52 protein-coding genes (2 of these 52 cut by a window edge) are annotated in these 56,958 nt (G+C 73.0%); 27 read left to right on the top strand and 25 right to left on the bottom strand.

The annotated features are described in order from the left end of the window. Positions 1–23, bottom strand: the 5' portion of a protein-coding gene (locus ABZ321_RS23465; protein ID WP_354894558.1) for a cation diffusion facilitator family transporter. The gene continues 898 nt to the left of window position 1, outside the view; 23 of the gene's 921 nt are visible here — the first part of the coding sequence; it begins with the start codon at positions 21–23; its stop codon lies off the left edge, out of view. Between the two features lie 200 nt (positions 24–223). On the opposite strand from ABZ321_RS23465, the gene ABZ321_RS23460 reads away from it, so the two are divergent. The 6 genes from ABZ321_RS23460 (at position 224) to ABZ321_RS23435 (ending at position 6,628) form a co-directional block, all read left to right on the top strand. Further along, entirely contained in the window at positions 224–853 is a 630-nt protein-coding gene (locus ABZ321_RS23460) for a copper resistance CopC family protein (RefSeq protein ID WP_354894555.1), read from the top strand. Between the two features lie 29 nt (positions 854–882). Further along, positions 883–1,590: a YcnI family protein gene (locus ABZ321_RS23455; RefSeq protein WP_354894552.1), complete on the top strand. Its 708-nt coding sequence runs from the start codon at positions 883–885 to the stop codon at positions 1,588–1,590. A gap of 4 nt (positions 1,591–1,594) precedes the next feature. Then, positions 1,595–3,652, top strand: a complete 2,058-nt coding sequence (locus ABZ321_RS23450; RefSeq protein WP_354894549.1) for a cytochrome c oxidase assembly protein — start codon at positions 1,595–1,597, stop codon at positions 3,650–3,652. A gap of 101 nt (positions 3,653–3,753) precedes the next feature. After that, complete coding sequence (locus ABZ321_RS23445) at positions 3,754–4,398, top strand: thioredoxin domain-containing protein (protein ID WP_354894674.1); 645 nt, start codon at positions 3,754–3,756, stop codon at positions 4,396–4,398. Then, the gene (locus ABZ321_RS23440) at positions 4,398–4,961 is read left to right on the top strand and encodes a vitamin K epoxide reductase family protein (protein ID WP_354894546.1); all 564 of its coding nucleotides are present in this window, start codon (positions 4,398–4,400) and stop codon (positions 4,959–4,961) included. Before ABZ321_RS23445 ends, ABZ321_RS23440 begins: the two co-directional genes overlap by 1 nt. Next, positions 4,958–6,628: a copper resistance protein CopC gene (locus ABZ321_RS23435; RefSeq protein WP_354894543.1), complete on the top strand. Its 1,671-nt coding sequence runs from the start codon at positions 4,958–4,960 to the stop codon at positions 6,626–6,628. The genes ABZ321_RS23440 and ABZ321_RS23435 overlap by 4 nt, the downstream gene beginning before the upstream one ends. Positions 6,629–6,783: 155 nt before the next feature. On the opposite strand, the gene ABZ321_RS23430 is transcribed toward ABZ321_RS23435, so the two are convergent. Together ABZ321_RS23430 and ABZ321_RS23425 are read right to left on the bottom strand one after the other, a co-directional pair. Next, entirely contained in the window at positions 6,784–7,551 is a 768-nt protein-coding gene (locus ABZ321_RS23430) for a cytochrome c biogenesis CcdA family protein (protein ID WP_354894671.1), read from the bottom strand. A gap of 128 nt (positions 7,552–7,679) precedes the next feature. Then, entirely contained in the window at positions 7,680–8,189 is a 510-nt protein-coding gene (locus ABZ321_RS23425; RefSeq protein WP_344500035.1) for a hypothetical protein, read from the bottom strand. A 147-nt stretch (positions 8,190–8,336) separates the two neighbouring features. On the opposite strand from ABZ321_RS23425, the gene ABZ321_RS23420 reads away from it, so the two are divergent. Continuing rightward, positions 8,337–8,723, top strand: coding sequence for a hypothetical protein (locus ABZ321_RS23420; protein WP_344500034.1), 387 nt, complete (start codon positions 8,337–8,339; stop codon positions 8,721–8,723). A gap of 118 nt (positions 8,724–8,841) precedes the next feature. On the opposite strand, the gene ABZ321_RS23415 is transcribed toward ABZ321_RS23420, so the two are convergent. The 5 genes from ABZ321_RS23415 to ABZ321_RS23395 all read right to left on the bottom strand — a co-directional run bounded on the left by ABZ321_RS23415 (position 8,842) and on the right by ABZ321_RS23395 (position 12,621). After that, complete coding sequence (locus ABZ321_RS23415; protein WP_354894539.1) at positions 8,842–10,338, bottom strand: SulP family inorganic anion transporter; 1,497 nt, start codon at positions 10,336–10,338, stop codon at positions 8,842–8,844. Beyond that, a complete protein-coding gene (locus ABZ321_RS23410; RefSeq protein WP_354894536.1) occupies positions 10,335–10,706 on the bottom strand; it encodes a carbonic anhydrase in 372 nt (123 codons plus the stop codon). The genes ABZ321_RS23415 and ABZ321_RS23410 overlap by 4 nt, the downstream gene beginning before the upstream one ends. A gap of 127 nt (positions 10,707–10,833) precedes the next feature. Beyond that, complete coding sequence (locus tag ABZ321_RS23405) at positions 10,834–11,184, bottom strand: hypothetical protein (protein ID WP_354894533.1); 351 nt, start codon at positions 11,182–11,184, stop codon at positions 10,834–10,836. Between the two features lie 124 nt (positions 11,185–11,308). Continuing rightward, positions 11,309–12,253, bottom strand: a complete 945-nt coding sequence (locus tag ABZ321_RS23400; RefSeq protein WP_354894530.1) for a M56 family metallopeptidase — start codon at positions 12,251–12,253, stop codon at positions 11,309–11,311. After that, entirely contained in the window at positions 12,250–12,621 is a 372-nt protein-coding gene (locus tag ABZ321_RS23395) for a BlaI/MecI/CopY family transcriptional regulator (protein ID WP_344500022.1), read from the bottom strand. The genes ABZ321_RS23400 and ABZ321_RS23395 overlap by 4 nt, the downstream gene beginning before the upstream one ends. 299 nt (positions 12,622–12,920) lie before the next feature. Between ABZ321_RS23395 and ABZ321_RS23390 the strand changes: the two genes are divergently transcribed. Next, complete coding sequence (locus ABZ321_RS23390) at positions 12,921–13,505, top strand: hypothetical protein (protein WP_354894526.1); 585 nt, start codon at positions 12,921–12,923, stop codon at positions 13,503–13,505. Here ABZ321_RS23390 and ABZ321_RS23385 read toward each other — a convergent pair. From ABZ321_RS23385 to ABZ321_RS23370, 4 genes are all read right to left on the bottom strand, one after another. Next, complete coding sequence (locus tag ABZ321_RS23385; protein ID WP_354894523.1) at positions 13,502–14,566, bottom strand: Dyp-type peroxidase; 1,065 nt, start codon at positions 14,564–14,566, stop codon at positions 13,502–13,504. The two genes, ABZ321_RS23390 and ABZ321_RS23385, sit on opposite strands and share 4 nt — an antisense overlap. A 47-nt stretch (positions 14,567–14,613) precedes the next feature. Next, positions 14,614–16,854 carry a heavy metal translocating P-type ATPase gene (locus ABZ321_RS23380; protein WP_354894520.1) on the bottom strand — a complete coding sequence of 747 codons (2,241 nt, stop codon included), beginning with the start codon at positions 16,852–16,854 and terminating at the stop codon, positions 14,614–14,616. Between the two features lie 9 nt (positions 16,855–16,863). Beyond that, the gene (locus tag ABZ321_RS23375; protein ID WP_354894517.1) at positions 16,864–17,835 is read right to left on the bottom strand and encodes a hypothetical protein; all 972 of its coding nucleotides are present in this window, start codon (positions 17,833–17,835) and stop codon (positions 16,864–16,866) included. 133 nt (positions 17,836–17,968) lie between these two features. After that, positions 17,969–19,378, bottom strand: coding sequence for an MFS transporter (locus ABZ321_RS23370; protein WP_354894514.1), 1,410 nt, complete (start codon positions 19,376–19,378; stop codon positions 17,969–17,971). A 196-nt stretch (positions 19,379–19,574) separates the two neighbouring features. Here ABZ321_RS23370 and ABZ321_RS23365 point away from each other — a divergent pair, with 196 nt between their 5' ends. Then, entirely contained in the window at positions 19,575–19,865 is a 291-nt protein-coding gene (locus ABZ321_RS23365; protein ID WP_354894511.1) for a metal-sensitive transcriptional regulator, read from the top strand. A gap of 132 nt (positions 19,866–19,997) precedes the next feature. Here ABZ321_RS23365 and ABZ321_RS23360 read toward each other — a convergent pair whose 3' ends face one another. Next, positions 19,998–20,624, bottom strand: a complete 627-nt coding sequence (locus tag ABZ321_RS23360; protein WP_354894508.1) for a DUF305 domain-containing protein — start codon at positions 20,622–20,624, stop codon at positions 19,998–20,000. A gap of 98 nt (positions 20,625–20,722) precedes the next feature. Further along, a complete protein-coding gene (locus tag ABZ321_RS23355; protein ID WP_354894505.1) occupies positions 20,723–21,118 on the bottom strand; it encodes a DUF6153 family protein in 396 nt (131 codons plus the stop codon). Between the two features lie 124 nt (positions 21,119–21,242). On the opposite strand from ABZ321_RS23355, the gene ABZ321_RS23350 reads away from it, so the two are divergent. Continuing rightward, complete coding sequence (locus tag ABZ321_RS23350; RefSeq protein WP_354894502.1) at positions 21,243–23,270, top strand: copper-translocating P-type ATPase; 2,028 nt, start codon at positions 21,243–21,245, stop codon at positions 23,268–23,270. 14 nt (positions 23,271–23,284) lie between these two features. On the opposite strand, the gene ABZ321_RS23345 is transcribed toward ABZ321_RS23350, so the two are convergent. Next, positions 23,285–24,265: an NlpC/P60 family protein gene (locus tag ABZ321_RS23345; protein WP_354894499.1), complete on the bottom strand. Its 981-nt coding sequence runs from the start codon at positions 24,263–24,265 to the stop codon at positions 23,285–23,287. A 394-nt stretch (positions 24,266–24,659) separates the two neighbouring features. Here ABZ321_RS23345 and ABZ321_RS23340 point away from each other — a divergent pair, with 394 nt between their 5' ends. Beyond that, the gene (locus ABZ321_RS23340; protein ID WP_354894496.1) at positions 24,660–26,108 is read left to right on the top strand and encodes a fibronectin type III domain-containing protein; all 1,449 of its coding nucleotides are present in this window, start codon (positions 24,660–24,662) and stop codon (positions 26,106–26,108) included. 203 nt (positions 26,109–26,311) lie between these two features. After that, positions 26,312–28,960, top strand: a complete 2,649-nt coding sequence (locus ABZ321_RS23335) for a tetratricopeptide repeat protein (protein ID WP_344499998.1) — start codon at positions 26,312–26,314, stop codon at positions 28,958–28,960. 9 nt (positions 28,961–28,969) lie between these two features. On the opposite strand, the gene ABZ321_RS23330 is transcribed toward ABZ321_RS23335, so the two are convergent. Further along, complete coding sequence (locus tag ABZ321_RS23330) at positions 28,970–29,911, bottom strand: LysR family transcriptional regulator (RefSeq protein ID WP_354894493.1); 942 nt, start codon at positions 29,909–29,911, stop codon at positions 28,970–28,972. 93 nt (positions 29,912–30,004) lie between these two features. On the opposite strand from ABZ321_RS23330, the gene ABZ321_RS23325 reads away from it, so the two are divergent. The 7 genes from ABZ321_RS23325 (at position 30,005) to ABZ321_RS23295 (ending at position 36,349) form a co-directional block, all read left to right on the top strand. After that, the gene (locus tag ABZ321_RS23325) at positions 30,005–30,781 is read left to right on the top strand and encodes a hypothetical protein (protein WP_354894491.1); all 777 of its coding nucleotides are present in this window, start codon (positions 30,005–30,007) and stop codon (positions 30,779–30,781) included. Further along, a complete protein-coding gene (locus ABZ321_RS23320) occupies positions 30,778–31,167 on the top strand; it encodes a RidA family protein (protein WP_344499992.1) in 390 nt (129 codons plus the stop codon). Before ABZ321_RS23325 ends, ABZ321_RS23320 begins: the two co-directional genes overlap by 4 nt. Further along, the gene (locus ABZ321_RS23315; protein ID WP_354894488.1) at positions 31,148–33,097 is read left to right on the top strand and encodes a prolyl oligopeptidase family serine peptidase; all 1,950 of its coding nucleotides are present in this window, start codon (positions 31,148–31,150) and stop codon (positions 33,095–33,097) included. Before ABZ321_RS23320 ends, ABZ321_RS23315 begins: the two co-directional genes overlap by 20 nt. Then, on the top strand, positions 33,097–33,927 hold the full coding sequence (locus tag ABZ321_RS23310) for an SDR family NAD(P)-dependent oxidoreductase (protein WP_354894485.1): 831 nt from the start codon (positions 33,097–33,099) through the stop codon (positions 33,925–33,927). The genes ABZ321_RS23315 and ABZ321_RS23310 overlap by 1 nt, the downstream gene beginning before the upstream one ends. A 148-nt stretch (positions 33,928–34,075) precedes the next feature. After that, positions 34,076–35,068 carry a DJ-1/PfpI family protein gene (locus ABZ321_RS23305; protein WP_354894482.1) on the top strand — a complete coding sequence of 331 codons (993 nt, stop codon included), beginning with the start codon at positions 34,076–34,078 and terminating at the stop codon, positions 35,066–35,068. 107 nt (positions 35,069–35,175) lie between these two features. Continuing rightward, entirely contained in the window at positions 35,176–35,736 is a 561-nt protein-coding gene (locus ABZ321_RS23300) for a hypothetical protein (RefSeq protein WP_354894479.1), read from the top strand. Positions 35,737–35,815: 79 nt separating this feature from the next. Next, positions 35,816–36,349, top strand: a complete 534-nt coding sequence (locus ABZ321_RS23295; RefSeq protein ID WP_344499982.1) for a hypothetical protein — start codon at positions 35,816–35,818, stop codon at positions 36,347–36,349. An 81-nt stretch (positions 36,350–36,430) separates the two neighbouring features. On the opposite strand, the gene ABZ321_RS23290 is transcribed toward ABZ321_RS23295, so the two are convergent. After that, positions 36,431–37,303, bottom strand: a complete 873-nt coding sequence (locus ABZ321_RS23290) for an AraC family transcriptional regulator (RefSeq protein ID WP_354894476.1) — start codon at positions 37,301–37,303, stop codon at positions 36,431–36,433. Positions 37,304–37,439: 136 nt separating this feature from the next. Here ABZ321_RS23290 and ABZ321_RS23285 point away from each other — a divergent pair, with 136 nt between their 5' ends. Together ABZ321_RS23285 and ABZ321_RS23280 are read left to right on the top strand one after the other, a co-directional pair. Beyond that, a complete protein-coding gene (locus ABZ321_RS23285) occupies positions 37,440–38,081 on the top strand; it encodes a hypothetical protein (protein ID WP_354894473.1) in 642 nt (213 codons plus the stop codon). Positions 38,082–38,135: 54 nt separating this feature from the next. Next, the gene (locus ABZ321_RS23280; protein WP_344499976.1) at positions 38,136–38,513 is read left to right on the top strand and encodes a hypothetical protein; all 378 of its coding nucleotides are present in this window, start codon (positions 38,136–38,138) and stop codon (positions 38,511–38,513) included. 184 nt (positions 38,514–38,697) lie between these two features. On the opposite strand, the gene ABZ321_RS23275 is transcribed toward ABZ321_RS23280, so the two are convergent. The 3 genes from ABZ321_RS23275 to ABZ321_RS23265 form a co-directional block, all read right to left on the bottom strand. Then, complete coding sequence (locus tag ABZ321_RS23275) at positions 38,698–39,453, bottom strand: carbohydrate ABC transporter permease (protein ID WP_344500728.1); 756 nt, start codon at positions 39,451–39,453, stop codon at positions 38,698–38,700. Positions 39,454–39,596: 143 nt separating this feature from the next. Further along, on the bottom strand, positions 39,597–40,481 hold the full coding sequence (locus ABZ321_RS23270; RefSeq protein WP_344500726.1) for a sugar ABC transporter permease: 885 nt from the start codon (positions 40,479–40,481) through the stop codon (positions 39,597–39,599). 80 nt (positions 40,482–40,561) lie between these two features. Further along, positions 40,562–41,839 carry an extracellular solute-binding protein gene (locus ABZ321_RS23265; RefSeq protein WP_354894470.1) on the bottom strand — a complete coding sequence of 426 codons (1,278 nt, stop codon included), beginning with the start codon at positions 41,837–41,839 and terminating at the stop codon, positions 40,562–40,564. A gap of 373 nt (positions 41,840–42,212) precedes the next feature. On the opposite strand from ABZ321_RS23265, the gene ABZ321_RS23260 reads away from it, so the two are divergent. Beyond that, the gene (locus ABZ321_RS23260) at positions 42,213–42,359 is read left to right on the top strand and encodes a hypothetical protein (protein ID WP_344499974.1); all 147 of its coding nucleotides are present in this window, start codon (positions 42,213–42,215) and stop codon (positions 42,357–42,359) included. Positions 42,360–42,412: 53 nt separating this feature from the next. On the opposite strand, the gene ABZ321_RS23255 is transcribed toward ABZ321_RS23260, so the two are convergent. The 3 genes from ABZ321_RS23255 to ABZ321_RS23245 form a co-directional block, all read right to left on the bottom strand. Then, positions 42,413–43,915 (bottom strand): methyl-accepting chemotaxis protein, encoded by a 1,503-nt coding sequence (locus ABZ321_RS23255; RefSeq protein ID WP_354894467.1) that lies wholly within the window; start codon positions 43,913–43,915, stop codon positions 42,413–42,415. A 123-nt stretch (positions 43,916–44,038) separates the two neighbouring features. Further along, the gene (locus ABZ321_RS23250) at positions 44,039–44,842 is read right to left on the bottom strand and encodes an SAM-dependent methyltransferase (protein WP_354894464.1); all 804 of its coding nucleotides are present in this window, start codon (positions 44,840–44,842) and stop codon (positions 44,039–44,041) included. Between the two features lie 78 nt (positions 44,843–44,920). Further along, complete coding sequence (locus ABZ321_RS23245) at positions 44,921–46,264, bottom strand: extracellular solute-binding protein (RefSeq protein ID WP_354894461.1); 1,344 nt, start codon at positions 46,262–46,264, stop codon at positions 44,921–44,923. 210 nt (positions 46,265–46,474) lie between these two features. On the opposite strand from ABZ321_RS23245, the gene ABZ321_RS23240 reads away from it, so the two are divergent. Next, positions 46,475–47,260, top strand: a complete 786-nt coding sequence (locus tag ABZ321_RS23240) for a hypothetical protein (RefSeq protein WP_354894458.1) — start codon at positions 46,475–46,477, stop codon at positions 47,258–47,260. 662 nt (positions 47,261–47,922) lie between these two features. Here the strand turns inward: ABZ321_RS23240 and ABZ321_RS23235 are convergent. Next, complete coding sequence (locus tag ABZ321_RS23235) at positions 47,923–49,659, bottom strand: S8 family serine peptidase (protein ID WP_354894455.1); 1,737 nt, start codon at positions 49,657–49,659, stop codon at positions 47,923–47,925. Between the two features lie 274 nt (positions 49,660–49,933). On the opposite strand from ABZ321_RS23235, the gene ABZ321_RS23230 reads away from it, so the two are divergent. The 4 genes from ABZ321_RS23230 to ABZ321_RS23215 all read left to right on the top strand — a co-directional run bounded on the left by ABZ321_RS23230 (position 49,934) and on the right by ABZ321_RS23215 (position 55,654). Further along, a complete protein-coding gene (locus ABZ321_RS23230) occupies positions 49,934–52,366 on the top strand; it encodes a SpoIIE family protein phosphatase (protein WP_354894452.1) in 2,433 nt (810 codons plus the stop codon). Positions 52,367–52,451: 85 nt separating this feature from the next. Then, positions 52,452–53,699 carry a calcium-binding protein gene (locus tag ABZ321_RS23225; RefSeq protein ID WP_354894449.1) on the top strand — a complete coding sequence of 416 codons (1,248 nt, stop codon included), beginning with the start codon at positions 52,452–52,454 and terminating at the stop codon, positions 53,697–53,699. A 99-nt stretch (positions 53,700–53,798) separates the two neighbouring features. Then, positions 53,799–54,299 (top strand): SigE family RNA polymerase sigma factor, encoded by a 501-nt coding sequence (locus ABZ321_RS23220; protein ID WP_354894447.1) that lies wholly within the window; start codon positions 53,799–53,801, stop codon positions 54,297–54,299. Next, positions 54,296–55,654, top strand: a complete 1,359-nt coding sequence (locus ABZ321_RS23215; RefSeq protein ID WP_354894444.1) for a hypothetical protein — start codon at positions 54,296–54,298, stop codon at positions 55,652–55,654. Before ABZ321_RS23220 ends, ABZ321_RS23215 begins: the two co-directional genes overlap by 4 nt. Here ABZ321_RS23215 and ABZ321_RS23210 read toward each other — a convergent pair. After that, a protein-coding gene (locus ABZ321_RS23210) for an MFS transporter (RefSeq protein WP_354894441.1) crosses the window boundary here: on the bottom strand, positions 55,602–56,958 show its 3' portion. It continues 320 nt past the right edge of the window; only the last 1,357 of its 1,677 coding nucleotides appear in the window; the start codon falls outside the window, past its right edge — the gene reads right to left on this strand; it ends in the stop codon at positions 55,602–55,604. The genes ABZ321_RS23215 and ABZ321_RS23210 overlap by 53 nt on opposite strands.

Below are 56,958 nucleotides of genomic sequence, written 5' to 3'. Positions count from 1 at the left end.
TCGTGATCGTGTCCGTGGCCCATCACATCACTCTCCCGCGACACATGTTCACATGCGCATATTAATACGCGTGACCGACGACGCGTCAAGAGTCAGGTCTCTTCTACTATGTTGCTTCGTAGTTGCGATCCGAGAGCGATTGAGTTGCCCCACCCGGGAACTTTCACGTCCCGGCGAACGACTACGTGACGTAGGAGTCAGTTCAGGGGAAGGAACGGGTGCGGTGAAGTCAGACACGCGACGACGGATCCGGTGGCGGGCGGGCGCGGCGCTGACGGTGGTGGCCGTCGTCACGGCCCTCACCACCGCCTCGCCCGCCTGGGCGCACAACGCGTTGCGCGGCAGCACCCCGGCCGAGGGCGCCGGCCTGCCCACCAGCCCGGCCGCGATCACGATGACGTTCCGCGAGTCGCCGAACGCCGCCATGGCGCAGGTGGCGGTGGTCGACGCCGCCGGCGCCGACCTGGTCGCGGGAGCACCGACCGGTGCCGGGACCACCCTCACCCAGCCCTTGCGGGCGGCGACCGCGGCCGGTGCGGTCAGCGTCACGTACCGCGTCGTCTCCACCGACGGGCACCCCGTCCAAGGCAAGATCACCTTCACGGTGGCCGCCGCATCGCCGGCCGCCACAAGTCCGTCCCCGGTGCCGGCCCAGACCAGCGCCAGCGCGCCGGCACCCACGACCGCCGCCGCCACGTCTCAAGCCGCCGCCGCGGCGGAGGAGCCGGTCCAGCCGTGGGGGGTCGCGTTCGTCGTCGGGCTGCTCGTCGGTCTCATCGCGATCGCCGCGGCCCTCGCCTTCTGGCCGCGGCGCCGCCGCTCCGACCAGACCGGCGGACCGGACGCCAGCTGACCACCGCCCCATCGGAGGAACGGACGTACATGCTCACCGTCATGTGGCAGCGCATCGCCGTCGCCGGCGCCGTCATCGCCGCGGTGCTCCTGGTGCCGGGGGTCGCCGCCGCGCACATCAGTGTCACCGCCGAGGACGCCGTCCCGGGCAGGACCGCCCGGCTGACGTTCCGGGTGCCGAACGAGAGCGACACCGCCAGCACCGTCAAACTCGAACTCGTCATGCCGGCCGCGACCCCGATCGCGTTCGTCGCGCTCAAGGCCGTCCCGGGCTGGACCGCCACCACCGAACGGGGGCCGCTGCCCACACCGGTCGACACCCCGGACGGCCGGCTCACCGAGGCCGTCACGAAGGTGACCTGGACCGCGGCGGCCGGCGGCGGCATCAAACCCGGCTACTTCGAGGACTTCGAACTGTCCGCCGGCCCGCTGCCCGACGTCGGCACCATCGCGTTCAAGGCCCTGCAGACGTACTCCGACGGCGAGGTCTCCCGCTGGATCGAGGAACCAGCCGGCGGCCAGGAACCCGACGACCCGGCACCGGTCCTGCACCTGGCCCGCACCGCACCCGGCAGCGCCCCGCCGGCCGCAGTACCGGCCGCGGCGGGATCCTCGGGCACCGGTCCGCTCCCGGTCGTCCTGTCGGCGGCAGCGCTCGCGGTTGCTGTTGCGGCACTGGTACTGACCGTCGCCGGCGCCCGGCGGGCAGCGCGCGACGCGAACCGGCGACCGGAGTGACCCGGTGGCGTTGAAGGAGGTCGCGCGGCGACGCGCGCCGGCCGCGGTGCCGGTCGTGGCCGCAGCCATCGCGGCGGCGGGTGCGGTGTACGCCGGCGGGAGCGCCGACGCGACGGCGCTGCCGGGGCTGAGGGTGGCCGGCCCGGTGACCGCATGGGGACTGCCGATCGCCAGGGTCCTGGCCGACGTGAGCGCGGCGGCGACGCTCGGGCTGCTGCTGGCCGCGGTGTGCCTCGCGCCGGTCGACCGTGAACGGACCGGGCGGGAGCGCCGGTCGTCGCTGTCCGCGGCGGGATTCCACGCGACCCGGCTGGCGTCCCTGGCCGCGGCCGGATGGCTGGTGGCGGTCGCCGCGCTCGCCGTGTTCACCGTGTCGGATCTGCTCGCCGCACCGGCCGCCGACGTCGTGCGTGGACGGGCGGCGGTGAGCTTCCTGCTCGACCTCGTGCAGGGCCGGGCGATGCTGGTGAGCGCGGCCGCAGCGGCGGTGATCGCGGTCGTCGCCCGGTTCGCCTTCGCCGTGCGCACGGTCGTGCCCCTGGCCGCGGTGGCCGTGGTGGGGCTCGCCGCGCCGGCGTTCGCCGGGCACGCGGCCTCGTCGGGCAACCATCAGCTCGCCGTGTCGTCGCTGGTGCTGCACAGCGTCGCCGCGGCCGCCTGGCTCGGCGGGCTGACCGCGCTGCTGCTCCTCCGCCTTCGCGGCGCCGCCGACCGGCACCGGGCGGTGCGCCGGTTCTCCGTCCTCGCCACCTGGTGCCTGCCGATCGTGGTAGCCGCCGGGTCGATGAATGCCCTGACCCGCCTGCAGCACCCGGCCGAGCTGTGGAGCAGCCCGTACGGACGGCTCATCGCCATCAAGATCGGCGCTGTCGCCGTCGTCGTGTGCCTCGCCGCGTGGCACCGGCGGGTCAGCATCCCGGCCCTGGCCGGCGGCCGGCCCGGGGCGTTCCGGCGGATCGCCGTCGTCGAGGTGGCCGTCCTCGCCGCGGCGTTCGGGCTCGCGGTGGCCCTGTCCCGGACGCCTCCGCCGACCGCCGGCAGCGGCGAGGAGACCCTCGCCCAGAGCCTGCTGGGCTTCCCCATGCCCGGCCCGGTGTCGGTCGGCCGGCTGCTGACGCAATGGCTCGTCGAGCCCCTCGCGCTGACGGTCGCGCTGGCCGCCGTCGGTGCCTACGCCGCGGGCTGGTGGCGGCTGCGGCGTCGCGGCGTCGCCTGGCCGGCCCACCGCCTCGTCGTGTGGACCGCCGGCTGGGTGGTCGTGGTCCTCGCCACCAGCTCCGGGCTGGCCCGCTACGCACCGGTGCTGTTCAGCGCGCACATGGCGGTGCACATGGCGTTGAGCATGCTCGCCCCCATCCTGCTCGTCCTCGGCGCACCCGTGAGCCTGGCGCTGCGCGCCCTGCGCCCCAGCCGCGAGACCACCTGGCCCGGACCCCGGGAGTGGCTCACCGCCGCCCTGCACAGCCGCCCCGCCGCGCTGCTCGGCCAACCGCTCGTCGCGCTCGCGGTCTACGTCGGCAGCCTGTACGGGCTGTACTTCACCGGCCTGTTCGAGCTCGCGCTGCGCTCCCACGCCGCGCACCTGGCCATGCAGGCGCACTTCCTCGCCGCCGGCTACCTCTTCTTCCACACCCTGATCGGGGTCGACCCGGGCCGTCGTCCCGCACCGTTCCCGCTGCGCATGGTGCTGCTGTTCGCCGCGATGGCCCTGCACGCCATCTTCGGGCTCGCGGTGCAGCAGTCCACGACCGTGCTCGCCGCCGACTGGTACACCGCCCTCGCCCGCCCCTGGGGCCCGTCGCCGCTGCAGGACCAGCGACTCGGCGGCGGCATCGCCTGGTCGTTCGGTGAACTCCCCAGCGCCGCCGTCGCGCTCGTGCTCCTCACGCAGTGGTGGCGTTCCGACCAGCGCGAGGCGCGACGCGTCGACCGGGCCATCGACCGGGCCGACGCCGCCGGCGAGGACCACGCCCTCGCCGCCTACAACCGCCAGCTGGCCGACTGGGCCGCCGAGGCACGACGTACCGACGACGCCACCGACAAGGGAGCCACCCGCCGATGACCAAGAAGGCCAAGCCCCGCACCTCCGCGTTCAACGCACCGGCCCGACGCGCCGGCCCGACCCGGCGGCCGGCCCGCGGATGGTGGCAGAACGGCAACCTGATGCTGACCGTCACCCTCGTGGTCGCCGCCGTGATCGCCTTCGGCGCGTTCCTCGTCGTCGACGGCACCGGCAGCGAAGCCGAGCCGGTCACCGGCGCGGCCGACCCACGGCTGGTCCGTGAGGACAGCCACCGCCTCGACGTCGCCGCCGACGGAAAGGTCACCCTGGTGGAGTTCCTGGACTTCGAGTGCGAGTCCTGCGGCGCCGCCTACCCGTCGGTCGAGCGGCTCCGCAAGGAGTACGCCGGGAAGATCACCTACGTGGTGCGGTACTTCCCGCTGCCCAACCACACCAACGCCCAGAACGCCGCCCAGGCGGCGCAGGCCGCGGCGCAGCAGGACAAGTTCGAGGCCATGTACACCAAGCTGTTCGACACCCAGAAGGAGTGGGGCGAGGCGCGGACCTCGCACGCGGACACGTTCGCCGGCTACGCCGAGCAGCTCGGCCTCGACATGACCCGCTACCGCGCCGACGTCACCGCACCGGCCACGGTCGAGCGCGTCAACCGCGACAAGGCCGACGGCACCGACCTCGGCGTCCAGGGCACCCCGACGTTCTTCCTCAACGGCAAGCGGCTGCAGGTCTCCCCCACGTACGCCAACCTGAAGAAGGCCGTCGACGACGCCCTCGCGGCCGGCGGCTGATGCCGGTCCACGCCCGCAGGCTCGGGTGGCTGCTCACGGTCGCCGGCGCGCTCGGGCTGGCCGCCGCGTTCGTGCTCACCGTCGAGAAGATCCGGCTGCTGCAGGACCCGGCGTACCGGCCGACGTGCAGCATCAACCCGATCCTGTCGTGCGGCTCGATCATGGGCAGCGACCAGGCCGAGGTCTTCGGGTTCCCCAACCCCCTGCTCGGCCTGGTCGGGTTCACCGTGGTCGTCACCACCGGCGTCGCCGTCCTCGCCGGCGCCGTCCTGCCCCGCTGGTGGTGGCTCGGGCTGCAGGCGGGCGCCGTCTTCGGCGTGGTCTTCGTGCACTGGCTGTTCGTACAGAGCGTGTACCGCATCGGCGCCCTGTGCCCGTACTGCATGGCCGTGTGGGTCGTGACGATCGCCGTCTTCTGGTACGTGACGCTGCACAACCTCGGCGGACGGCCGATCGTGGACGCGGTCGCGCGGTTCCACAGCACGATCCTCACCGCCTGGCTCCTGGTCCTGGTCGCGTTGATCGGCGTGGAGTTCTGGGACTTCTGGAGGACCTTGCGATGAGCTGGCGGACACTGTTCGCCGCGGTGGTGCTCGGCTGGCTCGCCGTCCTCGCGCTGCCAGCCGCACCGGCGGGCGCGCACGCGACGCTGGTCGGCTCGAACCCGACGGCGGACGTCGTCGTCGACGCGCTGCCCGGCGAGGTCGTCGTCACGTTCACCGAGCCCGTCCGGCCCGTCGCCGACAAGGTCAGGGTCATCGCGCCGGACGGCGGGCGCCTGGACACCGGCAAAGTCACGGCCCGCGGCGCCGACCTCGTCATCCCGCTGCGCGGCAACGGACCGCGAGGCACCTACCTGGTCAGCTACCGGGTCATCTCCGCGGACAACCACCCGATCAGCGGCGGCTTCGCCTTCTCCTACGGCGAGGTCACCGCCACTCCGACCGACGCCGCGGGCGCCGACGTCCAGACCGACCCCCTGGTGAAGCACACCATGTCGGCCGCGCGGTGGATCGGCTTCCTGGGACTGATACTGCTGGTCGGGCCGGCCCTCGTCCTCCTGGCCCTGTGGCCGGCCCGGCTGCCCACCACCGGCCCGGTCCGCCTCGCGCTCGCCGGTGCCGGTCTGGTCGCGGTCAGCGCCCTGCTGGAGCTGTACCTGCAGATCCCGTACACCTCCGGCGGCGACCTCCTCGACGCAACCACCGACGGCGCAGGCGACGTGCTCGGCAGCACCTATGGCGCCGCCCACCTGATCCGTCTCGCCGCCGTCGTCGCGGCCGTGCTGCTCCTGCGGCCGGTCGCCGGCCTGCGCGCCGGAAGGCTCGACCAGGCGCTGCTGATCGGGCTCAGCGTCGTCGGCGCCGCCACCTGGCCGCTGTCAGGGCACCCGAGCGCCTCCCCGGTCCCCGCGCTCACCGTCGTCGCCGACGCCGCGCACCTCGCCGCGATGGCCGTCTGGGTCGGTGGCCTGGTCATGCTGTTCGGGTTCCTGCTCCGCCACGCCGACCACCGCGAGCTGGGCGTCATCATGCCGGTCTGGTCCGGCTGGGCGCTGCTCGCCGTCACCGTCCTCGTCCTGGCGGGCACCGCCCAGGCTCTCGTCGAGATCGGCACCCTCGGCGCGCTCACCGGCACCCTGTACGGGCGGCTGGTCATCGTCAAGGTCTGCCTGTTCGCCGTCATCCTCGCGGCCGCCGCGTACGCGCGGAGCGTCACCAACCGCAACTACCCGGCCGCCACCGACGACGCGGACGAGGAAGTGGCCGACGCCACGGTACGCAGGCGGCTGCGGATCGGGGTCCTCGTCGAGACCGGCGTCGTCGTGCTCGTCCTCGGCGTGACATCCGTGCTGGTGCAGACGACCCCGGCGCGCAGCGTCGAGGCCGCCGCGGGCCGACCCGGCCGGCCGGTCGAGGTCAAGGTCAGCAGCAACCTGTTCCAGGTCGTCGTCGACGTCTCGCCGGCCAGGACCGGGATCAACACCGTCCACCTGTACGCCCGCAAACCCGACGGCAGCGCGCCGCTCAAGGTCGTGGAGTGGAAGGCGACGGTCGCACTGCCGTCGAAGGAGGTCGAACCGATCACTGTGCCGCTCGTGGCCCTCACCCCGGACCATGCCAGCGGACAGATCGCGTTCCCCACCGCCGGCACCTGGGACATGCGCGTCACCGTCCGCGTCGACGACATCAACCAGGCGACGGTCACCGCCAGAATCCCGGTCGGCTAGGCCCTCTCGACCTACTACTAGTTTCGATAGTAGTATTCATCGCGAGCCGGGGACCTTGGTGTGGTCGCTGTCAACCCGGCTTGACGCGGCGCGCGTTCCGCCTCGCTCAGGGGCTCGCGCCGCGTGGCAGCGATCCCGCCGCGCCGGACGTTCTCTCAGATGCCGATCACTCCGGGCCCGACGGTCACCCGCAGCCAGATGATGAACTCGGTCCACGCGCCGGTCAGCAGCGCGAGACCGACCACCATCAGCATCACGCCGCCCGCCACGTTGATGGCGCGGCGGTAGGGGCGGGTCGCGGTGATGAAGGCCAGCCCGCGCCGCATGCCGACCGCGACGGCGAGGAACGGCAGACCGAGCCCGGCGCAGTACGCCGCGGCGAGCAGCAGCCCCCGGCCGACCGTCGCGTCCACCGCGGCCAGCGACAGCACCGCGCCGAGGGTCGGGCTCACGCACGGCACCCAGCCGAGCCCGAACGTCGCCCCGAGGATCGGCGCACCGGCCAGCCCAGCGCGGGGAAGGAACCGGAGCCGGCGCTCGCTGGGCACCCGGGGCAGCAGGCCGGCGAACGCCAGTCCCAGCGCGACGGTCAGCGCCCCCGCGACGACCTCGACCGTCCGGGCGTGCTGCCACAGCAGGCGACCGGCCTGCGCGAACGTCACCCCGGTCAGCAGGAACACGACGGTGAACCCCGCGACGAACAGGCACGCACCGGCGAGCATTCGTCCACGCCCGGCCGCCGGCGCGGCGGCCGGCGCACCGCCTGCCGCATTCCCGGACGCCGTACTCCCGGATGCCATGGGTCGCGGCCCCGGCAGCGTGGTGGCGGCGAGGCCCGTGACGTAGGACAGGTAGCCGGGCACGAGCGGCAGCACGCACGGCGACAGGAAGCTCACCACACCCGCCAGCAGCGCTACGGCCATTCCCGCCAGCAGGGGGCCGCCCGCGGCGACCCCTGCGAAGAAGTCCCCCACCGGCGCTCCTCGATCAGACGCGAGCCACCACGGTACCAATGACTCCTATCCACCGTAGTAGGAGGGTGTTTCCGGGCTCATTCCGGCGCCGGGGAGCCGTCGGGCGGGCCGCCGTCGGCACCCAGCAGCCCGGCGAACTGGCGGACCAGGTCCGCGCCGGTCATGCCCGCCGCCGCGAACTCGTGCACCTCGCCGTCGGCCATGCCGACGGACACCCGCACCCGCCCCCCTTCCTCGGTGCTGCGCGCCCACTGGATGCCCTCCAGCGGCAGGTCCGGTGCTGTCACACCGTCACGGATCGCCCGTCCGGCCCGCACGGACAGGACCCAGCCCGCGACGGCCGCGGCCACGGCGAACACCGCGAGGGCGCCCGCGGCCGCGAAGAGCACCTCGCCGGCCCGGGCATTGACGGCGGCGCCGACGCCCATGCCGGTCATCGCGAGGGCCAGGGCGCCGAACGCGGACCCGCCCGCCCAGCGCAGCAGCGCCTGCCGGCGGGCGGCGCGGGCGACCACGTGCACACCGCCGTCGGTGAACCACAGCGTCGCCGTCGTCCCGTCCGCCACCTCGACCCCGCGCAGTTGCATGCCGCCACGGTACGCGCCCCGTCACCGCCGCCCGATCCGGCCACGGCGGTGGCACGATTCGGGGATTCGTTACTACTAGCCCGCCTAGTACTGTCCTTCTCAGCAACACGGACGACAACGACACAGCCAATTGGAAGGAACACCGCGATGAGCGAGTACGGCGAGTTCGAGACCGGTTACGAGTCCGGCGACGTCGAGCAGCTGCACACCGAGGCCGGCAGCGAGCAGGACTACCAGTCGGACTTCGGCGTCTACAGCCAGGACAGCGCGTCGGCCGAGTCCACGGACTTCGAGACCGGCAAGCACGTCGAGTACGTCGGCGCGGACGGCTCCCGCTTCGAGTCCACCGACTACACCAGCTACAGCCACGACGAGGCCGAGACCAACAGCGTCTTCGCCGCCGAGGGCAGCGAGCAGTCGTCGTCCTCCGAGTACGCGAGCATCGACGCGCTGCGCGCCCAGTTCCAGTCCGCCTTCGCCGAGGGCACCCAGATCTCCGACGGCGGGCACGGCCCCTCCATCGCCGGACACTGACCCCTCTACGACCCCCGACGGGGTCGAGCGGTCCGCGCGCGGGTGCCAGCGGGGCGTGTCAGCCGCCATTAGGCGGAGGACACGCCCTTGCGCGTGCGGAAGCCACGCATCGCGGCCGCTACGGCCCGGAGGCCGACGGTGGGTCGTGTCCGCCGGCGAGCAGCAGGACCGGCGTCGGCGCGGTGCTGTTGTGCCGGTCGGCCCAGGTGCTCAGGGCGGACTGGCAGGCGTGGTCGACGTGCCGCAGGCCGCGCAGGTCCAGTTGCACGGCCCGGTGCGCCGGCAGGGCCGACAGCGCGGTGAGGATGACGGGCAACCGCAGGAACGTGGCGTTGCCGACCAGCCTGACGTGGATCGGGCCCTGACCGGAGTCGGTGACGTGCACGCGGACGTGCGACGTCTCCCAGGCCGACTTCGCGACCGCGAGACCGATCCCGATCAGGACACCCTGGAACATGTCGATGAGCAGGATGGCGCCGGCGGTCCCGGCCAGCACCAGCGCCTCGCCCCGGTGCTCACGCCACAGCTGCGGCAGGACCTTGACCGGCAGCAGCTTGAACCCGGCGTGGATCAGCACGCCCGCCAGCGCCGGCAGCGGAATGAGCGCGAGCACGGCCGGCAGCGCCGCGACGAACACCAGCAGCCAGACCCCGTGCAGCACCCGGGACGCCTTGGTCCGCGCGCCGGCCTGGACATTCGCCGCGCTGCGCACGATCACCGCCGTCATGGGCAGCGAGCCGAGCACACCGCAGACGCTGTTGCCGACGCCCTGCGCGATGAGCTCCTTGTCGAACGCGGTCCGCGACCCGTGGTGCATCCGGTCGACGGCGGACGCGCTGAACAGGCTCTCCGCCGAGGCGACGAGCGCGAACGCGACGGCCGTGCCGAGCACACCCACGTCCGCCAGCTGCCGGAGCTGCCCGATCGACGGCTGCAGCACGCTGAGCAGCCCGCCGACGTCCACGGTCGCCAGCGGCAGGTCCAGCGCCGCCGTCGCGGCGGACGCGGCCGTCACCGCGACCAGCGTGCCGGGCACCAGGCGCGCCGGGCCGGGCAGCTGCGCCCACCGCACGGCGATCACGATGGTGCCCAGTCCGACCGCGACGGCGGTCAGCGCCGTGCTCGAGGTGCCGGCCTGCACGGCCAGCCGGACCAGCCCGGCCAGCTTGTCGATGCCGCTCGACGGTGCCGTGGCGCCGGCGAGGACGTAGAGCTGCGCGGCGATGAGCAGCAGTCCGATGCCGGTCAGCATGCCCTGCACGACCGCGACGGAGATGGCCTGGAACCAGCGGCCGAACCGCAACGCGCCCAGCCCGATCTGCAGCAGCCCGGCGACCAGCACGATCGGCCCGAGGGCGGCGACGCCGTACGTGCCGACGGCCTCGGCGACGAGCACGGTGAGGCCGGCCGCGGGTCCGCTGACCTGCAGGCTGCTGCCGGGCAGCACCCCGGCGACCAGTCCCCCGACGACGCCGGTCACCAGTCCGAGCTCGGCCGGCACGCCGGACGCCACGGCGACCCCGGCGCACAAGGGCAGCGCGACGAGGAACACCACGATCGAGGCCGGCAGGTCGGTGCGGGCGACCCGCATCGCCCGGCGCACGGGCGTGGTCACAGCGGCCGGAACGCGTCGGAGCCGGGCCGGGCGGCGAGCACCTGGCCGGTGTCGACCGCGTACACCCAGGCGTGCAGCCTGAGGCGGCCGGTGGCCAGTCGGCGCGCGACGCACGGGTGGCTCTGGAGGTGGTCGAGCTGGGTGAGCACGTGCCGCTGCGCCGCCGCAGCCAGGTCCACAGCCAGATCCGCAGCCGGGTCTGCGGCCAGGTCCTCGGCCGCCGTCACGAGGTTCGCGGTGTGGCCGAGCCAGCGCCGGACCATCGGCATCGTGTCGGTCCGCGCGGCGTCGGCCAGCCGGGCGAAGCGGTGCGACTGGCGCTTGACGGTCTCGGGGAAGGCACGTGCGTGGTCGATGAGGGTCTGCATGGTCGTCCAGGTTCGGTAGCGGTGTGAGTGACGTGGCTGCGCCTCACGCCGCCGCACATGCCGGCGCGCGTCGCTCAGAACGGGTCGGAGGACGCGTGGTCTCGTGCGGCGGGCAGAGGTGGGTCGCTCAGCACCGCAGGATCTGCAGGAGGGCCTGTATCCGGCCCGCGATGTACCGGCGGCCGGTGGCTGCCCGCGGCGCTGCGGGCACGGCTGCCACGCAGCGACTCTGGATGACGTCACCGACGACGCCGGCCCGGCGCTCCGCCAGGGGCTGGCTCCGCATGGGTCTGGCGACCTGGTCGCGGTCGATTCCCGTGCAGTCGGCGGGACGCTCCACGACCGGCAACTGCTGGTTGCCGGCCGCCGCGTGTACGCCGGAGACGGCGCCGACCGGATGGTGCACCGCGCCGAGGTGCAGCAACAGCGCGCACACGACCATTGCCACGGCCGACACGACCTTGCGCTGCACATCCACCCTCTCGTCGGCTCCGCCGGCGGGATCAGTCGGGTGGATCAACACGGCCGGCTCACGCCGGTTACGGGATGCCAGCTGTGAAATAGCTGAAAAAGGGCGAAACGGTCAGCGCCAAGGTTCCCGGCTACAACGACAGCGCGGCGGGCACCCAGGACCCGCAGCAGCGGTCGAACATCGCCATGGCGAGGGGCGCGACCGCGACCGCGGCCACTCCCGCGGCGACGCACGCCTTGGCCGCCGTGGCGAGCGGCCGCGGCGGGGCGAGGAGGCGGTGCAGTCGCTCCAGGCTGTCGCCGCCGCTGACGGCCAGCAGCCCGCCGCCCGCGCCGACCGGCTGCGCCATGGTGACGAGCGCCCGGGCGAGGTCGATCCGCTCGGCACTGCGGGCGGCGGTGTCGTCGGCGCACAGCTCGACCAGCCGCTCGACCTGCCGCCTCGCCAGCGTGAAGGCGGCGACCCCGGGAAACGCCTGCTCCAGGAACCGGACCCAGTGGGTGAGGTGGTAGTGCCGTCCGCTGGCGTGGGCGCGCTCATGGGCGAGCACGGCGTGCAGCTCCGGTGCCCGGAGCTGGTCCACGGCGCCGGAGGTGATCACGATGTCGGTCGCCCGCCCCGGCATCAGGTAGGCGGCGGGCTGGTCGTGCCGCACCACCGTCGCGCCGGGCACCGGCGAGGGGATGCCGGCGAGCCGGACGAGCATCCGCAGATCGGCCCGCCGCGCACGCTGGACGGCGGCCATCCGGGTGACGCCGAGCCCCATCCGGTAGCACAGCGCCGCCACGGTCACGAGGCCGACGACCGCGGCGACCTGGGCCGGCGCGTCGTGCCGGCCGAGCAGCGAGTCGAGGCAGAAGTGCCAGGCCCCGCTCACCAGGTCGTGGGTGCGGTCCCAGTACAGCAGCAGGTTGAGCCCGGTGAGCAGGCTCGCCGCCACGACGGCGCACGACCCGACCAGCCAGGCGGTCAGGGCCAGCCGCGGCGCCCGCACCACCCACGACGCCCCGGCCAGCCGCGGCGCGGCCACGAGCGCGAGGACGAGCGTGAACGCGATGAGCAGCAGTGGACTCATCGGCCCGAGATCCGCCGCTCGTAGCTGTTGAGCGCCTCGCGGAGCGCGGCGGCGTCGTCCATGGTCATCCGGCCGACGAAGTGCATCAGCGCCTCGCCGCGGTCGCCGCTGTCCACGAGCACCTCGTGCATGGTCCGCGCGACGACCTGATCGCGGGTCAGTGCCGGCAGGTACCGGTACGCGCGGCCGTCCGGCTCACGGGTCAGCCAGCCTTTGCGGTACAGCGTGTCGATCACGGTCATGACGGTGGTGTAGGCGAGCTTCCGGTGCCACCGCAGGTCGTCCATCGCCTCGCGGACGGTGGTCGGCGCCTGCCGCTTCCACAGCACCTCCATGAGTGCCGTCTCCAGCTCTCCGAACCCTTGCACGACGCACCCTCCGCCCGACTGACGGCTAGCGTAGCGTGGCCGCGCCCACCACCGCGCCGCCCGAACGGTGGCGACCGGTCGTCGGAGCCATGACCGCACGCCGCAAGCTACTAGATTCGATAGTAGTTTGCCGTCCGAAGCATCGACGAGACAACGTGCAACACGGTAGTCGATCATCGACAGGATTCGGTGCCGGGACTTTTTTCGCGACCTGTTAAAATACTATCGATGGTCGTAGACTCCGCTGCATGTGGAGGACGTCCGCCAGGCAATCGTTTTCCTGTCGGGTGCTGGCGGCGATGGCGCTTGTCGCGGCCTGCGCCGGCTGTACCGCCGAACAACCGCCGACTGAGCACCGATCGCCCGCCGTCGCCGGTCCGGTGCTCGCGCCGCCGTCGGCCGGGTTGCCGGTGCACCCGTCCGGCAGCCCGACGGCCCTGCACGGTTCGTGGGACGTCAGTCAGGTGGACGACCCGTGCCGGACCCTCACGCAGCAGGAGGCCGCCCAGGTCCTGGCGATCCCGGTCGACCCGCCGCGGAAGGTGGAGAGCTGGCCGCCGGTGTGCGCCTTCGGCCTGACAGCCAAACTCGGACCCCTCGCCCCCGGCGGCACACCCACCATCACGGAGTACCTGTACCTGCTCGACGACTCCCAGACCAGCGGGCGTGACGACTTCGAACGCGGGCGCAGCAACCCCGCCGTCGTCGAGCCCGTCACCGGGATCGGCGACGAGGCGTACTGGACGCCGGACAAGTACGAGCTGCAGGTGATGAGCGGCAAGACGCACGTCATCACCAAGTTCAGCGGCCGGAACCCGCCGGCCGACGCCAAGGCCAAGGCCATCGCGGTCACCCGGATCTCACTGCCCAGAGCGAAACCCTAGAAGAGCGCGGCACCGATCCACGACCCCCGCCCGACCCCGGGCGGGCACGCGAACACGCCGCCGGCCAGGTGCTGGCTGAAGCCCTTGAGCGGGTCGTTCGCGGCGAGCCGGCGCTGGATGGCGACGAACTGCCGCTGCGGGTCGCGCTGGTAGCAGATGAAGATGAGCCCGGCGTCGATCAGCCCGTTCGGGTCCGCGCCGGCGTCGTACGAGTAGGACCGCCGCAGCAGTTTGGCGCCGCCGTTCGCCTCGGGCGACGCCAGCCGGGCGTGTGACGCGGGAAGGTCCAGGCGGTCGTTGCTGTCGCGGCGGCGGCCGATGACCGTCTCCTGGGTCGCGACGTCGGTGCGGTCCCAGGTGTCCAGCAGCAGCCGGATCCGGCGCACGACGAGGTATGTGCCGCCGTGCAGCCACGCGGGTCCGTCGCTCACCCAGAGGTGCTCGGCCTGTTCCTGCTCCTTGGTCAGGTCGAGGTTGGCGGTGCCGTCGCGGAACCCGAACAATCCGACGGGGTCCGCCGCGTCGCCCGCGTCGCGGAAACCGACCTGCCGCCAGCGGAGCACGGCATTGCCCCGACCGGCGCTCACGAGCGCACGGACCGCGTCGTGTGCCGTCGTCGGGTGCTGGGCGCAGACCTGGATGCAGAGGTCGCCGCCGCCAGCGGCGGGCTCCAGGGACTCGCCGGGAAACGTGGGCAGTTCGGCCAGTGCCGCCGGGCGGCGGTCGACCAGGCCGAACCGGCCCTCCGTGAACAGGGCCGGTCCGAAGCCGAACGTGACGGTGAGCGCGGCACCCGCCGCGCGGGTCAACTCCTCGGCGACCCCGGTCCACGCCCGCAGCAGCTCGATCAGGCCGTCGCGATCCCTCGCCACCACGTCGAAGCCGGACATCTGCAGGAACGGCAGGACCGGCGTGGTGATGCCGGACTGGTGGACGCCGTGGAACGCGGGTGGCGGCGGGTCGCTGCACGCCGCCGCACCGAGCAGCGACCCGCCCAGGATCCCGGCGCCGGCCAGCACCGAGCGGCGCGGGATCCCCTGTCCTTCCACCGCCGGCGCCATCGCCAGAACCTACATCGAGCGCCATGCATCAGGCGAGCGTGCCCGCATCATGTGGTGGTGGCGTGCCTGGACCGGAAGCCGCGCAGCCGCAGGCTGTTGGACACGACGAACACCGACGACAGGGCCATGGCGGCGCCGGCGAGCATCGGGTTGAGCAGGCCGGCGGCGGCGAGGGGCAGGGCGGCGACGTTGTAGGCGAACGCCCAGAACAGGTTGCTCTTGATGGTCCGCAGGGTCCGCCGGGACAGCCGGATCGCGTCGACTGCGGCGAGGAGATCGCCACGGACGAGCGTGAGGTCGGAAGCCTCGATGGCGACGTCCGTGCCGGTGCCCATGGCGAGGCCGAGGTCGGCCTGGGCGAGCGCGGCGGCGTCGTTGACCCCGTCGCCGACCATCGCCACGACCTTCCCGGCGGCCTGCAGGCGGGCGACGGCGTCGACCTTGCCGGCGGGCAGCACGTCGGCGACGACCTCGGTGATGCCGACCTGCTCGGCGATGGTGCGGGCGACGGTGGCGTTGTCGCCGGTCAGCAGGATCGGCGTGAGGCCGAGCCGGCGCAGTTCGGTGATCGCCTGGCGGCTGGTCGGCTTGACCGTGTCGGCGACGGTCAGCACGCCCCGGGCCCGGCCGTCCCAGCCGGCGAGGATCGCGGTCTGCCCGGCGTGCTCGGCGGCGGCCTGTGCGGCCCGCAGCTCGTCGGGGATGGTCAGTCCGTCGTCGAGCAGCAGCCGGGCCCGCCCGGCGACAACCAGCCGCCCGTCGACGGTGCCCCGCACGCCCAGCCCTTCGGCGTTGGCGAATCCGGACACCGCGGGGAGGGCGCCGAACCGTTCGGTGGCCGCGGCGGCGATCGCGCGGGCGATCGGGTGTTCGGAGGCGGCCTCGAGGGCACCGGCGAGGCGGAGCACCTCGTCGTCGACCGCGGCCGCGTCGACGAGCGCCATCCGGCCGGTGGTCACGGTGCCGGTCTTGTCCAACACGACGGTGTCGATCCGCCTGGTGGATTCGAGAGCCTCGGGGCCCTTGATGAGGATGCCGAGCTGGGCGCCGCGGCCGGTACCGACGAGCAGCGCGGTCGGCGTGGCCAGGCCGAGGGCGCAGGGGCAGGCGATGATGAGCACGGCGACGGCCGCGGTGAACGCGGCGGTGAGGCCGGAGCCGGTGCCGATCCAGTAGCCGAGGGTGCCGACGGCGAGCGCGATGACGATCGGGACGAACACGCCCGAGATGCGGTCGGCGAGGCGCTGGACGGCGGCCTTGCCGGTCTGGGCCTGCTCGACCAGCTTGGCCATCTGGGCGAGCTGGGTGTCGGCGCCGACGCGGGTGGCCCGCACGACGAGGCGCCCGCCGGCGTTGACGGTGGCGCCGGTGACGGCGCTGCCGGGCCCGACCTCGACCGGGACGGACTCGCCGGTGAGCATGGCCTCGTCGACGGCGGAGGTGCCCTCGTCGACGACGCCGTCGGTGGCGATCTTCTCCCCGGGCCGGACGACGAACCGGTCCCCCACCGCCAGCTGGTCGACCGGGATGCGGTGCTCGGTCCCGTCGCGCAGGACGGCGACGTCCTTGGCGCCGAGCTCGAGCAGGGCGCGCAGGGCGGCGCCCGCGCGGCGCTTGGCCCGGGCCTCGAAGTAGCGGCCGGCGAGGATGAACAGGGTGACGCCGGCGGCGGCCTCGAGGTAGATGTTGCCGGCGCCGTCGGTACGTTCGATGGTGAGCTCGAACGGGTGCGTCATGCCGGGGGTGCCGGCGGTGCCGAGGAACAGCGCCCACAGCGACCACCCGAACGCCGCCAGGGTGCCCAGCGACACGAGCGTGTCCATGGTGGCGGCGCCGTGGCGCAGGTTGGTCCAGGCGGCCTTGTGGAACGGCAGGCCGCCGTACACGACGACCGGCGCGGCGAGGGTCAGCGACGCCCACTGCCAGAAGTCGAACTGCCACGCCGGGACCATGGCGAGCAGGATCACCGGCACCGTCAGTACCAGCGAAACCCACAGCCGGGTCCGCAGCGGTCGCAGCTCGTCGACAGGCTCGGCGGTTGCCTGTGGTGGTGTGGGCAGGGCCGCGGTGTAGCCGGTCTGCTCGACGGTGGTGATGAGATCGGCGGCGGTGACCTCGCCGGTGACGGTGACGTCAGCCTTCTCGGTGGCGTAGTTGACGGTGGCGGTGACGCCGTCCATGCGGTTGAGCTTCTTCTCGATCCGCGCGGCGCAGGAGGCGCAGGTCATGCCGCCGATGGCCAGTTCGAAGCGCTGTGGTGCCGCGATCAGCGGCCGGGTGAGTGCCATGACATGTCCTCAGCTGTGCGTGTGACCGGGCTCGCCGTGCTCAGACGGGGCCGGATTCGATTGCGCCGTGGCGCCGGCGATGGCGGTGAATTCCGCGGTACGGACGACGCCGCCGTGCTGGAAGTCCAGGAACAGCCGGTAGGTCCCGTCCGACGGCACCTCGGCGTAGAAGGTGATCCGCGGGCCGGCGGTGGTGCGGCCGTCGCCCGGCGCGCCGTCGGGGTGGACGTGCAGGTAGGCGAGGTCGCCGTCGCGCAACGCGACGAGGTGGCCGTACGCGCCGAGGTAGGGCTGCAGGTCGGTGACGGCGACGCCGTCGCGGGTGACGGTGAGGGTCAGCTTCGACGACGTGCCGGGGACCAGGTCGCCGTCGACGGTGACGGTGTAGCCGCCGACGGTCGTGGTGCGCCGCGGCTCCGGGAGGGCCCGGGGCTGGTAGTCGCCGGGGGCGGGGACGTCGACGCCCAGGGTGAGGCCGCGCGGATGCCCGGCGGGCTGGAAGTCGGCGAAGACCCGGTACTGGCCGGGAGCTCCGGCGGTGAGGGGGACGCTCCAGGTGCCGTCGGCGTCGCGCTGCGGGTGCACGTGCTGGAACCCGGCCAGGTCGCGGCGCACGACGATGAGGTGCAGGTCCTTGTCGTGGCTTCTGGTGTAGGCGGTGACGGGTGCGCCGCCGGGGCCGGTGATCCGGAAGCGGAACGGGGCGGGCCCGGTCGTGCTCAGCGCGGTGCTGAGCGGTTCGATGCGATAGCCGTCCTGGGTGACCTGCAGCCCGGCGGGCAGTGCCGCCGCGGCCCCGGTCTGGTGCTGGTCGTGGCCGCCGGTCGGCTGGTGGCCGGGGTCGGCGGCGGCGTCGTGGTCGGTGCCGGTGTGGGCGGCCGGGGCCACGGCGGGACCGGCGACGTGGCCGATCCCGACCGCGGCGGCGAACACGGCCGCCAGGCCGAGCGCGTAGGCGCCGAGCTTGAGCGGTGTGCGCATGACTACCTCGCCACCTCGTAGAGGGAAGTCGTCGTGTTCATTGCGGTGCTCCTCATCGGTCGATGGTTCCACTGTACCCCTACCCCCTAGGGGTATCAACGAGACGGTCTTGTCCCGGTGCGGATGTGACAGGTCAGACCCGGACGGGCTCGGTCGCGGCCGCGGGCGCCGGGCGCAGTGCGATCGCGGCGATCACGGCGCCGGCCAGGGCGATCACCGCGGCGCCGGTGAACGCGGCGGAGTAGCCGTCGGTGAGCGCGGGCAGGTCGCCGAGCCGGTCGGCGCCAGACGCGGCGGCGACGGCGGTCATCGCGGCCAGGCCGAGCGCGGAGCCGACCTGATAGCTGGTGTTGACGATGCCGGCCGCCAGCCCGCCCTCCTCGGGCCTGGCAGCACCGATCGCGGTGCCCAGCGACGGGATGAAGGCGAGCGACATGCCCAGCGCCGCGACGAGCGAGGCGGGCAGCACGTCGGCGACGAAGCTGCCGGTCGGGCGGACGAACGCCAGCCAGCCGAGGCCCGCGGCGAGCACGGTCAGGCCGGCGACGACCATCGCCCTGGGGCCGAACCGGCCGATCGCCCGCGGGGCGAGGAAGATCATGCCGAGCATGATGAGAGCGGTCATCGGCAGCAGCGCGGCGCCGCTGGGGAAGGCGCTGTAGCCGAGGACCTGCTGCAGGTACAGGTTGAGGTAGAACCACATCGGGATCCATGCCGCCCCGAGCAGCAGCTGCGCGACGTTGGCCGCGGCGAGGTTCGGCGCCCGGAAGATCGACAGCCGCATCAACGGCTCGCGGCGGGCCGCCTGGATCGCCACGAACGCGGCGAGCGCGAGCGCCGCGGCGCCGAGCACGAGCCAGGTCCGCACCGAGGACCAGCCGACCTCGGGGGCGCGGACGATCGCGTACACCGCGGCGGCCAGGCCCACGGTGACGGTGAGCGCGCCGAGCAGGTCGAGCGAGCCGCGGCGGGCGCCACCGGACGGCATCACCGCCGGGATGGCGGCGAGGACGAGCACGGCGATCGGGACGTTGATGTAGAACACCCAGGGCCAGCTGACGTACTCGGTGATGACCCCACCGAGGAACACCCCCGCCGTGCCACCGGCCGGCGCGGCCGCACCGTACAGCGCCAGGGCCTTGGTGAGCTCCTTCGGCTCGGCACCGAAGAGCATCATCAGCAGCGTCAGCGCCGACGGGGCGATGAGCGCGGCGCCGGCGCCCTGCACGGCGCGGGCGGCCAGCTCGACCGCGACGCCGTCGGCGAGCCCGGCGGCGAGCGACCCGGCCAGCAGGACCGCCCAGCCGGCGGCGAACACCCGCCGGGCACCGAACAGGTCCGACAGGCGGCCACCGAGCAACAGCAGGCCGCCGAACGCGACGACGTAGGCATTGAAGACCCAGGACAGGTTGCCCGGGGTGAAGCCGAGTTCGTCCCGCATGCGGGGCAGGGCGACACCGATGATCGAGGTGTCCATGATGACCATGAACTGAGCCAGGGCGATGAGCCCGAGAGCCCACCACCGCCGGGATGCGCTTGCCATCTCCATCACTCCTTCGTACCCCCAGGGGGTATCCGTGTGGAGCCATCCTTACCCCCAGGGGGTATATCCGTCAACCCGGACTTCGCCACAGCGGCCGGCGCTGGCGATCTGGATGTTCGTCCGCGCGCGTCGAGCGCTGCCGAGCCGCAGCAGACGACCTGGACGATACCCCCGGGGGGTTCATACACTGGGTGGCATGACGACACCGGCACGCGGCTACACCGCGACCAAGGACCAGCTGCAGGGCCGCCTCAGACGCATCGAGGGGCAGGTGCGCGGGATCGAGAAGATGGTCGACGAGGACCGCTACTGCATCGACGTGCTCACCCAGATCGGCGCGATCCAGGCCGCCCTGGACAAGGTCGCACTGGGCCTGCTGGACGACCACTCCCGGCACTGCATGCAGCACGGCGCCGAGGAGGGCAAGGGCGAGGAGATGGCCACCGAGATGATGGCCGCCGTCGGCCGCCTGCTGCGCCGCAGCTGAAGGCCTCCGCTATGCAGCCGCAGCGGCGCGGCGCAGGCCGAAGCCGGTGATGCCACGCGGGGGACTGAAACGAACCCGCGGGTGCGGCACCGCCGCATGCCGGCGCCGCACCCACGGGGTGACACGGAGCGACTACAGCTTGGCCAGCATCCCCTGCATCTCGGTGATCTCCGCGGTCTGGTCCGCGGCGATCTTCCCGGCGAGCTGCTTGGCCGCCGGGTCCTGGCCCTGGGCCTGTTCGGTCCTGGCCATCTCGACCGCGCCCTGATGGTGCTTGATCATCATCTGCAGGAACATGGTGTCGAAGTCCTTGCCGGTGGCCTTGGACATGTCCTGCATCTCCTGGTCGGTCATCATGCCGGGCATGTGTCCCATGCCGCCCATGTCGCCATGGCTCATGCCACCGGGGCTGGGGACCGGCTCACCCCAGGCGGTCAGCCAGCCGGACATGGTGGCGATCTCCGGCTCCTGCGCCTTGGCGATCCTGTCGGCCAGGGCCTTCACCTCCGGCGTGGTGGCCTTCGACTGGGCGATCTTCGCCATGTCCAGGGCCTGACGGTGGTGCGGGATCATGTCGGTGGCGAACTTGACGTCGGTGGCGTTGAACGTGGCACCCGACTTCGGCGCCGCGACGGACGTGGGGGCGCCGGTGCCCATGGTGCCGTGGTCCATCCCGCCGTCGCCGCAACCACCGGCGAGCAGGGCGAGGCTGAGCGCGCCGGTGGCGATCGCGGCCCGGCGAAGGTTGATCGTGCGCATGGTGAGTCCAGCTCCTGAGGATTCGAAACGGTGACGCGGACGCGTCAGGACGTCGCCGCGGGCAAGGTGCCGGCGGCAGCAACGACTCCTGAGACGGCCTACGTACGCCAGATCGACAGCACGCTGCGCGCCGGCGGTCCGCAACCGCTGCCGCCGGCCGCCTCGGCCGCGACGGTGACGGCCAGCGTCCGGACCACAGTGGCGGGCGGCACCGCTTGTGACACGGTGAAGGTGGGGGCGGGGGCACCGATGGCGGGCGGCATGGCCGACTGGCACATCGCCTCGGCGTGACCACCTCCGTGCGGACCGCCGGGACAGGAGTCGTGGTGCCCGTCCGGAGCGCACTGCGGCATCGCCTGGACGGCCGTCGCCATGCTCGCGTGCGTCGCCTGCGGGAGCGGGGCGGCGGCCAGGGTGTGCATCCACGCGACACCCAGCACGAGCAGCACCGCGGCCAGCAGCCAGGCGTGCGACCGCACACCGGCAGACCGCATACGGCGGCTCCGCACCACTCCCCGACCACCTCCTATGCGACATCGTAGACCGCGGACCCAGGCCACTCTCGCCTGCCGCGCATACCCCATGGGGGTGCGTCGAGCGGGACGGAAGGAGCCGGCGATGACACAGCCGCACGGCGCCGGGCACGACAAGCACGCGGGGCACGACCCTGAGGCGTTCCGGCGCAAGTTCTGGCTCAGCCTCGTGCTGACCATCCCGATCGTCGCGACCAGCCACATGGTGATGGGCTGGCTCGGCTACCGGCTCGACTTCCCGGGCATGGCTCTCGTCGGGCCGGTGCTCGGCACGGTGGTGTTCCTCTACGGCGGATGGCCGTTCCTCGCCGGCGCGGTCGCCGAGGTCCGCGACCGCGCCCCGGGCATGATGCTGCTCATCGCGATGGCGATCACCGTCGCCTACACCGCCTCCGTGGCCACCAGCCTCGGCTGGTTCGACCTGGAGTTCTGGTGGGAGCTGGCCGCGCTGGTCACCATCATGCTGCTCGGGCACTGGCAGGAGATGAAGGCGATCGGCCAGGCCGGCGGCGCCCTCGCGGCCCTCGCCGCGCTGCTGCCCGACGACGCCGAGCTCCTCGACACCGACGGCCGGCCGCGGCCCGTGCGGGTCAGCGACCTGCGTGTCGGGGACACGGTGCTGGTCCGCTCCGGCGGCCGGGTGCCCGCCGACGGTCACATCGTCGACGGCCGGGCCGAGCTCGACGAGTCGATGGTGACCGGCGAGTCGCGGCCGGTCGCCCGGACCGCCGGCGACCGGGTCGTGGCCGGCACCGTCGCCACCGACTCAGCGTTGCGCGTCGAGGTCGAGGCCGTCGGCGACGACACCGCCCTCGCCGGCATCCAGCGCCTCGTCGGGCAGGCCCAGCGGTCCCGCGGCCGGGCACAGGTCCTCGCCGACCGGTTCGCCGCCTGGCTGTTCTACGTCGCCGCCGGCGCCGGGCTGGTCACCTTCGCCGCCTGGTGGGCGGCCGGCGACCTGGACGGGTCGGTGGTGCGGACGGTCACGGTGCTGGTCATCGCCTGCCCGCACGCGCTCGGCCTGGCCATCCCGCTGGTGATCGCGCTGTCCACGGCGGTGGCCGCCCGCGCCGGGATCCTGGTCAAGGACCGCCTCGCGCTGGAGCGGATGCGCACCGTCGACGCGGTGCTGTTCGACAAGACCGGCACCCTGACCAAGGGCGCGTACACCGTCACCGGCGTCGCTGCGGCCGCCGGGCACACCGATCAGCAGGTGCTGCGCACCGCCGCCGCGGTGGAGGCCGACAGCGAACATCCCCTGGCCCGGGCCATCGTGACCGCGGCCCGGCGGGACGGCGCGACCGACCTGCGTGCCGAGGAATTCCAGTCGCTGACCGGCCGCGGCGTGCGGGCCACCGTCGGCGGGGTCCGTTACGCCGTCGGCGGCCCGGCGCTGCTGCGGGAGCTGCGCGTCGGCCTGCCCGACGACGTCGCCGCCGCGTCCGCCGCGTGGGCCGGGCGCGGCGCCGCCGTGCTGCACCTGATCCGGCTCGACGATGACGCCCCGCACGCCGTCGGCGCGCTCGCCCTGGAGGACGAGGTCCGGCCGGAGGCGAGGGAGGCTATCGCGCGGCTCCGGCGGCTCGGCGTCGGCAAGATCGTCATGATCACCGGGGACGCCCGGCAGGTCGCCGACGCCGTCGCCGCCGACCTCGGGCTACGTCCGGGCGTCGACGAGGTGTACGCCGAGGTCCTCCCGGCCGACAAGGACCGGACCGTCGCCGACCTGCAGCGGCGCGGGCTGCGCGTGGCGATGGTCGGCGACGGCGTCAACGACGCCCCGGCCCTGGCCCGCGCCGATGTCGGCATCGCCATCGGCGCCGGCACCGACGTCGCCATCGAGTCGGCCGGCGTCGTGCTGGCCTCGTCCGACCCGCGTGGCGTCACCGGCGTCATCCGGCTGTCCAGGGCCAGCTACGGCAAGATGGTCCAGAACCTGGCCTGGGCCGCCGGGTACAACATCGTCGCGATCCCGCTCGCCGCCGGCGCCCTCGCCTGGGCCGGGATCACCCTCAGCCCGGCCGTCGGGGCCGTGCTGATGTCCGCGTCGACGATCGTCGTCGCGCTCAACGCGCAACTCCTGCGCCGGGTCCAGCTCACCCCGAGCCGGTGAACGGGCGGGATCCGTCAGCCGGGTCGGCGTGCGCCCATGTACGGCATGGTGTCGATGCGGGCCATCCGGACCGGCACCCCCGCACGGGACGCGTGGACCATCAGGTTGTTGCCGACGTACATCCCGACGTGGTGCAGGTCGCTGTAGAAGAAGACCAGGTCGCCGGGTCTCAGGTCGGCCTTGCTGACCGCGCTGCCCTGCTTCCACTGCGCGCCCGTGTAGTGGGTGAGCGACACGCCCGCGGCCTTCCAGGCGTACTGGGTGAGGCCGGAGCAGTCGAAGGTGCCGGGTCCGACGGTGCCGAACACGTACGGCTTGCCGATCTGCGCGCAGGCGGTCTTGACCGCGGTGCCCGCCGCGCCGCCGATGTACACGGCCGGGCACTGACCGATGTACAGCTCACTCTTGGGCACGTCGGTCGCGCCGAGCTGCCGGCGCAGCGCCTGCAGCCGGTCGACCTCGGCCTGGATCGACTTCTTGCGGGCGGCGAGCTCGGTCTCCTGCGCCTGCTGCTGCGCGACGAGGGCGTCGATCTTCGCCTTGTCGGCGGCGTATCCGTCGCGGAGCTGCGCGACGGACGCGATCTGGTCGGCGCTGTTCTTCGCGAGGCGGTTCAACGTCGCGAGCTGCTCGGCGAACGTCTGCGGCGAGTCGGTCGACAGCAGCACGCTGAGCACCGACGCGCTGCCGTACTTGTACTGCCGCGCCGCCATCACCCCGACCTCGTGCATGGCGGCGTCGACCTGCTGCTGCAGGGGCGCGAGCGTGGCGGTGAGCGTCTTGGCCTTGGTCTGGTTCGCCGCGAGCTGGCTGTGCAGGTCGTTGTACTGCTCGATGACCGGCTCGAGCTTCTCCCACGCCTCGTCCAGCTGCCGCTCGATCTCCGGCAGCGACGGCTCGGCGTGCGCCGAAACGGACGGCACCAGTCCGGCGAGGGCGACGGCGGCCACGACCAGCGTTCTGCGAACGATCGAGAACGTGCGGTTACGGTCCACCGAGGCGACGCCCTTCCTCCAGCCGGCGCCCCAGGGCCTCGAGGGAGACCTGCCGCCGAGACGGGCCGTGGCCCACCGTAGAGAGGTCCACGACCGCAAATCAACCCATCGGCCGACTTCCTTCGCTACGCAGCCGGATCGTCACGTGGCGTGTATTCCTATTGGTGATCGGACATGTGGCACACCCAGCTGACAAGCGTATCGGCGGGCACTCCGGCCGCCGGCGTGCGCCGTTTCGCCTTGCTCTGCCTGTACATGCGACCTCCTATGACGAATAGGAGTCGATGAGGCGGTGTAGGCCTCGCTGCCCCCAGGCGCCGCTCGCGCCGGACCATTGACATCAACAGGAAGCTTTGTTTACAGTTGCTCGCCGTTCCCCTAGAGAGGATCGTCGATGCGCAGGTTCCTCGTTCGGGCAGCCGCGCTCGGCGTGCTGCTGGCAGGGCTCACCGGGGTGTCCGGCGCCACCGCCGCGACCGGGCCGGTCCCGCTCGCACCTGCTGACCTGACCGGGTCGGTCGCCAACACCGGGATCTCGCTGTCGTGGCGGCAGCCGGCGGGCGGTCCCGCGGTCGCGTCGTTCCGGGTGTACGAGGGCGGGGTGGTCGTGCGGCGCACCGCGACGACGTCGGCGCCCATGCAGTACATCGGCGTCAACACCACCCACACCTACACCGTGACCGCGGTCTCCGCGACCGGCGTGGAGTCGGCCCAGTCGGCGCCGTTCACGGGGACCACGTGGACGCCCGGCATGGCGCCGCAGTGCACCGAGCCCGCGCCAACCACCGTGTTCGACGTGACCTCCTCCGCCCTGTCGGTGCGCTGGACCGTGGGCCGGTCATCGCCGCTGCTCGCCCTGAGCGTCAACGGCCGCGATCACGGCATCGTGTCCGGCACCAGCCTGCGGGTCGGGGGCCTCACCCCGGACACCTCGTACGCGGTCGCGCTGCGGCGGGTCGGCTGCGGCTCGCAGGAACCCACGGTGGGGTACGCGACCACCCGCACCCTGCCGGGCACGACGAACACCACGGCGGCCCCGCGCGACCTGGTCGTCACCGGCCGCAGCGACCGCTCCATCGCGCTGGCCTGGTCGGGGCCGACGGACGGGTCCTACGTCCACCAGTACGCGATCTACGACGGCGCCTACCGGGTGGCCACGAGCTGGACCCGGTCGGCGACGGTCACCGGACTGTTCCACGGCACCGGGCACCGCTTCACGGTGGCGGCGCTGAACGTGGCCGGCAACGAGTCCGAGCACAGCCCCGTGCTGTCGCCGTCGACCGAACCCTGCCCGGCCCAGCCGCCGGCCCCGGCGCGGGTGAGCGCGTCCGCCGTCACCGCGTCCACCGTCCGCCTCGACTGGACCCTCGAGTCGACCGCCACCTCGTACACCGTGCTGGACGGCAACACCGTCGTCGCCACCGTCACCGAGCCGGCCGCGGTGCTCTCCGGCCTGGCGTCCGCGTCGACGCACCAGCTGCGCGTGGTGGGCCTGCTGACCGGCTGCACCGACACGCCCGCCTCGGCGCCGGTCACGGTGACCACGCTGCCGGGAGCGGCCGACCGGCCGGCGGCCCCGGCCGGCTTCCAGGCGGGCCGGGCGACGATCGCCGACGGGTACTACGCCGACATCCCGCTGTCCTGGTCGACCTCGGCCGGCCTGACCTACCGCCTCTACGACGGCGCGACGGTGGTCGGCACCTACCCGGCCGGCGCGGTGACCCTGCGCACGCGGGGCGCCGAACGCCACGTGTACCGGCTGACCGCGGTCAACGCCAACGGCGACGAGTCGGCGCCGTCCGGCCCGGTCGAGGTCATCACCCCGTTCCTGGTCGCGCCGTAACGACAGCCGCCCGGCAGGCCAGGGTGGTGGGCCCCCCGTTTCCGGCCCACCACACTGGCCTGCGTCGTGTCGAAGCACCGGTGTCCGGGATGTCTCCCAGGATCGCCGGGCGCAGTGGCGGCCGCGAGGTCGGCGGGCGGAAGTTGACCGGCAACTTCCGCCGCTGAGATCCTGGGCCCCGGCATGGGTCCGGCCCGGTACTGATGCCGTCGGGGCTCGGCATCTACGGGAAGGATCGGATGTTCGGCGCGCAGGTGCGTGCCCATCGCCAGCGGCGGGGCATGACGCAGGAGGAACTGGCCGCCAGGACGGGCGTGAGTGCCCGCAGCATCCGCAATCTCGAGGCCGGCCGGATCGACCGCCCACGCGCCAGCACGGTGCGGCTGCTCGCCGACGCGTTCGCGCTGCGCGGCGACGACCGGGACCGGTTCTTCCGGTCCGCGCTGGACGACGCCGGGCAGCAGCCGGCGGACGAGGCCCCGGCACGCGGACGGCCCGCGCCCGCGCAGCTGCCCGCCGACGTGGCCGGGTTCGTCGGCCGCACCAACCACCTGCGACAGCTCACCAAACTGCTCGACAACGCCGACCGGTCGGCGACCGTCGTCATCTCCGCCGTCGCCGGCACCGCCGGAGTCGGCAAGACCGCGCTGGCCGTGCACTGGGCCCACCAGACCCGGGACCGGTTCCCCGACGGCCAGCTGTACGTGAACCTCCGCGGCTACGACCCCGACCAACCCGCAAGACCCGACGACGTCCTCGCCAGGTTCCTCGACACGCTCGGCGTCACCGGCCCCGACATCCCCGCCGACCTGGACGAACGGACCGCCCGCTACCGCACCGAGATCGCCGGCCGGCGCATGCTCATCGTCCTGGACAACGCCGCCACCGTCGAACAGGTCCGCCCGCTGCTGCCCGGCACCGGACCGTGCATGGTGCTGGTGACCAGCCGTGACAGCCTCGCCGGACTCGTCGCCGTCCACGGCGCCCAACGCCTCACCCTCGACCTGCTCCCACCCGACGACGCCGTCACCCTCCTCCGCCGCCTGATCGGCCACCGCATCGACGCCGACCCCACCGCCGCCGCCACACTCGCCGCCCAGTGCGCCCTGCTACCACTGGCGCTACGGGTCGCCGCCGAACTCGCCGTCGCCCGCCCCACCACCCCCATCACGGAACTCGTCGACGAGCTGGCCGACCACCAGCAGCGCCTGGACCTTCTCGACGCCGACGGCGACCCCCGCGCCGCCGTGACCGCCGTGTTCTCCTGGTCGATACGACACCTTCCGCCCGACGCCGCCCGAACCTTCCGCCTCCTGGGCCTGCACCCCGGCCCCGACTTCGACGCCTACAGCGCCGCCGCGCTCACCGGCGCCGGCCTCGCGCCGGCCCGCCACGCCCTGGAGCGGCTCGCCCGGGCCCACCTCGTGCACCCCACCGGCCCCGGCCGGTACGCCATGCACGACCTCCTCCGCGCCTACGCCATCAGCCTGGCCAGTGCGGAGGACCCCGAGACCGGCCGCAGGGCGGCGTCGACCCGGCTCTTCGACTACTACCTGGCCACCGCCACGGCGGCCGCGCGTCTCCTGCACCCCGCGGGCGCCCAGGACCAGTCCGGCACTCCCCCGCCAGTCGCAGCCGCCCCGGACCTCACCGACCCCGAGACCGCCCAACGGTGGCTCGACGCCGAACGGCCCTGCCTCTTGGCCGCCGTCACCCACACCGCGGTCCACGGTCTGCCCACCCACGCGGTGCGGCTGTCGATGGCCCTGTACGAACACCTCGAAGGCGGCCACTACATCGACGCGCTGACCATCCACGGGCACGCCCGCGACGCCGCCCGCCAGACCGGCGACGTCGCCGGGCAGGCCCACACGCTGCTCGCCCTCGGCACCACCAACCTCGGCCTCGGCCGGACCGACCCCGCCGGGGAGTACCTCGCACAGGCGCTGACCCTGTTCCAGCGCGCCGGTGACCAGGTCGGCGAAGCCCGCGTCGTGCTGAACCTCGGCCGGGTCGACGACCACCGGGGGCGGCACCAGGTCGCCACAGACCACCACGAGCGGGCCCTGATCCTGTACCGGCAGCTCGGCGACGCGATCGGCGAAGCCCGCGTCCTGACCAGCCTCGGCAACGTCGAGGAGCACCGGGGGCGGTACGAGGTCGCCACCAACCACCACAGGCAGGCACTGACCCTGTTCCGGCAGGCCGGTCACACCACCGGCGAAGCCATGAGCCTGATGAACCTGGGCGTCGTGGAGGACTTCCGGGGCCTCTACCAGGCCGCCGCCGAGCACCACGGGCAGGCGCTCGCCCTGTTCCGGCAGACCGGCTATCCACGCGGCGAGGCCATGGCCCTGCACAACCTCGGCATCGCCGAGATGCGGCGGGGCCGCTACCAGGCGTCCGCCGAGCACCACGAGCAGGAGCTCGCGCTGTGCCGGCAACTCGCCTGGCCCCGCGGCGAGGCCTGGGCGTTGGACGGCCTGGGCAGTGTCCACACCCGGCTCGGCCGGCCCGACCGGGCCGCCGACCTCCACCAGCAGGCGCTCGCCCTCTTCCAGAAGTCCGGCGAGCGGGACGGCGAGACCCGGGCACTCAACGGCCTGGCCGAGGCCGCGATCGCCGCCGGCCGCCCCACCGACGCCCTGCCCCACCTCACCACCGTGCTCCGCACCGCCCCCCGCGACCAGCGGGCCCGCGCCCACGCGAGCCTCGGCCACGCCCACCGGGCCCTCGGCGACCCCGCCCTCGCCCGGCACCACTACGACCACGCCCTGGCCCTCTACACCGACCTCGGCTCCCCGCACGCCGCCGACGTCCGCGCCGACCTCACAGCGCTCGACGGCCGGTAGGCCAACGGATCAGTCCATGGCCGCCAGCAGCGCGTCGCCGACGGTCCTCGCGGCGGGAGAGCTGTAGGGCTGGAGCCCTTTCACCAGGGTCAGGCGGGTTCTGGTCAACCGCCGGTCGGTGAGGGGGACGCGGACCAGGGTGCCCTGCGCCAGTTCGGCGGCGGTGTCCTCGGCGGCCATGAAGATCGCCGTCATGGTGCGTGCCGCGATGTCGCGCAACAGGGCGAGCGAGTCCACCTCGTGGCTGATCCTCAGGTGGGTACCGGTCTCCGCGCAGGCCCGGTCCACCTCCTGCCTGATGCCGAAGCGCGTGCCGGGCAGGGCGACCGGATGATCGCCGACGTCGCGCAGCGAGCACGCCGGCAGCCCGGCGAGCGGGTGGTCGGGGCGGACCATCACGGACAGGGGCAACGGCTGGTCCTTCAGCGTGATGACATCCGAGCGGGTCGGCGCTCCGAAGACGAACCCGAGGTGTGCGGTGCCCTCGGCGACGGCGGCACCGACGTCGTGGGAGCCGGCGACGCGGACATCGATGCGGATGTCGGGGTGGGTGGAGGCCAGCGCCTGGAGGGTGTCCGGGATGTACCGGCCCAGCGGGCCCTCGACGGTGGCGATGACGACGTGTCCGCGCACGCCGTGCCGGTCGGCGTCGAGCTCCGAACGCAGGTCGGCGGCGCGCTGCTGGGTGTGCGTCGCGAACTCCAGGACGTGGTGCCCGGCGGCGGTCAGGGTCATCCCGCGGGAGCCGCGGGTGAACAGCGGCACGCCGAGGTCCTCTTCCAGCAGGCGGATCTGGCGGCTGACGGCGCTGGGCGCCACGAACAGGTTCGCACCGGCGCGCATCACCGAGCCGGTGGCCGCGACCTCGCGGAAGTAGCGCAGCGCCGATGATTCGGTCGAGTGCAGCGGGCCACCTCCAAACCTCTCGATGATCTTGCGAACTTTTCGCAAGATCGCTGCCACAAATCATTCTGGTCATCTCAATTGGCGAATGCAAGGCTCGTCGGTGAACCGACCCGCTCCCGCCGATCCCGAGGATGTGCCGTGTCCGATCTGGTGCCGACCCCGTTCGGCTACGCCTTCCTGCCGGGCGTCAGGCAGTACTCCCAGGGCGTGGTGGGCACCGAGGGCCACGCCCTGACCCGGGTGCAGTTCTCCTCCCCCGTGGCACTGCACGACGGGCTGAACCTGGCCGCGGAGATCATCGACGCCGCGGGCCGCCCGCCGGCCGCGCTGTGCGCCTGCGAGCTGCGCACGCCGGCCCCGTTCACGGAGGCGGAGTTCACCGCGTTCAACGGCCGGTACGTGGGCGCCCTGGCGGCCTTCGGCGTCCAGCTGCACGATGGCGGCAGCCCGGTCGCCCGCACCAACGTGTGCCCACCCGCGGGACTGGTCGACGAGCCGAGCATGCATGCGTTCTGCTTCACCGTGCCGGCCACCGCCGGCCCGGTCACCGACTTCGTCGTCTCCGGCAGTGCCGAAGTCCCCGAGGGCCTGGACAATTACCACAACCATGTCGTCGCCCCGGGGGACACGACGCCCGGCGGCCTGCTGGACAAGGCGCGGTTCGTGCTCGACGAGCTGACGGGTCGCATGGCCGGCCTCGGCGTGACCGGCGAAGCGCCACACGTCGTGCAGGTGTACTCCACGCACGACATCCACGCGGTCCTGACCGGCCCGGTCGCCACCGGGTTCGCGCCGCACCGCGGCGTGACGTGGCATCCCGCGCGGCCCCCGGTGGCGGGCCTGGACTTCGAGATGGACTGCCGCACGGTGAGCACCGAACGCCTGATCGACCCGCAGGGAAGGAAGCACAGATGAAGCAGGAGCACTACGTACGACCCAGCGGGCTTCCGCCCGTCAACGGGTACAGCCACGCGGTCGCCCACCAGGGACGCAGCATCCTGGTGTCCGGCCAGGTGCCGCTGGACGCCGACGGGAACCTGGTGGGTGCCGGCGATCCCGAACGGCAGGTCGCCCAGGTCTTCACCAACCTGGCCACCGCGCTCGCCGCGGCGGGCGCGGGCCTGCACGACGTCGTGAAGCTGACCGTGTACCTGACCGACCGCGCCGACCTCGCCGCGTTCCGGCGCGTGCGGGATCGGCACATCGACCTGGCCCGGCCGCCGGCGAGCACGCTGGTGCTGGTTCAGGGCCTGATCGACCCGGCGTTCCGGGTGGAGATCGATGCCCTCGCGGTCCGCTGACGCTGCGGCGTCCGTCCTCCCGCCGGGCATGTGGCCGAGCCCGGTCACCGCGGCGGACAAGGTAGCCTACGCCGGTGTCGCTGTCCGCGACGGCGGGGACACGGTGTGGTGGGCGCAGACCACGCCCGGGAGCACCGGCCGGATGAGCGTGTTCCGCCACGACCGCGGTGGCTCGGTGCGCGAGGTGCTCCCCCGGCGGCTCGACGCGCGCACCAGGGTGCACGAGTACGGCGGACAGGGCTGGACCGTCGTGGGACAGACCCTGGTGACGAGCGACTTCGCCGATCAGCGCCTGTACCGCGTGGACGGCGGCACGGCCCTGCCCCTGACACCCGACACCGGCCTCGCCGACCGGTACGCGCAGCCGACCGAGCTTCCAGGCACCGGGTGGGTCGTGTGCGTCGCCGAACGCCACCGGGCCACGGTGCGCCACGCGCTGGTCGCGGTGGCGCTCGACGGATCCGGTGCCGTCGTCGACCTGTGGACCGGGTCGGACTTCGTCGCGGCACCGGCAATCTCACCGGACGGGCGGAGCATCGCGTTTCTGACCTGGGAGCATCCGCTGATGCCCTGGGACGGGACGCTGCTGCGGACCGCGGCGCTCACGTTCGATCAGGGACGTCCCGCCATCCACGACGTGACGGTCGTCCTCGGCGGACCGGAGGAGTCGGTCCTGGCACCGTCGTGGATGGACGACCGCACGGTGTGCGCGGCGACCGACCGGACGGGGTGGTGGAATCTCGTCGCCGTACCGGCGGCCCACCCTTCCGCGGACGGCGAGCCGGTCCCGATGTGGCCGGTGGCCCAGGAGTGCGGTGTCCCGCTGTGGCAGCTGGGCTTCCGGAGCCACGTCCCGGTCTCCGGCGGTCGCACGGCGGTGGTGTCCGGCGGTCGGCTGGTCGTGCTCGACCCGGACGGCACGGCGGCCGCGTTCGAGTGCCCGTTCACCAGCTGGCTGCCATGGCTCGACGCCGAAGGTGACGTCGTCGCCGGGGTCGCGGCGGCAGACGACCGCGCACCCGCCCTCGTCAAGGTCGACACCGTGACCGGCGCCTGGACCGTCCTCGCGGAGCCGCCCCAGCCGGATCCGGCCTGGACACCACGACCGCACCGCCGCACCGTCCCGACCCCCGACGGGGAGGTGCCGGTGCACTTCTACCCGCCGACCTCGCCGCTGTACCGGTTGCCGGAGGGCACCGCGCCGCCGGCCATCATGTGGGCCCACGGCGGCCCCACCGCGTCCTTTCCGCAGCACCACCAGCCCGAAGTCGCCTACTTCACCAGCCGCGGCCTCGCCTTCGTCGCCGTGGACTACACCGGATCGAGCGGACGCGGCCGGCGGCACCGCACCGCGCTGCGGGGACAGTGGGGCGTCGCCGACGTCACCGACTGCATCGCCGTCGCCCGCGACCTCCTCGAGCGCGGCCGCGTGTCCCGCATCGCCATCCGCGGGATCAGCGCGGGCGGGCTCACCGCGCTGCTGGCACTGACGCGGCCGGGCTCGCCGTTCGCCGGAGGCGTCTCCTACGCCGGCGTCGCCGATCTGAGCCACTTCGCGCGGCACACCCACGAATTCGAGTCCCGCTACCTCGACGGGCTCATCGGGCCGCTACCCGAGGCGCAGGCCACCTACGACGACCGGTCACCGCTGTCACACATCGACGCGGTCACCCGGCCGGTACTGCTGCTGCACGGGGAGCGCGACCCGGTCGTCCCGCTGGAGCAGGCGCAGGCGCTGGCCCGGGCGTTGACCGCCGGGCAGGTGCCGCACGCCCTGCTCGTGTTCGCCGACGAGGGGCACGTCTTCGGCAGGTCAGAGACCGTCGCCGCCGCGCTGGACGCCGAGCTCGGCTTCTACGGCCAACTCTTCGGCTTCGACCCACCGGGCGTCGCGCGCCTCCCGCTGACCGGCGTGGCAGGAGATCCATGATGATCGACCCGCCCACCGTGATGATCACCGGCGCCACCGACGGTCTGGGCCGCGCCCTGGCCCACCGGCTCGCGGCCGACGGCACCCGGCTCGTCCTGCACGGACGCGACCCCGGCAAACTCCGCCACACCGCCGCGGAGCTGCGTCGCCGGCACGGCTGCCCACAACCGGCCACCGTCTGCGCGGACCTGTCCGAGCTCGCGCAGGTCCGCCGGCTGGCCCGCGACGTGGCCTCGGCCACCGACCGGCTCGACGCGCTCGTCAACAACGCCGGAGTCGGCTTCGGCGGGCCTGAAGAGCGGCACCGGCAGCTCAGCGCCGACGGCCACGAACTGCGCTTCGCCGTCAACCACCTCGCCGGTTTCGACCTCACCCTGCGGCTGCTGCACCTCCTACGCCGCGCACCGCACGCCCGGATCGTCAACGTCGCCTCCATCGGCCAGCACCCGATCGACTTCGCCGATGTCATGCTCGAACACGGCTACACCGCGGTGCGCGCGTACCGGCAGAGCAAGCTCGCCCAGATCATCGCCGGCCTCGAACTGGCCGAACGCCTGCGCGGCGAACCCATCACCGTCAACAGCCTGCATCCGGCCACGTACATGCCGACGAAGATGGTGCTGGCCGGCCTCGGTCACAGCGTCGACACGCTCGAAGCCGGCACCGCCGCGACCTGGCGCCTGATCAGGCTCCCCGAGCTGGCCGGCACCACCGGCCGCTTCTTCGACCGCACCGCGGAAGCGCGCGCGCATCCCACCGCCTATCAGCAGGACGTCAGAACGCGGCTCTGGCGGCTCAGCATCGACCTCACCGCGGCGCCGCCACCCTGAACGCCGGCCACCGGCCGAGGCCCCCGCCCCGGTGTCCATAGTGGACATTTGTGGTTTCAGCCGTAATTGACGCCATCGACATGCCGCGATGCTGTCCGCGACAGGCGCGGCCGGCATGTCGGCGGGGGCGGTCTGGGAGGATGCGGAGATGGCGAACGCATCTGGTGACGGCGTTGCGCGGCGGGTCGTGGTCGTCGGGTATGACGGGTCCGAGCTGCTCGACATCGCCTGCGTCACCTCGACGCTCGACCTGGCCGTCCGTGTCGCGGGGCGGGCGCTGTACCGGACGGAGCTGGTCTCCCCGAACGGGCAGCCGATCCGCTGTGACTCGGGTCTGGAGCTGCACAGCCACGGGTCGCTGCAGCGCGCGACGGGTGCGATCGACACGCTGGTCGTGTCCGGGGGTCGAGGGCACGAGGCCGCGGCCGCCGACCCGGCGATCGTCGCGCACGTCCGGCGGCTCGCCACGCTCGCCCGGCGGGTGACGTCGGTGTGCACGGGCGCGACCGTGCTCGCGGCCGCCGGGCTGCTCGACGGCCGCCGGGCGACCACGCACTGGCACTACGCCGACGCGCTCGCGCGGCAGTACCCGTCCGTCCACGTCGATGCCCGGCCGATCTTCATCCGCGACGGGCGCGTCGCCACGTCCGCCGGTGTCACCAGCGCCCTCGACCTGACGCTGGCGCTGGTGACCGAGGACTGCGGGCCCGACCTGGCCCGGATCGTCGCGCAGGCGCTGGTCACCTATCTGCAGCGGCCGGGCAACCAGGCGCAGATGAGCGTGTTCACCGCACCGAACCCGGACCACGTGACGGTCCGCGAGGCCGTCGCCTACGTCACCGCACACCTGGCGACCACGCTCGACACGGCGACGGTGGCCAAGCACTGCGACGTGAGCGCACGGCAGCTGCACCGGCTGTTCATCGAGCACCTCGGCATGCCACCCGGCCGGTTCGTGCGCCGCACCCGGCTGGACACCGCCGCGCGGCTGCTGTCGACCACCGGCCACCCCATCGGGCTGGTCGCCCGGTGGTGCGGGTTCACGTCGCTGGAGACCCTCCGGCAGGCGTTCGTCGCGCAGTACGGGGTGCCGCCGTCGCAGTACCGGTCGATGTCTTCGGCGCTCCCTGCCGGCTCGTAGCCGGCTCGCAGCCGTGATGTGGGTGGCCCTTGCCCGGAGTGCCAGGATTCCTGACGCGATGCCGGGTCCGCTCCCTCACCTGGCCGCGGCGTGGTCACAGTGAGGGCATGAACCCCTCGCACACCGTCGATCGAGACACGTCCTCGTGGCTGACGCGCCGCTGGCCGACCGCGGTCGGACTGGCCGCCGCGACCGCCGTGCTGCTCACCGTCGCCGACCGGGAGACCGCCGTCACCTGCGTGTGGGTGGCCGCGCTCTGCTACGTCGCGGCGGCCGCGCTGCACCGGCCGTGGATGGCGTGGGTGGCCGTGCCCGCCGGCAGCGTCGTCATCGCCGTCGGGGAGATCGCCGGCACGGGTCGATGGGTGCTGCTGGGCGCCACCGCGGCCGTGCTCGCCGCCGGCGCCCTGATCGTCGGCGGCCCGCGCCGCCAGGTGGTCACGCAGAGCGTCGCCGGCGTCGTGTACGGCGGTCTCGGGCTCGCCGCGTTGACCCTCGACCCGAATGCCGGCCTCGTCGCGGCCGGGCTTGTCCTGGCCGCACACGCGGCGTGGGACGCCCTGCACCACCGCCGCGGGACGGTCGTGTCCCGCTCGCTGGCCGAGGCCTGCATGGCGCTGGACCTGCCGCTCGGGCTCGGCCTGGTCGTGCTCGGCCTCGCCGGGTGAAGGTCCCTCACCGCACCACTGTCCTGAATTCGTCCAACGGTGCGGCCCGCGCGGCCGCGCCGATCCCCGAGGAGCTCCGATGACCAACGCTCAAGCGACACCCCGCCGCCGCCGTGGGGTGCTCGGTGTCGCCCTGTCCCTCGCGTTCGCCACGCTCGTGCCGCTCGCCGCGCCGGCGGCCCCGGCCGGCGCGGCACCGCCGGGCGCCGTCGCCGACGCTGAGATCGCCAGGATCCTTGCCACCGACCCGGCCGCGACCCGGCTGTCCGCCGATCAGGTCGCCTGGCCCGACGACGGCGTGGTCCTCACCGTCACCGGAGAGGCGGCCGGCAGCTGGTGCGGGACCGGGCGGGCCTGCGTGCACGCCGACGCCAACCGGGCCGGCTACGGGTACGCCTTCTACCGCTGCGGAACCTACCGCCTCCCGGAGTACGGCTTCCCCACCGGCCAGCGCGCCGGCGCCTCCTCCTGGTACAACAACCAGACCGGCGGCGCCAAGATCCGGTTCGAGGACGAGTGGTTCACGCTGACCCCTGTCCTGGCCGGGCACGGGTTCGGCAACATGCCCGGCTACCTGAACGACCGCGCCTACTGGCTGGAACTGCTCTGCTGACGACCTGAACGCACGACCGGCGCGTGACGGTCCATGTCGGACGGTCACGCGCCGCGGTGGTCCCGCGTCGAGGTCAGCCGTTCACGAAGCCGGTTCGACCGGGAGCCAGAGCTCGCAGGTCGCGGTGGTGAAGTCGGCGGCACGGTCGAGGATCGAGACGATGGAAGGGCCCGGCCGCAGGCGCCACGGGTTGGAGGGGAACCACTCGGTGGCGGTCGCCGCCCAGGTCGACTGCAGCGTCTGCGGGAACGGGCCGCTGGTGCGGAACACGGCCCACCGGCCGGCCGCGACCTCGATGGCGTCGAGGTCCTCCGGTACGGCCGAGGCCTGACCGACGGCGACGCCGTGCAGGTAGGTCAGCTCGGTGCCCTCGGCGGCATCGGGGTCGACGTCGTCGGTGACCTGCAGCAGGCCACCGGGTTCGGTGTCGCTCAGCGCCTTCAGGCGGACGTGCTCCGTCTGCGGCAGGGCGGCGATGTGCGCCTGGATGTGCGGGTTGACGCCGTGGTGGATCAGCGGCACGCGGGCCGCGTGCCCGATGAGCCGGAACGCGGGCCGCTCGACGATGCGGGTGTCCATGGGGTTGCTCCCTTCGACGGTCAGGCGGAACCTGACCTGCGGTTGAGTGCGAAGGGGGCCACCGTCCCGCCGGACGTCGCCGGGCGCGGCGCCGTGCACCGCCCGGAACGCCCGCCCGAACGCCTCGGTCGAGGTGTACCCGTACCGGACGGCGATGCTGAGCAGGTCGTCGCTGCCCTGCACGACGTCGGCCGCGGCGACCGTCATCCGGCGCCGCCGCACGTACTCCGACAGCGGCATCCCCGCCAGCGACGAGAACATCCGCCGCAGGTGGTACTCCGTCGTGCCGGCCGCCGCGGCGAGCCCGGCGACGTCGAGCTCGCCGGTCAGGTGCCGCTCGACGTGGTCCACGAGCCGGTTGAGCGCTGCGATCACAGTGGCCTCCCTTCGACGTCCAGCCTCGCCGCCCGCGGGCCGGTCGCGCCCGACACCTGCGGACCGATCCGATCATCCGCCAGCATCGCCGCCGCGGGACACACCGACACCGCTGCGGCGGTTAAGGTGCGACCCCATGGGCCTGCATTGTGGATACCTCGTCGCCACCGCCGAACCCGCCGCGCTGCTGGAGGAGCTGTCCCGGCACGCGGGCGAGTTCGCGACGGGGGCCGTGGTCGACCGGACCGCCGACGCGGACGCCGGCGAGTTCGGACTGCTGCTCGGCGGTGGCGACGGCCGGGCGTTCCTGGTCGACGCGTCCATGATGCTGTCCGACGCGGCCGACATGATCATCGAGATGTCAAAGGCGCTGGGCACCGTCGTCGGCGCCGGTGCGGAGACGGTTTCCGGCTCGTACTGGCTGACGGTGGCGCGCGACGGTGACCTCGTCCGGCACGCGTTCATGTCGTTCGCGGGGCTGACCCTCGGCATGGCGATCGGTGAGCCGCTGCCGTGCGAGGAGGAGTTCCCGCTCGTCGACAGCAGCGGCGACGGCGTGTTCGCCGCGATGGCGGAGTTCGGGCTCGACCCGTCCGCGTGGCTGAGCTCCGGGCCGGCGACGGTCGTGGCGTTCGACGCGACCAGGCTCCCGGCGGGCGGGCACGTCGCCGAGATCCGCCGCGAACACACCGAGCGGCACGGGCGCCCGGACGGCGAGTGGCTGCACGAGCTCGTCGCCGTCGAGGCGAAGCAGTCCCGCCGGGCCGTCAGCGGTTGACGTTGCCGGTGTCGTGACTCCGCGGGGCGGGCTTCTGCCAGCACAATGGTCCGCATGGATGTGCAGCTGACCGTTGTGAGCCTGTTCCCCGACGACGCTGGGGCGCAGGACGAGGCCACCCGGCTGTTCGGCGCCGAGCTGTGGCGTGCGGGTGTCGACGCCGTGCCGGTCACCGCGCCGGCGCCGGAGGGGGCGAAGTCCGGTGCCGCGCAGACGATCGGGCAGCTCGCGGTCGCCGGGGTGTTCTCCGCCGCGACCGTCACCGCGATCAGCCAGATCGCGGTCGCGTTCATCAACCGGCACGCCGCGAAACGGATCAGGCTGACCGCCGGCGACGTCGAGCTGGAGATCGACGGCGACCTCGGCCCGGCGCAGCAGGAGGCGCTCGCCAAGGTCGTCGCCGCGCTGGCGGACCGCGGGGCCGCCGGCTGATGGCCCGGCACGCGCTGCTCGTCGGCACCGACGTCTACGACGATCCCGCGCTCACCGAGCTGGCCACCCCGGTCAAGGACGCCGACGCGCTCGCCCGGCTGCTGCGGGATCCGCGGTGCGGCGGAGGAAGGAGCCCGCGACGGTGCTCGGCCCGGATGCGCCGAGCCCGCCGCGGGGCACGTAGTCAGCTCTTGACGGAGCCTGCCATGAGACCACCGATGAACCAGCGGCCGAGCACGATGTAGACGAGCAGGGTGGGCAGCGACGCGATCAGCGCGCCGGCCATCGAGGCGGCGTAGTCCGGGGACTGGGCGCCGGCGAGGGCGTTGAGCGCGATGGTGATCGGGCCGTTGCGGGTGTTGGACATGAAGATGGCGAACAGGTAGTCGTTCCAGGCCGACGTGAACTGCCAGATCACCGTGACGACGAAGCCGGGTGCGGACAGCGGCAGGATCACCGACCCGAACGTGCGGAGCATGCCGGCGCCGTCGACGCGGCTCGCCTCGATCAGCTCGACGGGCACGGTGGTGGCGTAGTAGTTGCGGAAGATGAGCGTGCAGATGGGGATGCCGTAGACGCAGTGGACGAAGACCAGGGTCGGGATGCCGGGCGGCAGGCCGATGTCGTGGACGATCGAGCGCAGCGGGATCATGACGGCCTGGTACGGGATGAACATGCCGAACAGGATCAGCGTGAACACCACGTCGGCGCCGGGGAAGCGCCAGCGGGACAGCACGAAACCGTTGGCGGCGCCCAGGATCGAGGAGATGACCGCGACAGGGACGGCGAGCTCGAACGTGCGGATGAACGACGGCCGCAGCGACGTCCACGCCTTCTCCCACGACGCGAACGTCCACTCGTGCGGGAGGTTCCACTGGCCGTTGACGCCGATCTCGCGGCCCGACTTCAGGCTGGTCACGATCAGCACGTACGCCGGCATCAGCACGATGACGAGGAAAAGCAGCAGCAGCGCGTACGTGATGACCCGCCCCAGCGGCGAGCGACGGTTGATCCCGCCGCTCGGCTTGCGGCCAGGGGACGGCACCGTGGCGGCGTCGGCGGCGTCGCGTGGGATGGTGGCGGTCATGAGCGTCGCTCCACGCGGTTGTTGTAGACCAGGTACGGGATGATGACGACCGCGACGAGCAGCAGCAGGATGACCGAGATCGCGGCGGCCTTGGCGTAGTCGCTGGTGAGCAGCGTCTGCCACACGTACACGGCGGGGACCTCGGTGATCCACTGGGCGCCCGACACCGACATGATCAGGTCGAACATCTTCATCGACATGTGCCCGAGGATGATCAGCGCCGACAGTGCGGTCGGGGTGAGCTGCGGGAAGATGACGTGCCGGTAGAGCTGGTAGCCGGAGGCGCCGTCCATCGCGGCGGCCTCGCGCAGCTCGGCGGGGATGCCGCGGAACCCGGACAGGAACAGGGCCATCACGTAGCCCGACAGCTGCCAGATCGCGGGCAGGGCCATCGCGGCCATGCCCCAGTCGGGGTCGGTCCACCACGGGTTCTGCAGGAAGCCCAGGTGCAGGTCGGCGAAGATGCGGTTCAGGCCGCCGGCGGCGTCGCCCGTGCCGGAGTTCATCAGCCACCGCCACACGACGCCGGACGCGACGAACGACACGGCCATCGGGAACAGGTACACCGCCCGGAAGAACCCCTCGGCGCGCACGCCGCGCTCCAGGAGGAACGCCCACAGCAGGCCCATCAGCAGGGCGCCGAGCATGAAGACGACGGTGAAGACGAGCAGGTTCTTGAGCGAGTGCACGAACCGGTCGTTGATGTCCTCGGTGAAGAGGTCGACGAAGTTCTTCAGCCCGACGAATCCCTTGCTGCCCAACGCGTCGTGCTCGTCGGTCAGCGACAGCTTCGCGGTCCAGCCGATGAGGCCGTACACGAAGACGCCGAGCACGACGAGCGAGGGGGACAGCAGCAGCAGGCCCGGCGCCCACCGGCGCATCCGGGCCGTGTTCTTGGTGGTCAACGTTCTCCAATCACCGACGCGCCGGGGCTTTGGAAAAAGCCCCGGCGCGAAGACACCTACTTGCCGGCGAACTGCTTGGCGGCGGCGACGAGCGCCTTCTGCAGCGAAGCGACGTCACCGTCGCTGGAGAACTTGCCCTGCGCCGAGCCGACCGCACCCTGCCAGCCCTGCGAGCAGGCCGAGCCGTGCGGGCAGGACGGGACCGGGGTGCCCTTGGCCCAGTCGGCGATCGCGGCCTGCTGGTAGGCCGGGTAGTCGGTCGCGACGGAGTCGGTGCGGGCCGGGATGGAGCCCTTCTTCACGTTGAACGCCTTCTGGCCGGCGGCGGAGCCGAGGGTCTTCAGCCAGCACTTGGTGCCTTCGGCGTTCTTGGCGTTCTTCGGCAGCACGAACGAGTCGGCCAGCCACTGGTAGGCGTCGCCGTTGCCCGGGAACACCGAGTAGCTGTAGTCCTTGAAGTTCTTGGCGTCGAGGTCGGCGGCCTCCCAGTCACCCATGAGCTGGAACGCGGCCTTGCCCTCCATGAGCAGCTTCTCCGCGTCGGTCCAGTCGAACGTGTCGCGGTCCTTGTTGCTGTAGGTGAGCAGCTTCTTGTAGTCGTTGATCGCGGTCGTCACGTCCGCGCCGGCCCAGTCGGTCTTGCCGTTCCACAGGCCGTTGAACTTGTCGGCGCCGAGGTCGGAGATGAGCACGGCCTCGAACAGCATCTGCTGTGTCCAGTCCTTGCCCAGCGCGAGCGGCGCCGCGATGCCCTTGGCCTTCAACGTGTCCAGCTGCGTGAAGAACTCGGGCAGCGACTTCGCCGGCGCGGTGATGCCCGCGTTGGCGAGGACGGTCTTGTTGGCCCACAGCACGTTCGCGCGGTGGATGTTCGCCGGCACGGAGTAGATCTTGCCGCCGACGGTGAGACTGTCGACGAGACCCTTCGGGAACGCCGTGGTCAGGCCCCACTCCTTGTACTGGGCGCTGAGGTCCTCGATCTGGCCGGCCTTGATGTAGTCGGACAGCTCGGCTCCGGCGTGCGCCTGGAACGTGTCCGGCGGGTCGCTCTGCTGCAGGCGGGACGCGAGGACCTGCTTGGCGTTGGAGCCGGCACCGCCGGCGACCGCGCCGTTGACGAACTCGTACTGCGAGCAGTCGGTCTTGAACTGCGCGACGAGGCCGTCCAGGCCCGCCTTCTCACCGCCGTCGGCCCACCAGGTGAAGACCTCGACCTTCTTGCTGCCACCACTGCCGTTGCTGCTGCCGTCGCCGTCGTCGGCGCCGCAGCCGCTCACCACGAGGGCGAGGGCGAGGCCGGCGGCGGTGACGAGCGCACGCGTCTTGACGCGCATGTGTCCTCCTGTGCGGGGATTACACGGGGGTGTTGAGAGATGTCGGTGTGTGGTCGAACATGTTTGAGCATGATTGAAAGACCTGCCCGAACCTTCGTCCCGCACAGGCTGTTCTGTCAACTCACGGCAATCAAACTGTGATGTGACGGCACATGGCCCAGACTTTTGACGAGACTTGACGAAACTCGCTACCTCGGCTTCTCATACCCGGACGCGGTCGATCATCGCCACGGACGCGTGACGCCGAAGCGCCGGTCGCGATCCACGCGGGCTGATTGAACCGGTGCCGCAGCGGGCAACCACTCTCCTAAGTGGTGTGTCGCGCCTCCCCCGGCGCGGCGCCGATCGGCAACGAATGCGAGGAGCGGTTTTCATGGCTGAGAACACCAAGCAGACCAGCGAGAAGGCGGCCTCCGCGGCGAGCGAGGTCCTGCGCGACCCCGACGCGACCAGCGCGGACAAGCAGGCCGCCGGCAGCGCGCTGTCGCAGAAGGCCCCGAAGTCCGGCTCGCAGAAGTGACGCACTGACGAAGGCCCGGCCGATCCGGCCGGGCCTTCGTCGCGCGAGGGCCCTCAGCCGCGTTCGAGCAGCTTCGCCATGCGGGCCTGGTCCTCGAGGACCTCGTTGATGCGGGCCTGCACGGTGTCCATCTGGCCGATGGTCTCGCTGGTGACGTGGATGCCGTCGGTGACGGACTGGGCGTTGGTCTGGATGCCGGCGATCTGCTCGGCGACCTTCTGCGTCGCCGTGGCGGTCTCGCGGGCGAGATCCTTGACCTCGCCGGCCACGACCGCGAAGCCCTTGCCGACGTCGCCGGCGCGGGCGGCCTCGATGGTGGCGTTGAGGGCGAGCAGGTTCGTCTGGTCGGCGATCGACGAGATGATCTTGATGACGTCGCCGATCGCGGTCGACGACTCGCTCAGCGCCGTGACGTTCGTGGTCATCTCCGAGGCCCGGGCGACCGCCTCCCGCGCGACCCGGGTCGCGTCCTGGCTGGCGGAGCGCAGCCGGGAGATCGAGTCCAGCAGGTCGCGGGCGTTGGTGGCGGCGGTCTCCTGCGCGCGGCAGATGTCGAGCCGCTGCGACACGAGCTGCTGCACGTTGCGCAGCGCTGACGCCCTGGACTCGCTGAGCTCGATGAACTCGCTGGTGAAGAAGTCCATCGTGCCGATGACCCGGTCACCGATCATGATCGGAAAGCAGATGCCCGACCTGACGCCCGCGCGCTGGGCGGCCGGTGCCCGTACGCAATCCGTCAACTCGGCGAGATCGCGGATGAACACCAGGTCACGGGCCCGCCACGCGCGACCGGACAGGCCGACGCCCTCGGCGAACGTGGCCGCCAGGGTGACCTGGCGGAACTCGTCGCCGGCGGAGCCGGACTCCAGCTGGAAGCGCAGCTCCTGGGTGGCCGGGTCGACCTCCCAGTAGGAGCCGTACGCCCAGCCGAACGCGCTGCGCACCGTGTCCAGCGCGGCCCGGATCACGCTCTGCGAGTCGTGTGCCGAGCCGAGCGCGGCGACAACCGTCGTGACCGCGAGCCGGTCGTCGGCGAGCTGCTGCAACTGGACCGCGTTGCAGGCCTGGGTGCGGGCCTGCTCGGCGATGCGGGCGATCGCGTTCCACTTCTCGGTCCGCGGCCCGTCGACGCGCAGTTCGAGCGGCGAGTAGTACTCGAAGACCGCGATGACCTCGCCGGCCTTGACCACCGGGATCAGCACGGCGGAGACGGCACCCGCCCGGGTCGCCGCCTCGCAGCGCGGGCAGTCCCGGACACCGCGGGTGTCGTCGGCGTAGATCGGCCGGCGGCCCTGGAAGGCCCGACCGACCAGCCCGCCGGTCGCGCCGGCAACCGCCTTCAGCTGCCCGGCGATCGGTCCGGTCTCGAACGCGAGCCGCAGCCCACCGGCCGGCCCCGTCACGGACCCCGCAGCGGAGCCCGGGGACCCGGGCAGCCAGACCGCGCCGTAGAGGAACCCGTGGGAGCCGACCAGCGACTCGACCGTGATCCGCCAGGTCGACGCCTCGTCGGTCGCCCGCTCCAGGGCGGCGACCAGCTGCTCCAAGGCCTCCACATCCCGGGGGACCGCGGAGCTGGGCTCCTGGACTCGACCACGTGCTCGCAGCAGGCCCAACGTGACCCCTTCGGTCGGTGCGACGGTTGCGCTTCCAACCAATCGGCACCGAACCTTGCAACCTTACGGCTTCCGGGCGACCACCGCGTAGATCTGCAGATCCTCGCTGACCGGGCGCTGATCGGTGTCGGGGCGCCAGTCGCCGACCGGGACGATGCCGGGCTCGACGATCTCCAGGCCCGCGAAGTAGCGCTCGAGAGTGGCCCGGGGCCGGGCGCGGACGTCGGTGCGGCCGGCGGCGAACATCTGCTCATACGCGGTGATGCCCTGCTGGGTGCTGAAGTCCATCGTGCCATGGGTGATCACCAGATAGCTGCCGGACGGCACCGCGTCGACCAGGCGCTTGACGATGGCGGCGACCTGCTCGTCGTCGTGGACGAAGTGCAGGGTGGTGATCAGCAGGACGCCGACCGGGCGGGTCAGGTCGAGCGTCTCGAGGAGGCTCGGGTGCTCCAGGATCGAGTCGGGGTCGCGGACGTCGGCCTCGAGGTAGGCGGTCGCGCCGCGCGGGTCGCCCTGCAGCAGCGCCCGGGCGTGCACCATCACGATCGGGTCGTTGTCGACGTAGACCACCCGCGACTCGGGGGCGACCCGCTGCGCGACCTCGTGCGTGTTGTCGGGCGCGGGCAGGCCGGTGCCGAGGTCGAGGAACTGCCGGACGCCGGCCTCGGCCAGGAAGTGCACGACGCGGCGCAAAAACACCCGGTTGGCCCTGGCCAGGGCGACGACGGCCGGGAAGGCGGCGGCGATCGCGTCACCGGACTCGCGGTCAGCTGCGAAGTGGTCCTTGCCGCCGAGCCAGTAACTGTACCGCCGCGCGGGGTGCGGCACAGTGGTGTCGATCCGGCCCTGCTCGCTGCTGTCCACCGGCGTCCTTTCCAGACGGCGTGCTGTGTCGTGACCGAACTTAGTGGTTCGTCACAACAACACCAACCACCGCCCGGGCTACTCGCCGATGCCGGTCCGGCCCGGATCGGCCAGGGTCTCGTCGATGTCGGCGCTGGTCTTGGCCAGGATCGAGCGGACCTGGTCGCGGGTCAGCTCCCCCGGCGCGTGCCACAGCTCGGCGAAGTCCTTGGCGATCACGCTCTCCACCACGATCCACGCGGCGACCGACGGGTACATCCTGCCGTGGCCGATCATCTCGCGGAACGCGGCGTACGCGGGCTCCGTCTCCAGCCTCGTCCCCGCGACCGCTTCCGAGCGCGCGGGCCAGAGGCCGGTGCTCACGGCGTACCGCTGCTGACTCTGCTTCCCGGTGAGGAACCGCACCCATTCGAAGGCGGCTCCGGGGTGCTTCGCGTCCTTGAGGATCGCCAGGTTGGAGCCGCCGAGGAAGCCGAACCGCCCGGCCTTGCCCGCGGGCAGCGGCGCGGTCCCCCAGCCGGCCCGCAGCCCGGGGCGGTCCGGGTCGGCCAGGAAGTCGCCGACGGACTGGGAGTTGTCGATGGTGACGGCGCCGCGACCAGCGGCGAACGCGGCCGGCACGTCGTTGTTGATCATCTTCGCCACCTGCGGGTCGTTGAACCGCGCGACCAGCCGCTGGTAGTAGTGCACGGCGTCGACGGCCGCCGGCTCGGACAGGCGCGACGCGGTGCCGGCCGTGTCCAGCAGGTCCCCGCCCGCGCTCCAAACGAACGGTGCCACGTTGTGGATGATGCCGAAGGTGTTCTCGTTGCCGATCGCCAGCGGCGCGACCCCGCCGCCGGTGGCCTGGATCCGCTGCAGGGCCGCCTCCAGCGACTCCCACGTGGCGAACGCCGTGGCCGCGTCCAGACCGGCGGCCTTGAGCACGTCGGTACGGTAGAACAGCGCCCGCACGTCGACCAGCCACGGCATCGCCGTCGTGTCCGGGGATCCGATGAGATGGCTGGAGCTCCAGCTGGCGGCGGTGAAGGCCGTCTGCCCGCCGACCGCGTCGATCTCGGCCGCCGTGTAGGGGCGCAGCGCCCCCAGCCGGCTGAAGCCGCCGACCCAGGTGGTGCCGAGCTGGGTGACGTCGGGGCCTTCGCCGCTGGCCGACGCGGTGCTCAGCCGGGTGAGCGCGTCCTCCCAGACGATCCGCACGGGGTTGACGGTGATGTTGGGGTGCGCGGCGTGGAACTCCTTGGCCTCCTCGGCGACGGCCTTCTCCTGCAGCGGCCCGCCCGACGGCATGTACCAGAAGTCGATCGTGACGGGCGGCTGGTCCGCGGCGTACCCGACGGTCTCCTTCGCACCGTCACCGCCTCCGGCGCACCCGGACATCGCGAGCGCGGTGACGGCGGCGACGGCCAGAACCCTGAACACGCCCCGTTCATCGGCAGCACGGTCCTCCACTTGAGCACGGAGCCGGGGGCGGATAGTCGACACAAGTCGTGTCACGGAAATGAGGCTGATCGCGCTGACCTGCGTCACCACGGCTTCCGGTCGGTCGGGGCCATGGCGGCGGGCCGATACCGTCCGTGCGGCTGCGCCTCCGAGCCTGGGGGTGCACCCCGATGCGGAGGCCTTTGCCAGATGAGACACATAACTGTGCTGTTCGTGCTCGCCCTGACCGCGGGCGGCCTGACCGGCTGCACGATCGAGACGCAGGTCGGGACGCCGTCAGCGGGCAGGGTCATCGGCTCACCCACGGCCGATCTCCCGCCGAAGGAGGCGCTGCTGGCGGCGGTGAACACGCTGGGCAGCACCGCGTACACGTTCGAGATCAAGCAGGGCGCGAAGTCCGGCGGGGGCAGGATCGACCCCGCGGACCAGGCCGCCACGATGTCCATGGGCGGCCGGGTCGGGACCATCGACATCTCAGTGGCGTACACCGTCATCGCGCCCGAGCTGTGGGTCAAGGCCGACTTCGGCGCGCAGCTCAACAAGGCGTGGGGCGTCGACGCGGCGCACTGGATGCGGGTCGACCGGTCGAAGGTCGGCGCCTCGGCGACGCTGCCGATCGACCCGGCCGGCGCACCACGCCTGGGCATCACCGAGCTGTGCGAGAACGGTCTCGGCGAGGTCGAGCGGACCGATGCCACCCACTACAAGGGCACCGTCGACGTGACGGCCGCCGACACCATCCTCGCCCCTCCGGACGACGCGGTGCGCAAGGCCGGCGCGAAGGCCAAGGCAGTCCCGTTCACAGCGACCGTCGACGCCAAGGGCCGGCTGACCGAGTTCGCCGTGGACGGCGACGCGATCGACCCGGAGCTGTCGATCCGGCTGACCTTCGCCGGCTTCGACTCGGTCCCGCCGGTCACCGCGCCGGCCGGTGCGGTCCCCGCCCCGGATTCGGTCTACGACCTGTTCGAGTGACGCTCCCACGGCGGGGTGCGGTGGCTCTCGCGCCCCGCCGTTTCCCCATAATCCTATCTGGTAAGTAGCAATTAGTCCACGCCCGCGGCCGTCTTCGTGACGAGCGCGACGGGTCGTTGACAGCCGCGCATCGACGCTGCTGCACTGTTTGCATGGCCAGCACGCCACTGTGGACCCGCGACCACATCGACTTCGGTCGAGTGTGGTCGGCCAGCTGTCCCGCCTGACTCACGCCCGCTTCCTTCCAGCGACCCCCGCGCGACGCGGGATGCGTTCGCCCCCGAACCACTTCGTGAGGAACCGTGATGTCGACCCCGCGTGCCCGCAAGCGTCCATCCACCGCAGACAGACACCGTTACGACTCGGCGTACATCGTCGTCGCCGTCCCCTTCCCGGGTGGCGGACCGGCCGGCGACGTCGCTCCCCCACTGGTCTTCCGGCTCCAGCCCCGCCCCCAGGGCCCACGGCGATGAGGCGCGTCCACACCGCCTGCCGCTGGCTGCGCTGGCTGGGCGGCACCGACGCCACCGCCCGCCGCCGCGGCCTGCCGCGGGTGCCCGCTCCCCGCCTGCCCGCGACCACCACGTAGGGCGGCAGCACCAGAGCGCTCCCGGTCGCGGGGTCGGAAACCCTGCGGCCGGGAGCCGGTGCTCCGGGACGCGTCAGCCCCAGACGCTCGCGGACCAGGCCTGGCCCGACCAGGTGCGGCCGGACCACGTGCGACCCGACCAGGTCCGGCCCGACCACGTGCGGCCGTCCCAGACGGCGCCGGACCACGTGCGGCCCGACCAGGTGCGACCGGCCCAGTTGCTGCCGGACCAGGTGCGGCCCGACCAGGTGCGGCCGTTCCACGTGTCGCCGTTCCAGGCGGTGCCCGTCGTGCAGACCTGCGCCCAGCCGGCCGGCGTCCACGCCTGGCCCATGATGTCGACCTCGCCGGTGAGCTCGGTGCCCGTGTCGGGGTCGGCGACGTGCGAGGTGCCGCGCGACGCCTCCAGCGAGCCGAGGCCCGTCGCCGGCAGGTAGCCCTGCGCCGCGGCGGCCGGGGTCGGCGCCTTCACGGCGGCGGCGATGTCGAGCTGGCCCGCGCCCTGGGCGAGCGTGTCACCGGCCGGCATGGCGTCGGCGGTGCCCGTCAGCAGCTTCTTCACCTGGTCGGGGGTGAGCCCGGGGCGCTGCTGCAGCAGCAGCGCGGCGGCGCCGGACACGACCGCGGCGGCCTGCGAGGTGCCGCTGCCACGGAAGTACCGCTGGTCGGGGTCCTCGGGGATGCGTGCCTGCGGGTAGGCGTCGTCGATGAAGGCGTTGGGCACGCGCAGCGACACCACCGACTTGCCGGGCGCGACGAGGTCGGCGTGGCGGGTCGCGGAGCCGCCGGTGCTGAAGTCGGCGACGACATCGTCGGAGCGGTCCGCGGTGGTCAGCGGGTCGGCGGCGCCGACGGCCAGGACGTTCGGGTTCTGCGCCGGCATCCCCACGTGGGACTCCTGGAGGCCGTCGTTGCCGACGGACACCACGACGACGATGCCCTTCTTCCAGGCCGCCTCCACCGCGTACGACAGCGGGTCGAGGCGCGGGTCCTGGGTCGAGTCGGTGCCGAACGACAGGTTGAGCACCCGGATGTTGAGGCCGGGGTCGTCCTTGTGCGTCACGACCCAGTCGACCGCCGCGATGACCTGCGAGACGTCGACGGCGCCGTCGGCCGCGGCGACCTTCATGTTGACCAGGTGCGCGTCCGGCGCGACCCCGACGAACCGCTTCTTGTCCGCCTCTTTGCCGGCCGCGACCCCGCTGTCGCGGCCGGCGATGATGCCCGCCATGTGGGTGCCGTGCCCGAACGTGTCCAGGTTGCGCAGCGCGGGCGTCTGCGACTCGAACGACAGGTCGGGGCCGTTGACGACCTTCCCCGGCGTGTCGAGGCCCGCGACCGGCGCGATCCCGGAGTCGATGACGGCGACGCCGACGCCCTGACCGGTCAGCTTCGCGCCGGACGCGTCGGTGGCCGACCAGACGTCCTGCGCCCCGATCGACTGGGTCAGGCTGTACATCGAGTGCTGGTCCTTGTCGGCGTTCCACTCCTCGCCCTGCAGGCGCACCGCGCCGTCGAGCGTGACCGCCCGTACACCCGGCGCGGCGCTCACCGCGGCGAGCGCGCCCGCGGGAATCGTCGCCGTGAACGCCCCGACCAGGTCGAGGTGCTGTCCCACGGTGCCTCCCACCCGGGCTACGGCGGCCTCCGCTCCGCCGGTCCCGTCATGCCGGACGATCACCGCCACCGACGCCTCGGCGGCGTGCCCCGTGCGGACGGCCGCGGCCGCCGGCCCCACGAGCGGCCCGGCCAGCAGACCGGTCGCCGCGGTCGCGGCAACAGCGGCCCGGATCAGGGAACCTGAACGCATCAAACCTCCATCTGACGGTGCGGTCATTCGATCGTGAGGCCCCCGCGGGCCCGGGGCTGTCGTCCGATCAGCCGGTCCCGTCCCGTTTCGTGGTAACCACCGCCACATCGCCCGATTCAGCACCCTGCTCGCACCCGTCCCGCACCCGAGCCCGTCGTCTGCGAAGCTCCCGGCACCGACGAGGGGTCAGCGTCGCGGTGGTTCGACGACGCGCGGCGGATGCGGGAGGATGACAGGGCGTCACCGGGACGCACCGGGGAGAAGGAGAGGCCCGTTGGGCGAGGACGGCGGCGCGCCGCGCGATGCGCGACTGCTGGCAATGCTCGACGACGACCGGCAGGGCTGGGTGCTCGCCACGGCGGTGCGCGAGGACGGCGAGATCGTCGACTTCGAGATGGTGTACATCAACGACGCCGGCTGCCGGTTCGCGGGCCGGTCCCGCGAGGAGCTGATCGGCCGGCGCTACCGGGAGGTGTGGCCGGAGACCGTGCACGACGGGACGCTGCCGCTCTACCGGGAGGTCGTGGAGACGCGGCAACCCGTCACCCGCACGGTCTACTACGACCGGCCGAGCGTGACCGGGCATTTCGAGATGCGGGTCAGCCCGTGGGGTGACGGGCTCGGGGTGCGGTTCGTGGACCTGCGGCAGCTGACGGTCGCGCCGCAGTCGACGGGTGGCACCCGGCTGTATGACGTCCTCGACGCCGCCTTCGACGGCTTCACGCTGCTGCGGGCGGTGACCGACGGCAGCGGCGCGATCGTCGACTTCGTCTGCGACTACGTCAACCAGCTCGGCGCGAAGCTCGTCGGCCGCACCGCCGAGGAGGTCATCGGGCACCCGCTCAGCGAGGTGTCACCCGGCAGCTGGGACGACGGCCTGTTCGACCGGTGCCGGTCGGTGGCCGAGACCGGCGAGCCGTGGCTGGAGCAGCGGCCGTATCCGCAGGTCGGCCAGGTGTGGGAGGTGAAGGTCGCCCGGGCGCGGGCCGACGCCGGCACGCCGGCCGTGGCGGTGTCGTTCCGGGAGGTCACCGACCAGGTCGGGCAGCAGCGGCACCTCGCCGCCGTCGCCGCGGAGGCCGAGCGGGCCGCCGCCCGCGCGACGGACGCGGCGGCCCGCGCCACGGCGCTGCAGACGGCGACGACGGCGCTGGTCGCGGCCAGCACGACCGCCGAGGTGTATGCGGCGATCGGCTCGGTGCTGCGCCCGTCGGCGGGCGGCCAGGGCCTCGCGCTCCTGCTGCTGCACGAGCAGCAGCTGCAGCTGCGGTTCCACGACGGCTACGAGCCCGACGTCGTCGAGAAGCTGCGGGAGCTGCCGCTGGACCACCCCTATCCGGCGACGGCGGTCGCGCGGACCGGGCAGCCGCTCTACCTGACGTCCCTCGCCCAGTTCCAGGCCGCGCAGCCGGACCCGGCGGTGGCGGTGCCGGCGGGCGAGCGGCAGGCCTGGGCGTTCCTGCCTCTAGCGGTCGGTGGTGAGGTCCTCGGCACGCTCGTCGTCGGCTACCGCAGGCCGCGCGAGTTCGACTACGACGAGCAGGCGACGCTCATGGCCCTCGCCGGCCTCGGCGCCCAGGCGCTGCAGCGGGCGCTGCTCTTCGAGGCGCGCACCACGCTCGCGTCCGCGCTGCAGCGGGCGCTGCTGCCCGCGACGCTGCCGCGCGTGCCGGGGCTGCGCCACGCGGCCAGGTACCTGCCGTGGACCCACGGCGTCGACGTCGGCGGCGACTGGTACGACATCATCGACCTTGGCGAAGGGGCCGTCGGCGTCGTCATCGGCGACGTCGCCGGGCACAGCGCGGCGGCCGCGGCGACGATGGGGCAGGTCCGCAACGCGCTGCGCGCGTACGCCGGCGAGCGGCACAACCCGGCCAGCGTCGTGCACCACGTCAACCGGCTGGTGCTGGACCTGCACCCGGACACCATCGCGACCTGCTGCTACCTGGAGGTGCACCTCGCGGAGGGCACCGTCACCGCCGTCTCCGCCGGGCATCCGCCGCCGATGCTGCGCACCGCCGACGGCGTGCACCGGCTGCGGCTGCGGCCGTGCCCGCCGCTCGGCGTGACCCCTGACGCGGTCTACCTCGACACGACGCTGCTGATCCCGGAGGCGGCGACGCTGCTGCTCTACACCGACGGCCTCGTCGAGGACCGCCGGCACCCGATCGACCAGGGGCTGCGGGAGCTGCGCGCGGCCCTGCACAGCGCGCCGACCCGCGACCCCGGCGGCACCCTGGACCACATCCTCGGCAGCGACGTCGGCCCGCGGCCCCGCACCGACGACGTCGCCGTCCTCTGCCTCACCAGCGACGCCGTGCCGACCGCGCCGCCGACCGCGCGGCGCCGCTTCCGGGGCGAGGCGATCAGCGCGTCGGCGGCCCGCCGCTTCGCCGCCGACATGCTCACCGCGTGGAAGCAGGCACCGATCATCGACGACGCGCTGCTGCTGCTCGACGAGGTGATCACCAACGCGATCCAGCACACCGTCGGTGACGTGACCGTCGAGCTGAGCCTGGGCGAGTACCTGCGGGTCACCGTCCACGACACCAGCATCCGCCCACCGGAGCGCCGGACGGCACCGGACGGCGCCGACCGCGACAACGGCCGCGGCCTGCACATCATCGAGCAGCTGGCGGCCGCGTGGGGCTCCGAGCTCGTCCCGACCGGCGGCAAGCTCGTCTGGTTCGACCTGCCCCGCGTCTGACCGGGGATGCCAACCTGGTCACGCAGCGTGTCGGAAAGCTGACCTCGTCGGGGTGGCCGCCAACCGTCGCTGGTACCACGGCTGCATGATGCGACGGCTGGCCGCGCTCACTGTGGCGGCGACGATGAGCACGGTGCTGGTCACGGTCGAGCCGGCGGCGGCCGTGCCGCCCGGCGGATCGGCGGGCACGGACATCTCCCACAACCTGACCTTCAGCGGCGCCCCCGGGTTCGCCAACGACGTCGTGGTGACGAAGTCCGGCACGACCGTGACGATCGACGACACCTATCCGATCAGCGTTTCCGGCGACTGTACGCACCCCGTGCCGGGCGACGACACGGTCGCGCAGTGCACGGTGTCGATGTCGCCCGACATCCACGTCGAGCCGGGCGACTGGAGCGACCGGGTCACGGTGATCGGCGGCGGCTCGGTGCACTGGCTCATCGGTACCGGCGACGGCAACGACACCATCGACCTCACCGGCGTGACCGTCTCCGGCTCCAACGTGGCCGCCGGCAACGGCAACGACACCGTCACGTCCAGCACGCACGGCGAGCAGATCGACGGCGGCGCCGGCGCCGACACGGTCAGCTACGCACAGCACCCCGGACCCGTCACCGTCGACCTGAGCACCGGCGACGGCGGCCCCGAGCACGACGGTCTCGCCGCCGTCGAGGCGGTCGTCGGCGGCCCCGGCGACGACACGCTCACCGGCGACGCCGGGGCCAACACGCTGAGCGGCGGCGACGGCGACGACCTGATCAGCGGGGGCGGCGGCAACGACACGCTCCTCGGCGGCGACGGCGCCGACACGATGTACGGCGGCACCGGCGTCGACACGGTCAGCTACGGCGACCACGCGGTCCCGGTCACCGCCAGCCTGGACGGCCTGGCCAACGACGGCGCGCCCGGCGAGGGCGACCTCATCGGCTCCGCCGTGGAGAACCTCACCGGCGGCTCCGCCGACGACGTCCTGTACGGCAACGACTCGGCGAACGTCCTGCGCGGCGACCCGAGCGGCAACTGGCTGCCCATCACCGGCGGCGCCGACACCATCTACCCGCTCGGCGGCAACGACGTCTCGTACGGCCTCGGCGGCGACGACACGATCACCGACGGCGACGGCGCCGACACCATCTACGGCGGATACGGCGCCGACGACCTCCACGGCGGCGCCGGCGGCGACACCATCCACGGCGACCAGGGCGCCGACACGCTGTCCGGCGGCTCCGGCTACGACGCCCTCGACGGCGGCGCCGACATCGACTGGTGCCACGCCGACACCGGCGGCGCCAGCAAGACCGCCTGCGAGTTCCCGGGCCAGCTCCCCTGACCTTCCGCGCCGGCCCCGCATCCCGCAGAATTTCCGGGCGGCGGGCACAACCGATCCGGTGGTTGCTGCGATCCAGGAGGTGAGCAGGGAGGGAGCCGGATGCGGGCCGACGAGGAGCACGCCTACGTGCAGTACGTGAGCGACAGGGTGCTCGCGCTGCGCAGGACCGCCTACCATCTGTGCGGGGACTGGCACGAGGCGCACGATCTGGTGCAGGCGACCTGCATCAAGCTGTACCGGCACTGGGGCAGGATCAGCGCCGCGGACTCGCCGGACGCGTATGTGCGGCAGGTGCTCGTCAACGTGTACCTGCAGCAGCGCGGCACGTGGTGGGCGCGCAACGTGCGGCTGTTCACCGACGCCGAGCCCGATCCGGCGCCGGCACCGGCGCTGGAGCACCGGGTCGACCTGCGCGCGGCGCTCGCCAAGCTGGCGCCGGGGCAGCGGGCGGTGCTGGTGCTGCGGTACTGGGAAGGGCTCGACGTCGCGGAGACCGCGCGGGTCCTCGGCTGCTCGACCGGCACGGTGAAGAGCCAGACGTCCTACGCCCTCGCGGCGCTGCGCCGCCTCATGCCCGACTACGCCTGGGAGGCGCGGTGAGCGAGCAGCTGTTCCGGTCGGTGCCGCTCGACGAGCCGCCGCTGCCGCCACAGTACGTCGACACCCTGGTCGCGCGGGGGCGCAGGTCCGTGCGGCGCCGCCGGGTCGCCGCGGTGATCGCTGTCGTGGCCGTGCTCGCCGCCGGTCTCGGGCTGCTGCCGATCGTGCGGCCGGTCGCCGTCGTGCCGGCCGCGCCGGGGGCGACGCCGTCGCTGCCCGACCACATCGCGCCGTACTCGTCGCTGACCAGCACCGTCAGCCGCTCCCCCGGCGGGCGGGCCATCATGCTGTATCAGTTCGGCAACGGCGAGCTGTTCAACCAGTTCCAGCCGCTCGCGCTCGGCGCCGACCGGGACACCTACCGGCAGCTGGACGCGGCCGAAGGGCGCCGCCGCATCCGGCCCTGGCTGCTGTCGCCGGACGGGACGACCGCCGTCCTCACCGACGACCGGATCGCCGTCGACGCGCTGACCCTCGTCGACCTGCCCACCGGACGCCGGCGGGCGGTCCCGCTGCCCGCGCCGACGGGTGCGGTGCCGCTCGCGTTCTCCCCCGACGGGCGGACCCTGGCGTACTCGGCGGTGCCGATGCCGATGGGCGACCCGTACAACAGCACCCTCGGCGAGTCCCGCCGGACCGGCGTGCTGACCCTGGTGGACCTCCCCACCGGCCGGCACCGCACGCTGAGCGGCGTGACCCCGGTCTTCGCCGCGTCGTTCGCGCCCGACGGGCAGCGGATCGCGGTCCAGACCGGGCCCCAGGTCCAGATCGTCGACCTCGACGGCACGGTGGCGCGGACCGTCGACCTGCCCGCCGAGCACATCCTCACCATGAACGCCGCCTGGTCGCCGGACGGCCGGCTCCTCGCCGCGACCGGCGCCACGACCTCCAGCGGCGGCGACGGGGTCACGTACTACCACCGGCGGATCGTCTTCGCCGACGCCACCGGGAGCGGGTCCGTGCCGGCGCCGGTCGCGGCGGAGGAGATGCTCGGGTGGCGGTCAGGCGACCGGATCGTCGCGCTGGTCTCCGCCGGCGAGGGCCCCGGTGAGCTGCGGGACGTGCCGCTGGGCGGCGGGCTGCCCGGCACGCTGCTGAGCCGGTTCGACGCCGGGCAGAGCTGCGAGTACGGGACGCAGACGTGCCAGGCGTACGAGATCCGCATGGCGACCGGGCTGCTGCCGTCGCTGGTGGTGCGCCGCGCCGACCCGGACCGCGGACCGTGGCCCGGGTGGTTCACCGTTACCACCGCCGGCGGCAGCGTGTTCCTGGTCGTCGTGGTGTTCCTGCTGTACCGCCGGATCACCCGCCGACGAGGGGCAGGTGCGTCCCGGGGAGACGCTGAAACGGAATGAGGCCCTCGACCCGGTCGGGGCTCAGCTGGAGCACCTGGTCGGCGTCGACGGACACCGCGAGGAGCATGGCGGTCGGCGTGGGGTCGACGCCGTCGACGAGCACGACCGGGATCTTCCCCGCGTCGATCATCTCCGCGATCGCCGCCGTCTCGTGCGGGTGCGGCGGCGTCTCGGCGGTGACGGCCAGCACGGTGTGCGCCGGCAGGTGCCGGCGCAGACCCGCGACGAGCTGAAACCCGATGCCCGTGCCGCCGTCCCGGCAGACGACCGCCACCTCGTGCCGGGTCGCGAGGGTCGCGAGGACGGCGGTGACATCGCCGAGGTACGCGCGGACCTGTGGCCCCTCCAGCGCCACGATCGTCGTGGCGGCCTGCGACGCGTCGTCGGCCTGTGCCGCGACATCGGCCGGCGCGGGGAAGGCGACGGCGGCGCCGATCCAGGCGCGCCGGGCCCGCAGGCTGCTCGCGCCGCTGATCGCGGCGGCGGCGAGCAGGATCAGCCCGATCGCGTATGAGCCGTTGATGTCGTGCACGGTGTTGATCAGCAGCGCCGGGAAGAGCCCGACCCCGCTGCCGACGGCGCCGATCACGCCCGTGATGGTGCCGGCCTGGGCGGGCGGCGCGGTGCGCCCGATGAGCGCCAGCACGCTGCCGAACGCGGTGCCCAGCGCGACCGCGACGCCCCCGAGGGCCGGGCCCGCGACCCAGGCCAGGGGCAGCTCGAACGCCAGGACCACCAGCAGCGCGGCGAGGGCGGTGAAACAGGTGCCGATCACGGCGGTGGGGGCGCGCCGCCCGCACAGCCAGCCGCCGAACGGCCCGGCCATCACGCCGAGACCGACCGCGCCGGCCGCGAACAGCATGGCCACGGTCCAGCCGACGCCGTACGTGTGGTGCAGGTACGCCGGCAGGTATACGTCGAGGGCGACGAGGCCGCCGCACGAGACGCCGTACCAGACGGCGAGATAGCGGGTGACGGGCCGGCGCACCAGGGCGGGAACGGCCGACCAGGCACCCCCCGGCCGCCGCCCGGCGGTGGGACGGTCGCGCAGCACGGCGGCGGCCAGCCCGGCGTGGCCGAGCAGCGCGCACGTGAGGATCAGCAGGCCGTGCTCCCGGTCGATGGCGACCGTGGCGCGCACGGCGACCCCTGCCGTGGCGGCGAGGCACATGCCCCCGGCGAGGAGGCTCAACGCGGGCGCGCGGCGGCCGGGCGCGACGGCCCGCACGAGGGCGGCCGCGGCGGCGGGCAGGCCCGCACCCCCGACGCCGAGGGCGCACGCCACGACGACCAGCGCCGCGAGC

The organism is Dactylosporangium sp. NPDC006015, assembly GCF_040614215.1.
GTDB lineage: Bacteria > Actinomycetota > Actinomycetes > Mycobacteriales > Micromonosporaceae > Dactylosporangium > Dactylosporangium maewongense.
The sequence above is the reverse complement of the archived record's forward strand: the minus strand, read 5'-3'. Positions and strand labels throughout refer to the sequence as shown.

Bases quoted from the DNA above. Each gene is read 5' to 3' on its own strand.
- ABZ321_RS23455 (WP_354894552.1), top strand. From the start codon at position 883: ATGCTCACCGTCATGTGGCAGCGCATCGCCGTCGCCGGCGCCGTCATC.
- ABZ321_RS23445 (WP_354894674.1), top strand. From the start codon at position 3,754: ATGCTGACCGTCACCCTCGTGGTCGCCGCCGTGATCGCCTTCGGCGCG.
- ABZ321_RS23440 (WP_354894546.1), top strand. From the start codon at position 4,398: ATGCCGGTCCACGCCCGCAGGCTCGGGTGGCTGCTCACGGTCGCCGGC.
- ABZ321_RS23435 (WP_354894543.1), top strand. From the start codon at position 4,958: ATGAGCTGGCGGACACTGTTCGCCGCGGTGGTGCTCGGCTGGCTCGCC.
- ABZ321_RS23430 (WP_354894671.1), bottom strand. From the start codon at position 7,551: ATGGCCGTAGCGCTGCTGGCGGGTGTGGTGAGCTTCCTGTCGCCGTGC.
- ABZ321_RS23425 (WP_344500035.1), bottom strand. From the start codon at position 8,189: ATGCAACTGCGCGGGGTCGAGGTGGCGGACGGGACGACGGCGACGCTG.
- ABZ321_RS23420 (WP_344500034.1), top strand. From the start codon at position 8,337: ATGAGCGAGTACGGCGAGTTCGAGACCGGTTACGAGTCCGGCGACGTC.
- ABZ321_RS23410 (WP_354894536.1), bottom strand. From the start codon at position 10,706: ATGCAGACCCTCATCGACCACGCACGTGCCTTCCCCGAGACCGTCAAG.
- ABZ321_RS23400 (WP_354894530.1), bottom strand. From the start codon at position 12,253: ATGAGTCCACTGCTGCTCATCGCGTTCACGCTCGTCCTCGCGCTCGTG.
- ABZ321_RS23390 (WP_354894526.1), top strand. From the start codon at position 12,921: ATGGCGCTTGTCGCGGCCTGCGCCGGCTGTACCGCCGAACAACCGCCG.
- ABZ321_RS23385 (WP_354894523.1), bottom strand. From the start codon at position 14,566: ATGGCGCCGGCGGTGGAAGGACAGGGGATCCCGCGCCGCTCGGTGCTG.
- ABZ321_RS23380 (WP_354894520.1), bottom strand. From the start codon at position 16,854: ATGGCACTCACCCGGCCGCTGATCGCGGCACCACAGCGCTTCGAACTG.
- ABZ321_RS23375 (WP_354894517.1), bottom strand. From the start codon at position 17,835: ATGCGCACACCGCTCAAGCTCGGCGCCTACGCGCTCGGCCTGGCGGCC.
- ABZ321_RS23370 (WP_354894514.1), bottom strand. From the start codon at position 19,378: ATGGCAAGCGCATCCCGGCGGTGGTGGGCTCTCGGGCTCATCGCCCTG.
- ABZ321_RS23365 (WP_354894511.1), top strand. From the start codon at position 19,575: ATGACGACACCGGCACGCGGCTACACCGCGACCAAGGACCAGCTGCAG.
- ABZ321_RS23360 (WP_354894508.1), bottom strand. From the start codon at position 20,624: ATGCGCACGATCAACCTTCGCCGGGCCGCGATCGCCACCGGCGCGCTC.
- ABZ321_RS23355 (WP_354894505.1), bottom strand. From the start codon at position 21,118: ATGCGGTCTGCCGGTGTGCGGTCGCACGCCTGGCTGCTGGCCGCGGTG.
- ABZ321_RS23350 (WP_354894502.1), top strand. From the start codon at position 21,243: ATGACACAGCCGCACGGCGCCGGGCACGACAAGCACGCGGGGCACGAC.
- ABZ321_RS23340 (WP_354894496.1), top strand. From the start codon at position 24,660: ATGCGCAGGTTCCTCGTTCGGGCAGCCGCGCTCGGCGTGCTGCTGGCA.
- ABZ321_RS23335 (WP_344499998.1), top strand. From the start codon at position 26,312: ATGCCGTCGGGGCTCGGCATCTACGGGAAGGATCGGATGTTCGGCGCG.
- ABZ321_RS23320 (WP_344499992.1), top strand. From the start codon at position 30,778: ATGAAGCAGGAGCACTACGTACGACCCAGCGGGCTTCCGCCCGTCAAC.
- ABZ321_RS23315 (WP_354894488.1), top strand. From the start codon at position 31,148: ATGCCCTCGCGGTCCGCTGACGCTGCGGCGTCCGTCCTCCCGCCGGGC.
- ABZ321_RS23310 (WP_354894485.1), top strand. From the start codon at position 33,097: ATGATCGACCCGCCCACCGTGATGATCACCGGCGCCACCGACGGTCTG.
- ABZ321_RS23305 (WP_354894482.1), top strand. From the start codon at position 34,076: ATGGCGAACGCATCTGGTGACGGCGTTGCGCGGCGGGTCGTGGTCGTC.
- ABZ321_RS23300 (WP_354894479.1), top strand. From the start codon at position 35,176: ATGAACCCCTCGCACACCGTCGATCGAGACACGTCCTCGTGGCTGACG.
- ABZ321_RS23295 (WP_344499982.1), top strand. From the start codon at position 35,816: ATGACCAACGCTCAAGCGACACCCCGCCGCCGCCGTGGGGTGCTCGGT.
- ABZ321_RS23285 (WP_354894473.1), top strand. From the start codon at position 37,440: ATGGGCCTGCATTGTGGATACCTCGTCGCCACCGCCGAACCCGCCGCG.
- ABZ321_RS23280 (WP_344499976.1), top strand. From the start codon at position 38,136: ATGGATGTGCAGCTGACCGTTGTGAGCCTGTTCCCCGACGACGCTGGG.
- ABZ321_RS23275 (WP_344500728.1), bottom strand. From the start codon at position 39,453: ATGCCGGCGTACGTGCTGATCGTGACCAGCCTGAAGTCGGGCCGCGAG.
- ABZ321_RS23270 (WP_344500726.1), bottom strand. From the start codon at position 40,481: ATGCGCCGGTGGGCGCCGGGCCTGCTGCTGCTGTCCCCCTCGCTCGTC.
- ABZ321_RS23265 (WP_354894470.1), bottom strand. From the start codon at position 41,839: ATGCGCGTCAAGACGCGTGCGCTCGTCACCGCCGCCGGCCTCGCCCTC.
- ABZ321_RS23260 (WP_344499974.1), top strand. From the start codon at position 42,213: ATGGCTGAGAACACCAAGCAGACCAGCGAGAAGGCGGCCTCCGCGGCG.
- ABZ321_RS23240 (WP_354894458.1), top strand. From the start codon at position 46,475: ATGAGACACATAACTGTGCTGTTCGTGCTCGCCCTGACCGCGGGCGGC.
- ABZ321_RS23235 (WP_354894455.1), bottom strand. From the start codon at position 49,659: ATGCGTTCAGGTTCCCTGATCCGGGCCGCTGTTGCCGCGACCGCGGCG.
- ABZ321_RS23225 (WP_354894449.1), top strand. From the start codon at position 52,452: ATGATGCGACGGCTGGCCGCGCTCACTGTGGCGGCGACGATGAGCACG.
- ABZ321_RS23220 (WP_354894447.1), top strand. From the start codon at position 53,799: ATGCGGGCCGACGAGGAGCACGCCTACGTGCAGTACGTGAGCGACAGG.